Origin of the sequence: Clostridium ljungdahlii (assembly GCF_001636845.1) — a bacterium.
Lineage (GTDB): Bacteria > Bacillota > Clostridia > Clostridiales > Clostridiaceae > Clostridium_B > Clostridium_B ljungdahlii_A.
This window is the reverse complement of sequence record NZ_LITT01000008.1, coordinates 1-57,671: the sequence shown is the minus strand read 5'-3', so window position 1 is coordinate 57,671 and position 57,671 is coordinate 1. Positions and strand designations below refer to the sequence as shown.

Genomic DNA, 57,671 nt, shown 5'->3' with positions numbered 1-57,671 from the left:
AACCATTTACTTTATAAGCTGCATACAAAGGCATTGTAGCTATAATTCCATGGGCACCAGAACCTGTAATACTCATTGCCGGCTTATCCAAACCAATTACACGAGCTTCAATTGCCGCATTGCAAAGTAAAGATGCAGTAGACTGTTCATCTTTAGAGATTTCCTTTCCTCCATTGTTTTTCAGAAGATGTCTGGCAAATGTTGTTCTAGGGTTCTTTAATCCTTCATCATATAATTTAAGATTAACTTTATAAGCTTCTTCTATAAAACTTATTTCTTTAACATCAACAGTTGTAATATAATCGTATAATTGATGAAGAGTATATTTATGTATATCAAATACTTCTTTTGACAGCTCATCACCATCATCCTCTTTTTCATCTTTTTGTTCCATTTCTAATTTTCCATTTACAGTAATCTTTGTGATATTTGTATGAGAATCTTCTATGGTAACAACGGCTGTATCACTTTCAGTAATAACTGCAGCTTCTATAAATATTTTACTTGTAATTCCCTTAAGTTCAACTGTGACAGCACCAGATTTTACGAGTTTATGGGCTTCTATATTATCCTCATTTGTTACATTTTCCAATGCTTCAAGTCCCTTTTTTGCATCTCCTGCTACATATCCCAGTGCTGCAGCAAAGACATTGCCAACCTCGCTGCTGTTTGGTATTCCACAGGTAAAAGCATTCTTATACATGCCACTGTTCATTGCCACATTTATTTTTACCACATTGCCTTTTGTGTAACTTTTTGCTTTTGCTACTGCAAAGGCAATTGCACCTGGCTCCGTTACCCCCAATGCAGGCTTCATATCATCTTTAATTAATTGTGTTAACTCATGCATAAACACATTTTCTCCTTAAATTTATATAATTATTATGGAAGATTTAAATTCACTTTTACAAGATATACTATGTCTAAGATATGCCCCATAGTAAAAGCCTATGAATCTATATTCAGACACCAATTTACTACAAGCTTAGCCCTAATTTTGTCTGCATAATAAAAGCATGATATAATTTATTTGTTATGTCAATCGAGAACAAAAATATTATTTAAACGAGGTATAATATATGATTAGGATAATGTTTGTATGTCACGGCAACATATGCCGCTCACCAATGGCTGAATTTGTATTAAAAGATATGGTCAAAAAACGCAGACTTGAAGATAATTTCTTTATAGCATCTTCTGCAACAAGCACTGAAGAGATCGGTAATCCTGTTCATAGAGGCACAAGAGACAAGCTTTCTAAATTCGGTATTTCAACAGATGGAAAATATGCCGTTCAGCTAAGCAAATTGGATTATCAGAAATATGATTATATCATAGGAATGGACAGCTATAATATAAAAAATATTCTCAGAATAATTGGACAAGATCCTGAAAACAAGGTTACAAAGCTTCTTGATTTTTCAGATATTCCAGGTGACATCCCAGATCCCTGGTACACAGGTAATTTCGATGAGACCTATGATGATATAAAAATAGGCTGTGAAGCTCTTTTAAAATACATATCAAATAAAGCTTCTTGTAAAAATGCTTCATCCTTGATATAACAGGGGTGAAGTAAATTCTCTTCTGTTTATCCGATGGCTACTAGCCGTAATACCCCCCATCGCATACAGCGAAAGCGACTATCGCCAAATCAAAGATTTGGGATATCTGCTTTTCTTATAAAGTGGGGGGATAACGGCTGCTACGCCCCTGGATAACGATTTTTCCTAAAGGATAACGCCTTCTAAGTGCTAAAGCACTAAGAATCCTGTTAATAAGTTTCAGATGGAGAAAAAACTCCACCTGAAACCAAGAACTCTGTTTATATCCCTGTTAAACATTCTAGCACATAATAATATTTTTAAATATGTTACTAAGTTATTTCCATTTAAATAATTGTAAAAACCTATGCTAAAACTCTTGTTAAAGCATAGGTCTTTTATTACAAAAATGATAGTAAAAAAACATCTTCAAAGATCAAATCCAAAATACCTTTATAAATCTTACATTTATAATTTCCTGGCATCTGATCAAACAAAGATCCTGTTTTATCATAATTGTACACTGGACACACTCCACAATAAGGATTATATACACAATCTGAACATGCTGGTAAAGTTTCTATACAAGAGGCAGTACATAATGTTGAACATACTTTACTATTAACTAGCGAATTAAAGTCATTTTTATATACATTACCTATTTTAAAGCTTTCATTACCTCTTTCTGCAAGCATTCTGCCTTCATCACAAGTATATATATATCCATCATAATTATATGCCATTTGACCTATAGTTCCACCACAAGGTGATCTAAGCTCCATATAATTTATATAATCATTTTTTAATATTTTAGATAGGAATATAGAATAATGTCCTTCTTTTATATTTATACCTCTATTATTTAAATTTTTTATATAATTACAGCACTTTCTATAAAAATCCAAGAACTCTTCTGGTGTGTATCCAACTTTATTCCAATGTTCCTTTGAATTTCCTAATGGTGTTAATGGTCTTATAAATATATTTTCCATACTCAAATCTACATAGGTATCTATTATTTCCTTCCAGTTTTCCAAGCTAAACCTGGTAGTTGTTTGAATAGCTTGTACTCTACATTTTTTATTTTTTTCTTTATACAAATTATTAATCTTATTTATTTTTTCTTTTACAATTTTGAAGGAACTTTCTTTTCTGTATGGTCTGTTTTTATCATGTACATATTCATTACCATCTAATGAAGTAGCTATATTTATATCATTACTTATGAGAAATTCTATAATTTCATCATCCGCCAAAATTAAATTACTTACCAGATTAAAGCTTATTTCTTTCTTTATAGTTTTATTTCTTTCTTTAACATACTCAACTATATATTTTAACACTTCAAAATTCATTAAAGGCTCTCCACCTTGAAATTCAAAGGATAAGTTTTTACTAGGAGATTGTAATGCTATATCAACAGCCTTTTGTGCCACTTCCCTACTCATTATTTTATTTGAATTTTTTAAAGTACTAGCAGATGCCTGACAATAAATACAACTTTGATTGCAATTAGTAGTAAGTACAAATATATGAAGTTGAGTTCCTTCAAACAAATAGCTTTTATGATTTCTGAGTTCATTTGCAGCCTCATTTATAACAATTTCTCTATTCCCATCTACTACAAAATATTTTTTTAATAATTTATCACATAAATTTTTATCTTCAATATAAGTTCGCCCGCATAATTTTTCAAATTCTTGTTGTGATAAAAACAAGTAATTTCCCAAATCATTAGTGATTAAATACTTACCTTTAAAATTTTTAAAATTAAAGTAATTTAATTTACTTATCATTATTTACCTCTTACACTTTTAAAATTTTTATTCTATATCTGCCAGATATATTACTGTATTGGTTTCACCTTTAAATCCTTCATATTTATAGTAGAATTAAAAAATCCTCCACAATTTTTCATAACACTGCATTCCTTACACTGTTCTTTATATCTTATCTTATAGTCAGATATACTTCTTACACTTAAATTCCATACGCTTTCATCTAAACTACACAGCGGGAAATTATAAATTCCTACCTCTATTCCACCTTTTAATAATATAAAAGCAGCCTCTTTAAGCTTTTCTTGAACACTGTTAAAATCAATCCACACCTTTTCTTTATTAACTACAGCATTTCCCAGCATCTCCATAGCCATAAAATTTACTCTTACTACTTTAGGAAAATAATTAGAGATCATAGCAGCAATATTGGTAATTACATTATAATTTAATTTATTTATTACCACCCTAATTTCTATTTTTCCTCCTAATTCATATAAATTTTTTAATCCATAAAAGCTTTGTATAAAGCTTCCCTTAACTCCAGATATACTATCATGAAGTTCTGGATAATGGCCGTGAATAGGAATGGCTGTTATTAAATTTTTTGGTGTGCTTTTTAAAAAAGCTTCTACAAAATTTTTATTATAAAACATTCTTCCATTAGTAAGTAAAAGGTACTCCGTCTCAGGCAGCTTTTCTCCTAAATATCTTACTATTTCTATAAAGTCTTTCTTCAACAAGGTAGGTTCTCCACCTGTAATACATAAAAATTTAACTTCTTTATCTATAAGTTCTATATACTTTTTTAGAATACTTAAGGATATATTTTTATTTTCTGTTCTTACCTTTAAAGAATCAGGACACATTATACAATTATTATTGCATTTATTTGTAAGCATTAAAACGTTATCTGTGGAATTGGCTCTATATAATACTTTTATAGTTGATCTATCAGTATCCATTTCGATTACATCCTTATCTACTAATGTATCTATCTCATCTATGCCACAAATATATGGAATATTATTTAATTTTAAGTAATTCATAATTTTTTCCTGTACATTTTCCGATTGAAAAACATAAGCATCGTAGCCTTTTATAAAAGTTTTATTTTTTAGTATTACTTTAGCCTTATGTTTTTTATCCAAACTTTCTTCATTCTTACATACTGAAACTAAAGAATAAGAACCTTGTCCTATTTTTCCCTTTAAAAAAAGAGGTCTGTATTTGCAATCTTTAATCATAAAATCTCCTAACCTGCCATAATCAAACTTATTACAGTTCCTAAAAATATAAATGGTGCAAAATGTATTTTTCTGACTATTACAACTTCATTTGATCCATTTTTGGTTTTTTGCCAAAGCTTAATACTTTCTATTTCCTCATAAGTTAATCTTGAACTCATACTTTCCGAACAATCCTCTGGCAAGCCTTTAATTTTAGAATTATAAAAATTAAAGACGGTACCTGAAGACAGCAGCATACCAGGTTTTAAATTTTCTATTGATACATTTTTATAATTATATTTTCCACATAAAGCTCTAAATAAGATTAGAACTATTACAAATGCCATTAATTTTACATTTAAATGTATGTTTCCTGTTCCTAAATAAACAGTACTAAAAACATATGTTAATACTCCAAGAATAGTAACCCAATAAAATATCTTCTTACTATTTGCATACCTTGTTAAGTAAAGAATGAGTAAAGCATTTAAAATCATATATAATCCAAAATTATACAAATAAAAATTTTTAAAAAAGTAGACTATTAAACGATTTAAGTTTATTGATATAATCCATGCAAAAATAATTCTTAATATTATTCTCTTTAATTCTTCTATATCAATATGCTTTATATATTTTCTATCTGCATTTAAAAATCTATCTTTCATATATAAAAATAAACTTTCTAATATTAAATAACCAAATCCACATAAAAAAATAAGAACTATAATAGAAAATCCAGGAAATATATTTTTAGGATTAGACCTGTACATTTCCATAGGCATTAAACCTACAATTAACATAACTAATTTAGCATCTCCTGCTGCCCATATTTTAAAAACATACATCATAATAGAAAAGAATATTGCTGCAATTAAATTAATTAGATACATTTTAACTGTAGTAAAACTTAAACTTTTTAAATAAAGTATCTGAAGTACGATTCCAGGTATGAAAAATATAATAAGATGATTATTATATATCTTACCTCTTTTTATATCCGTATAAGAACTGTTTATACCTAATGCAATTATAATAAAATTTAAAATTTTACATATCAAATTACTAATCATGCCTTCACCTACTGAGCACTATATATGTTTCCCAACTAATCCTATAACGTAATTACAAAATTCATTTTTAATTATTTCAAAATCTTCTTCATTACAATTTAATTTAAGTATAACTGTATTATTTTCTTCTAGATTGTACCTGATCTCAACTAAATTTCTGTAATCTTCTACCGCTTTCTTTATATCCTTTAAGTTATAAATTTTTAAATTTAGTCTAAAAAATTGCATAAAAGTCCCTTTCATTTAAATAAGCTAACTTTCTCCCCAAGCTTTACTTATTTCATCATCACTAAATATTATTTTTCCATCTTCCTCATTCATTTGATAGTAATAATTTTCTTTATTTATGCTGTTACTTTCTTTAACTTCTACACATGTATTATAAAGTGCTCTTCCTAGTATTAATTCTCTTATATTTTTTGTTTCTTTAAAAATTCGAAGTCTTAGAGTTTGATTTAATAATTCATTATAAAATTCTCCTACTAATTTTTTCAAAAAATCTTTATCTTTAATTTCCTTTGGAGTAAATTCAACTCTTATTAATTTTTCTTTTTCATAATCAAAATAAATATAAACTTTTTCTATAAAAATATATGCTGTTTTCATCACTGCTGTAAGAGAATATATTTCTTCATTTATAAAAAATACTGCTTTATCATCTTTTAATACTTCAATTACATTATCCATAGATTTCTTCCTTTATACACAATTTTACTTTGGTAAATCCGTATCTGCTGGTGTCTGAGGAGTCTGTGGTACTGGATCAGGTTTAACTACAGTTTGCTGAGATTGTGGCTGTATTTGAGTTTGGGTACTATTTGAACTACTTCCTGTAGTACTTGAAGAAGTGCTGTCATTTGTATAACTGTCATTGCTTGGCGACGTAGTATCTGTTGATGAATTTGTATAACTGTCACTATTTGTATAATTATTTCCTCCACCATAACTTGAAGAACTATGTGAAGAATGAGAACTGTGGGAAGAATGAGAACTATGTGAAGCAAATGCACTTTCACCAGAAGCTATAAAACTAGCTATTACTAATAAAGATCCTACAAACATCAACTTATTTCTGCTTATTTCCCCTTCCTCTTCATATATAAAATCAGTTATAGATTTCTTTATTTGAGGAAATTGTAATTTGCTTATATTTTTTTCTTTCATTATTCATGCACTCCAAATCATTTTTTTAATTTATTATTTTCCCAGGTTCCCTGCTGTACTTGTCCATTTTTATACGTATATTTTCCTTCACCATTCATTTTATTATTGCTCCACTCTCCATCATATATATCACCATTTTTAAAATGATAAATGCCTTCTCCATTCATTAAATCATTTTGAAAGCTTCCTTCATAACTTTCACCATCTGCCCATACATATGTACCGCTTCCCTGTTTTTTATTATTTATAAATTCTCCATTATAGCTGTCACCATTAGCTTTTTTCAAAACACCTTTTCCATTCATCTTATTATCCGCCCACTGTCCATCGTAAACATCACCATTAGCCCAAGTATACTTACCTTGTTGAATTTTTTTATTATCCTTCACATAGCCATCATAAGTATCTCCATCATACTTTAAAGTTGCTTTCACTGGAGCAGTTTCGACTGCAGCTTGCTTTTGTGAACTTGAAGTTGTCTTCACAGAATTGCTATTAGTGCTATCATTCTTGGGACTATTTAAACTACCTATAGCTCCTATAAGTATAAATAGGGCTATTATTCCTCCAAAAATCCAACGTTTTTTCTTTTTCTTAACTGGCTTTGTTTCAATATCCTTAGGTTTTAAAATAACAGTCTTATCTAAATCATTAGATTTACTTTTTCCTATTTTGTTATATTTATCTTGTATTTTCAAAATTCCACCTCCCATTTTTTATCTATAGTAATTTCAAACCTATGTATAAATTCACAAATTTTATCAATTATATTATACTTCTACAAAAATAATTAAATTCCTGCATATAATTAGATAAAATACAATTTAATTTATATTGACGCGCTTCATGTATCGTTTTCCAACATATACCTCTATATACTTTTTCATAATTATGGTACAATATCCAAGTATAATTGAATAATCGCAGATGGATGGCTGCGGAGGTTTTGAATATTTTATCTCCTTGGGCTATTGGTGAATTATTTCACTTTAGCTTAGGGGGTGGTATTGGATATGCTAGAATTAATTATAAAAAGTTTAACTACTCTTTATACTATTAGGTTAGTTTTAAAACATAATCTATTTATTTCTAAGTGTAACTATTCAGCCACTATATATTGATTTTTATACTTAAAAAATCACAACATATAGTTAGATAATAGAGTAAAATTTAAAAATTAGCACAATATTTTGATGCTTTTTAGTTGATGATATAATTTTCCAAATTGTAATTGGCTATATAAGCCGTTGGACAAATTAATTTATTTTGTCAATAGCTGAATAGTTACAATATTTCTTTAATACTACTACACTATTTTCTATGTTGATATTTATACTATTATATAATATACTAACATCATAAACCAGTTGTATATTAGCATAAATAATTATTTTAGTCATATTATAATAGTGCAAATATATGGGTGTTTCTCATGTGAAAAGTGGACTGCTAGTGCAGATTCCCTGCATGTGAAAGCACCCTTTAATTATTTCCAATATAAATAAAAAAACGTAACTATTAAACTATACTGATATCATACCTAAATTTTATATACAAAAATGGTTATTTCAATAAAAATACATATTTCTAAAAAACTTAAGTCAATGTAGGATCAATAGGCTTTCCTATGGAAAAGTCATTCAGAATGTTTAATAAATATTATTTTTTTAAGGCTCTACTTATACACTACTCATAAACCCTCTCAAGCACAATCCCTTCCTTAAATCCACCACGTTTTTCTTTCTTCTGCAACCTCACCTTCATCAAATCTTCTTCACTATACCCCAAATTCTCAGCCAATCCAAAAATCACTTCCATAACATCCGCCAATTCTTCTAAATTCTTATCCTCTAAAAATTCCTTAACTTCTTCTTCTAACTTAACTTCAAGAAGCTTATAGTGTTCCTCCTTATCTGCCTTCCTAACATCAAATTTCTTACCCGCAGCTTCTATTACCTGTGGTATTTTATCACGAACTAATTTATTATAAGTCTTCATTATATTAACCTTCCTTTATTCATTCTCAGTTTTTCTTATTTTCCACTCTATTTTTATAATACTCTCTTGTTCTAAAATCTACTGCATCTTTAAAATGTTTCACAAAAGCTTTATTTGCTTTAAATTCCTCTAAATTTTCATTTAAACAGTAATCTTCTTTATCAAAATAGAAAAACTCCTTTTGAGTTTTAGCCAAAAACTTCAATGGATTATCCTTTGCCAACTTATACCACTGGTTTTTATCCCAGTTTTTAAAACCTTTTGTAGATTTCTGATTTAGCAAATCTACCGCATTTGACCCTTTTGCATAGAAGTCTTTAAAACTATTATAAATATCTTCTTCATTTATATTTAATTTTAAGTTTCCATCATTATAAAAAGCTAAAAGTACAGGCATCTTATAGGTTTTAGACATAGATGTTCTTTCTATCATATTTATAAATTCTTCTGCCTTTGTTCCCATAAGTTCAGCCTCATCTTGGTAAAGCTCCCCAATATTCTTTAAAAAACCTAAGTAATTTCTAAAAGGATTTTTATCTGATGCATTTTTTATTCTATTATATATGTCATTTTCAATATAAGTTATAAACTCCACTCTTGTAGGTCTGTGCCCTAAGTCTTCTTTTATCCTGTAATATTCCTCTTTTATTATATCCTGAAGCCTTTTACTCTGCTGTTCCATTTTCTTAAATATGTCCACAAGCCTAAAATCAAAATCTACAAAACATTCTTCTGGATATTCTTCTTCATCCGGTATAGTTCTTGAACCTCCAGAATTCTTTGGTTCCCCAGTAAGAAATAAAGGTACAAGATTTGCCTTTTTATAGTTTCCTATAAAATCTAATACATTTAAATAACTCTTTCCCTTATACTTACGGAGACCCCTTCCAAGCTGCTGCAAAAATACTGTTGGTGACTGTGTAGGTCTTAAGAACATGACAAGATCTATTGAAGGAATATCCAGGCCTTCATTAAACATATCCACTGAAAATATTACCTTTATTTCACCTTTAGCAAGCCTATTTACTGCTTCGTTTCTATCTACACTACAGTCAGAGTTTCCTTCACTTACTACTGCACAAGCTTTTACACCTTTACTACAAAAGTATTCTGCCATAAATTCTGCATGCTTTCTTGATGAACAAAATCCTAAAGCTCTTTGACTTTTGTATTTACTATAATGTCCAATTATTAAATCTGCCCTTTTATTTATCATTAAAGCTTTTTCTAACTTGTTATTATCATATTTACCATTTTTATAATCTATGGTTTCATAATTTACAAATTCATCATATATTCCATAATATCTAAAAGGCACAAGCCACCCTTTATTAATGGCAGATTTCAACCTAACTTCATAAGCTACATTGTTATCACATAATGCAAATACATCTTTATTATCCAATCTTTCTGGAGTAGCTGTTAAACCTAACATAAATTTAGGCTGAAAATAATCAATTATATTTTTATAATTTCCTGCAGCTGCATGATGAAATTCATCTATTACAATATAATCAAAAGCATCTTTAGCAAAATACTTATCATTTAAATATTCAGGTTTTCCAAGAGTTTGAACTGTTGCAAATATAAAGTCGCTAGTATTATCTTTGTTATTACTATAAAAAAAGCCTATAGACTTATCTGACCTTACATTTTTAAAAGATACTGCTGCTTGATTTATTATTTCTTCTCTATGAGCCACAAATAAAATTCTATTATAATCCCTTGAATCAAAAGCAGCTAAATACGTTTTTCCTATACCTGTAGCTGCTACTACCAGACCTTTATCATACCCCTCTTCTCTTCTTTTCTTTAATTCATATAAAGCTTCTATCTGTGCTCCTCTTGGCTCATAAAATTCAATTAGATTATTATCCTTCTTTAAAGAAACATTTTCATTATTATCTATATGTTTATATACCTTAGGTCTTACCCAACTTTCTGAATACTTTCTCATTTCTTCTTCGTCTATTATTGTAAAATGATTTAAAAATAAATCCTCAAAAGTACTTTTAAAGCTGTTAAAATCATCAATATTCTTATCTTTATTTAATCTATAATTCCACTCAATGCCGCTAGTTAATGCTGATCTTGATATATTGGAGGAACCTACATATAAATCTCCATCCTTTTCATACTCAAAAATGTACGCCTTTGGGTGAAATGACTTGTTTGGTATATTATAGAACCTCAAATCGACCTTATCTCTCATTATATCCTTTAACATATACAAAGCTTGTGGTTGAGTTATATTTAGGTAGTTACCCGTAAGTATTCTTATAGGTATATTTTTATTTACTACTTCCTTAAGTTCTTCTTTTAAAAGCTTTACTCCTGACTCCATTAAAAATGCTACTATTATGTCAATGCTTACAGCTTTCTTAAAGGACTCCTTAAGCCTGGGCAACAAATGATTAGTGTCACCAGTAATACAGTTGGATTTTTCTATTTCTTTAGCTTCTATTGCATCTACAGATGCATAATCATAATTATTTTCTAATTTCAATTTTTTTGTCATGCTTTCACCTCTTCCAAGGTAGAATGTTTTTATAATTTTACAATTTCACAAATCCATAAAATTTATTTACCGTAGCTATATTAATTGGTCTTTTTACATAAAATTTCAAATTATATTGTTATTTTATAACATATTCATCTCTTTTTACAGTAAAAAAATGGAGACAAGTACTAACTCTCCTATAAAAGTTTATTAATAAAACTTCTAAAAGCTAAAACTTATCTCTAATTAGAATTTAAAGATAGATATTTTCCCAATATCTACTTGTTGTCAATTTCCACTCCATTGCAACTGCACCAATCCAATGCAATTTTTCTCAAAGCTTCATCTCTAAACTCATACCATTTTTCTTCTATGCTAAGTCTGAAAGCCGTGTCCTTAAATCTCCTAAAAGCTCCTCTTCCATTTAACGCATTTAATAGTTGGTTAGCTATTTTATCATTATCTAAGAAATAACAAAATTTAACCATAATATCATACTCATTAATATCAAACTTTGATGGTAAAGCAATATAATAATTCCAGTTTTCTTCAACATCAATAGCTCGTCTAACATCATCCCTCTGCCAATCAGGCAAACTTTCTAAATCTTCCATGCTACAATCCTCAGCTAATCTTCTTGTTTCATCATCCACATAAGTAATTTCACCTGTCATTTTATTATAATAACAATTGCTATCATCATTAATTAACTCCATAGCTTCTATAATATCTTCTAATTTAACTTTTTTCATCACTACAGCCCTCACTTTTAATTTATTATAAAGACTTTTCAACGTATGAATTATCCTTTACCAATTTCCGTAACTAAAAAAATTTAATTAAACCATTACTTCAAATATCTTTTTTCCATCTTCTTTAATCCACGCTGCAGTATAATTTTTATTTCTATTAAATTTGAAAGAGCTTCTTGTATTTCTTCACAAAGTCTTAAATCATCCTCTACTGTCATTATTTTATACATACTTCCGCCCTAATATTACAAATACTGTATTTTACCCATCATACTCAACCAAAGCCTTCTTTAAGTTTCTAACTCCCCCTCTAGGATTTTCTACATCTCCCTTATATCTAGGAATTAGATGAACATGCAAATGCTTTATTGTCTGTCCAGCATAATAGCCAATATTAACTCCCACATTGTATCCTGCTGGTTCATACTGAATATCTAACATTTCCTTAACCTCATACATAAGGCTGTATATATCTTTTATTTCTTCCTCTGAGGCTTCAAATAAAAATGGAAAATGTCTTTTGGGTATTATCAAGGTATGCCCTTCATTTACGGGAAACCTATCCATTATAGCAAAAGCAAGCTTATTTTCTGCTATTATTTCTGATTTGTTGTAATTACAAAATATACAATCTGTCATTTTAATTCCTTTCTTCTCTAATTTGAAGCTTAATATCATTGATATCATTTACTCCACCTAATATAACACTTTTAGAATTTATGTCTTCTTTTGAAGCCATAACTAAATATTTATTTCTAAGCACTCCTAAAAACTACATAAATACTCTATTGCCACTACTTTTATCTACCTCATCAATTATTAAAACCATATTGTTATCATATTTATCAATCATAATAGTAATAAAAACAACTCACTAAAATTTTTCTATAAATTATTCTTCATTGATTACTCTTTTTACATAAAATTTCAAATTATACTGTTATTTTATAACATATTCATCTCTTTTTACAGTAAAAAAATGGAGATAAATAGTAACTTTTGTACAAAAGCTTATAAAACTTCCGAAAATTAAAACTTATCTCTATTATTATTTGCATCTACTATAGTTGCTTTAATATCTTCATCCTGCTTGGTTTTTAATAATTCTAGAGCATCTGGTGCTCCGTTAATTGGTTAGATCTACTGCTCTTTTATATGAATCTTTAATTTTATCTACTGGTAAAGCAATCTGTCCTTCTACCGTATCACCAACAAATGTTCCGCTTCCATTATATATTTTATATACAGTATAAGCTGCAATTAATGCATCCAGGAAATCATCCTTATACTTCTTATTTATATTTTGAAGATAATCTCTAATTCCAGTAAAGCCCTGTCCCTCAATAACATTTATTCTTTCATTTATTCCTTTTTCAGTATTTTTATTGGATAGAAGTTTTCCTGCAAGAACTGTAAAACAAGCATGAGGAAATACTTCAATCATTCCTCTATCTTTCTTTTCATTTAAATTACTTTCATTTAGTAATTCAAATCCTTTTTCTTTTAAAATATTATATACTTTGAATCCTGTTTCCATCCAAGATAAATAGTTTTTACTTCTTACTATTTCCATAGATGATGGAGTAGAAAATGGATTTATACCTCTTCTTGATAATTCGTATTCTGAAACTTTTTTATTATAATGTCCATTAATTTTTCTACCTAGCTTATTTCTATATGCTTCATCATTCATTAACCCTTGATTTAGATTATATGGTGCATCTACGCCTATTAAAGTTATAGGCGTATTCTTTATATATTCTTTTAGTTCATTCAAAGTCATATTCTTCAATAAACTTACATTGAAATTCTCATCTATTTCTGCAATTGACAGAGTTCTTAAATGTACATCTATACCACAAAATTTCATTTTCTCTCCTTAAAATTTACATTTTCATTAATAACTTAAGATAGTAAAAGATTGGGATTATATTCTATAATATAGAATACACAAGTACAAAGAACATATATAAATTTATCATTTTTTAGATGAAATAGCTGTTTTTCTAATATAAAATTTGAATCTACTAGCTCAATTAAATTAGCATTAACTACTATATCTTTCCACTTAATAGATTTGCCAGTAGCCAAAAATATAGCTTTAGTGAGATTTTGCAAAATAATTATATTACATAGATCTTTACTCGCAGCAAATTTGCGATAATCATTACCCATACTTTCCTGTTGTACACGGAATTTATATTTTTTATCTTGAAGCTCTTTCAATTTAACTTTTCTACTAAAATACTCATCATCTGGTATAGAACTTAAATGATAAAATGCTTCAATCATTGGGTAATTTAAATATAGTTTTCCCATATCTGAAGATTCACAAAAATAATCTTGCATTAATTTAATATTTTCAGGCACAAATTGTGGGTCCTGTGGATCTAAATCAAAAATTAGTAGTATATCTGTATATCTCTTATCAAATATTTTTTTCTTCTCAATATTTTTTTCTCTAGCTTTTAATACTTGAAGTATATCCATATCCTCTAATCCATCAATACCATCTCTAAACATTTCTTGATAAAGTGTGTATATATTAGTACAGTATGATACTATTTTATACTTAGCATCTATTTCATAAATATTAAATAATTTCTCCATTACTTTTACATCTGTTTTAGCACCTTCTACCAAAACTAAAATATTCTTTTTTACTACCTTACTCATCAAATTCACCATTTATATAAAGCTTTTCTAAATTATGTCCTTCACGCAATTCTCTATTGGTAGCATTAGCCAATGATGTTAACTTATCTGACGTTAATATAAAATAGCAATCTGGACGCATAATCCTATTTGTCAAGAGATTAGTGTTATGAGAAATTAAAATAGTTTGAAACTCCTTATGTTTTTCTAGTAACTGTACTATCATTTCTGAAAGTTCAAAATGATAATATGCATCAAATTCATCAATAAACAAAAATGATATATCTTTAGCCGTTGTGAGCCAATAATAGAGTGCATACAAAGCCTTAGTTCCATTAGAAGCAACTTTAAAAAATGGAATAGGAGTTTTTTTATTAAAGTATAAACGCTGTTTTCCATCAGGATCTTTTATAGCTACTAAATCTTCATTAACTCCTGCTGTATGAAGCAAATCCTGAAAAGTTTTCAAATAATCTTTTTCAAATATAAAGTTTATATAATCTTCACTTTCCTTTTTATAACCTATATATCTGTTTTCATCAAGACTTCGAAACCATAACATATTATTTACAAAACGCATCAATTGCTTAAGAGGTGCAGCAGTACTAGATAAAGTATTATTAACTACATATTTTAAAATTGAGATATTCTCATTTTGGAATTCAAAATTCAAGGAAGGAGCTAATTTTTTAAGTCCTTCTAAATCTCCTGATTTTTTTGTATAATCATAAGTCATTATAACTTCGTTATTTATTGAAATCTTTTCAAATGTTAGCTCTCTTACATCATTTTTTCGATACAAATAATCTATTTCTCCAGCTTCTAATTTAAATACATAATGAAACTCAGCAAAACCTGAATCTAAATCTGCATTTAAATAGTAATCATATAAATCCGGTGTAACATTTTTATCAGCCAAATGTGTTGTAATATCAAATAGTGCTAAGCCCAAATTTGATTTTCCAACTGAATTTTTTCCATAAATTATTATTTTATTCAGTAAACCTTTACTGGCACACTGTTCATTAAATTTATAATCTCGTACATCTGAAAAGTCCAGCTGTATATTTTCTTTAAAATTTTTAAAACCTCTTACTTCAAATTTTTTCAACATAATATCACCCCCAAATTAAATTATACATTATTCTAGACTGAAATCAACGAAATTATTCAAGTTGTCGTAAAAAAATTACGGTAATATATTTATATTAAACTTTTTGTACTTACTATATTCTAATTTATCTTTTAGCAACTATATTTTTTAAACTACCCCTTTATTAGCCGCCCCCATAATCCCCGCAGGCATCTCTTCCTTCAATCTCCACACAAAGCTAATAGGCATGCTTCCTCTGTGACTTACATACTCTGCCTCTCCCAAATAAGTGTAAGGTGCAGCTAAACCATCCTTCTTCTTACTTTCTCTAACAAATAAAACTATTTTATTACCCGTTTTGAAATGATTAATATACCTTTGTCCCGTTTCACTTTCTAAACTGGTTCTACTTTGACTTTGCCAGTGAAACAACCTCTCATTCATGGCATAGTCCTCATAAAGAGTGGAAGGAGAATAATCCTTTTCCGACTTATTTAAGGTTATAAAAAAGGCATCTACTTTCATTTCTCTAAAATACTTTACTCCTTCTCTAAAGGATGGCTTTTTATTTTCATTAAAATATCCAAAGGCAGCCATAATCTGATCTATAGAATAATTGCAATGTAAATCTAATGGAACAGCTCCTCCTAAATCCACAGTTTTATCTATGAAATCAATATGTAAGTAATTATAATTAAGAATTTCTACAGCTTCTTCTATTAATTCCTTATTATTAGAACAAAGGTTATATAAAGCCTCTGCAAAGGATTTATAACCTATTTTTTCTGGAAGTTCCATATGAAAGCTGTAATATAACATTCCAAGCATATGTTTTTCTTCTTCATCTAAATTGCTAGTGTCCAATTTAGATTTTAAAGTTAACACTTTTATCATAAACTCTATAAGTTTTCTTGAATTAATGTGAAATAGGTTTTTCATTTTCTTTGTAAGAAGTACTTCATCCTTGTTTACATAGTCATCTATTAATCCTGCTTCAACCTTCATTCTAGAAAAGCTTCTGTTTCCATTTTTACCATAGACATCAACTAAACTGTAATTATAGTAATCTAAAAAATTTCCTAGTGTTGGCTTTTTGTAGGTGTCACCTTCAAAGTATTTCAATTTACTTATAAGGCTTGCTTTTGTCAATTTAGCTCCCTTTATATTTCTTAATATATATTCCTTAGCCTGTTTTTCTAAATGTATATAGCATCCTTTAGGTAAATTCAAAAATCCATTGTTTATACTATATTCTACTGAATATTTTGATTTACCAATGAGTGCTTTAAATTTTTGCTCAAAATCATAGTTTTTATGAGCCTGACCTACAAAATCCAGTACTGTTAAACATTCTTTTCCTTCATATAATCTAAGACCTCTTCCAAGCTGCTGCAAAAATACTGTTAAGCTTTCTGTTGGCCTTAAAAACAGCACTGTATTTACTTCTGGTATGTCTACACCTTCATTATATAAATCTACTGTAAATATAAACTTAACTTCACCTGATATAAGTCTTCTTTTAGCATTATTTCTTTCTTCACTGCTGCTTTCTCCAAGTACTGCTATAGAAGGAATACATCTGCTGTTAAATCTATCTGCCATATATTTAGCATGTTCTACACTTACACAAAATCCTAGTCCCACAACCTCATCAATATCCGTAACATATTTATACAAACTGCTTATTATTCCACTTACTCTAATATCATTACTGGTATATACATTTTCAAGCTCATTTTTATCATATCCGCCTCTAGTCCATTTAAGCTTAGATAAATCCACACTATCTGATACTGCAAAGTATTGAAATGGGCTTAAAAGCTTTTTGTCTATGGCTTCTGATAACCTCATTTCCGCTGCTATTCTATCATCAAAGCGTTCCAGTACATTTTTGCCATCCATTCTCTCTGGAGTAGCTGTTAATCCTAAAAGTATCTTTGGAGCATAATAATCCAAAAGTTTTTTATAGGAAGGTGCTTCTGCATGATGAAACTCATCTACAATTATAAAATCATAAAAATCAGAAGTAGTCTTTTCATAAAGCCTTGAAGAATTAAAGCTTTGTATACTCATAAACAGGTGATCCAAAGACTCTGGTATATTTCCGCCTACATATAAATCACCAAAATTATTATCCTTTAATATAGCTCTGAAGGTGTCTCTACTCTGCTTTAATATTTCTTCTCTGTGAGCTATAAATAAAAGCCTATTTTTCTCTTTTCTATTTTCTTTTACAAAGTCCTTATAATCAAAGGCTGCTATAACTGTTTTTCCAACTCCTGTAGCTGCTACTATAAGGTTTTTACATCTTCCATATAGTGTTCTTTCAGCCTTAAGTTTTTCTAATATTTCCTTTTGATAATAGTAGGGATGTATATCTAAACTAAATATAGTATTATCATTACTATCAGTTTTACTTTCCTTTTTTAAAGAAGTTATAAGCCTTTTCTTATCCCCTTCAAGTTCTCCATTAAAACTATTAAACTCATCATCATTCCAGTAGCTTTCAAATGTTGCCTGAAACTTTTTAATAATATCAAAGGAATCTTTTTCCGTAACTTTTATATTCCACTCAAGTCCGGAGGTTAGTGCCGCATTAGATAAATTGGAAGATCCTATATAAGCTGTAGTAAAGCCTGTTTCCCTTTTAAAAAGATAAGCCTTTGCATGAAGCCTTGTTCTATCAGTATCATAGGATATTTTTATTTCAGTGTTTTTAAGCTTACTAAGTTCTTCAATAGCTTTATAATCAGTAGCTCCCATATAAGAAGTAGTAATAATCCTAAGCTTATGATCTTCTCCTTCTGTAAACTCTTTAAGCTCTTCAATTATGCATCTTAAACCGCTCCATTTAATAAAGGACACCAACATATCAATAGAATCACAGCACAATATTTCTTTTTTTATTTCACTCATCATGTCTGGCTCCTGCTTTGAACCAGTGAAAAGTGAACTCTGAGAAAGTGGAGTTACTGGTCTTACTGCCTTATCTTCCTTAACAGCTTTAATGCTATTTATTTTTGAATACAAAGCCGTAAGCATTTCACCTTCTTCATCAATTTTTAACCCAGTAATGTTTTTCTCATGGGATAATTTGCTTAAACTTTTTATAAGCTCATTGCAAGCCTTTATTTGTGAAATCAAAGCTTCCTTATCGTTCTTTTTATTACTTTCCCTTATAAATCTTAAACACTTTTTAACTACAGAAGATATGTAGCTTGTGAGTATAGTTTTAGCTTCTTCTACATCTATAGTTTCTTTTTCAAGAACATATTTATCTAAATCTAATTCTTTTAACTTATTTTTAAGATCCTCATATATTACCTGTTCATAGACCCCATCCTTTATCACAGTTGACACTCCCCTGCTGCTTCCTAGTTTACATTCATATGTGCATATTATAACTTATTCTTACCTTTTTATCAAAAATAAGGTACATTCATACCTGCTGCCTAAAAATTTTTAAAATTTTGTATGATAAGTAGTTTTATGATATAATTACCTATTGTCGTTAGAAAATGTCTAAATAAAAAATGTAAAGTGAGACTATTAAAATGAGAAATGAAAAATTAGAAAGAACAATAATCAAAATAGATAATGAAATTGCTGCTATGAACATAGCTAAAAAGTACTTATCAAATGTAGAAGAAATAAATGAAGTAAAAAAGACTTTAAATAACAAAAGACAATTATTAGCCAATGAAATATATGCCGAGGATCATAAATCCTATTCAGAATGCCGCGAAGTCATAGAAGGAATGTTAGATAAAGAATTAGAAAAAGAAGAACAAGTTGAATTGCTTGAAACGATAAAAGACAAATTTGGAAGAAAATCGCCAAATGTAAGTAAAGTAAGTAATGGACTTAATGCTTGGTTGAAAGAACTTAATATTGAATACAGTTGGATTAATAATGAAGAAACTGGTTGGGATAAATTGATTATAACTGGATTTGGATTATATAAGCAGAAATAAATTTAAGCACCCATCTATGCTAAACTTTTCTAGAAGAAAGGTGTTGCTAAAATGAAAAAAACATTGAAAGTCGTCGGAGCTGTTATAGAAAATGAAAATAATGAAATACTATGCGCTCTTCGTTCTCCAAAAATGTCCCTGCCAAACAAATGGGAATTTCCAGGTGGGAAAGTTGAGAAAGGTGAAAATTTGAAACAAGCTATAGAAAGAGAAATCCAAGAGGAGTTAAAATGCACTGTAGAATACTTGGATGTATTTAATGACAATACTCATGAATATGATGCTTTTATAGTAAATTTGATTACTGTAAAGTGCAAATTAGTATCAGATATTCCTACAGCCAATGAACATTCTAAACTGATATGGCTAAAAAGAGAGAACCTCTCTTCTTTAAAATGGGCTCCAGCAGATATTCCTACAGTTGAAAAGTTGATATCAGAAAAGGTATAGTAAAAAACACTATACCTTTTTGATTACTGCCTAATTAATAAATATAGAATAAAACTCTCTCCTATGTTTAAACTAATAACAATTAAAATAGCGAAAGGAATAAAATAGATGTTCTTAATAGTAAAAAATTTAAAGAAAAGCTATAAAACGACTGATATAACTACCACTGTTTTGAATGGTATAGGAATGAATTTAGACAAAGGTGAAATTGGAGTTATACTTGGTCCTTCTGGTTCTGGCAAGTCAACCCTTCTTAATATTATAGGTGGAATTGATAAATGTGACTTTGGTACTGTTTTTGTAGATAACCTTGAAATTACTAAACTAAATGATAATGAACTCACGGACTACAGAAGAAAAAATATAGGTTTTATATTTCAATTTTACAACTTAATACCTAACTTAACTGCTGGGGAAAATATTGAGGTTGTCTCAAACATAAGCAGTTGTCCTCTTAATACTGATGAGGTTTTAAAAGCCGTAGGTATGCTTGATAAAAAATATAGATTTCCAAGGGAATTAAGTGGTGGTGAACAGCAAAGAATCTCCATTGCAAGGGCAATAGTTAAAAATCCAAAGCTTTTATTATGCGATGAACCCACCGGTGCACTTGATTTTTCAACCTCCAGGGAGATATTAAAACTTCTTCAGAGAATTAACAAGGACTTTGGTTCAACCATACTTATGATAACACATAATAATGCAATCAGTTCTATGGCAAACAGGGTCTATAGAGTAAGAAGTGGAGAAATTGTAGATAGTGTAGTCAATAAAGAGATTATTCCTGCAGAAAGGATTGAGTGGTAATGATTATAAATAAAAAAATTAAGAGAACCATGCTGGAAAGTAAATCTCAATACCTTGGTTCCTTGCTGCTTATTATTTTTAGCTGTCTGCTTTTTACAATGTTTAATTTGGTTTCTATAAATTTGTCAGGGTTATTATCTTCTTTTGAAAGAGACTATAAGCAGGAAGATGCAACCTTTATGACAAGCAAAAAATTAAATAATCCAGAGTCCTTAGAAGCAAAGTTTAATATGAGTTTGGAGGAAACAAAATCTTTTGATTATTCCATATCAGAAAATAAGACTTTAAGAATCTTCAGGGAAAATACCAAGGTTAACATACCTGCAATAATTGAAGGTAAAAATTTGAGTAATGGTGGTATTCTTATTGACCCCTCTTATGCAAAAGCTAATAAGTTAAATATTGGCGACAGTATAAAACTATATAATCAGAATTTTACCATTTCTGGTTTTATGTCTATACCAAATTATATATATCCGCTAAAATCAGAATCAGATATTATAAATGATCCGAACAGCTTTGGTATTGCAGTAATTAGTAAAAATGATTTTAATAATATAAACAGAGGAAATAGCTTTTATGCTGTGAGATTTAATAGCGATAGAAGCAATTTAGGTAAAAAAATATCTGAACTCAAGAGTTATTTAAGAAGCAAAAATATTATTATTTTAAGCTGGATGAATGTAGCTGATAATCCAAGAGTAACTTATATGACTGCAAAGCTTTCTGGAATTGATAAGATGAGCTCATCTATGCCCATGAGCATACTAATCCTTACTTGCATTCTAACTGGTATAGTAATGCTGAGAATGTTAAAAAGAGAAGCTGCTGTTATAGGAACTCTTTATGCACTAGGTTATAGAAAAAGAGAAATTATGAAACATTATCTCATGTATCCTTTAGCTGTTTCATTATTAGGCGGTATTCTTGGAACTATGCTTGGGGTAATAACCTTAAAACCTATGATTTCCTATTATGTGTCCTACTTTAATATACCTGTAAGTTCTTTAAGCTTTAATATAAATTATTTGATAATGAGCATTCTGCTTCCTATAGTCTTTTTGATTATCTGCAGCTATTTTGTTGTAAATAAATCACTTAAAGCTTCACCTGTTGAACTTATGAGAGGTGGAAGTCAAAATAATAAGGTTGGCTTTATAGAAAAAAATATAAAACTTGATAAATTAAATTTTAATACTAAGTTTCAAATAAGAGAATTACTTAGAAGCATACCTAGAAGTATATTTCTTATGCTTGGAGTTATTATGGCAACTATGCTGCTTTTAATGGGTTTTTCAGCAAAAAGTTCCTTGGATTATCTTATGAAGGATTCTTTTAGTGAAGCCTTTAAATACAACTATCAGTATGTGTTTAATTCTGTCCAAAATGGCAAACCAGAAAAAGGTGAAGCCTTCTCTGAAATACCCTTTGCACTTAAATCAGATGCCAATTTAACTTTTACAGTGTATGGAGTAAGTTCTAATTCTAAGTATATTTACTTTAAAAACAAAGCAGGAAATGTACTGAAATCAGATAAAATTATTATAACAAGACCTCTAGCTGATAAGCTTAATATAAATCCAAAGGATACTATTAAAGCTGTTAACAGGCTTGATTCAAAAGAATACAACATAACTGTTGATGATATTGCTGAAACCTATGTTGGCAGCTATATTTATATACCTCTTGATAAGCTTAATGCCATGCTTAAGTTTCCTCCTTACAGCTACACTGGACTTTGGAGTACAGAAAGATTGTCTATTCCAGAAAACAAACTGCTGGCTTTTGTAACGGTTGATGAGATGAGAAATGCCTTTAACACAATTACAAAGCCACTTCAGGCTGTTATAGGAGGCATAGCCTTTATGTCCTTTATAATTGGACTTATAGTGATATATGTTGTTACTGCTCTTACAATAGAAGAAAATAAAGAGAATATATCTCTTATGAAGGTTCTAGGCTACAGAAATAAGGAGGTTTATTCACTAATTTTAAACAGCTCCTCTTTTATAGTTATACTTGGCTATATTCTTGGAATCCCCCTGCTTCTTGCATCCCTGCGTGCTCTATTTAAGTCAATAACTAAAGACATGAATATATCATTTCCAGTAACTATAAATTACGTTTATGTTATAGTTGGTTTTATTATTATATACTTGACCTATGAACTCTCAAAGCTATTAAGCAGGAAAAAAATAAATAAAATTTCCATGTCTGAAGCTCTAAAATCTCGAATGGAATAAGCATTGAGCCAAAATATTAAGAATTAAACCTGTATCCTGTACCCCATATAGTTTCAATATACTCAGGATTTCCAGAATCTTTTTCTATCTTCTTTCTAAGTTTTTGTATGTGTACTGCTACAGTAGCTGTATCTCCACAGTAATCTTCTCCCCAAATGCTGCTAAATATTTGATCCTTTGTGAAAACTATATTAGGATTGGAAGCCAGGAATACCAATAGTTCATATTCTTTAGTTGTTAGAAAAATTTCCTTGCCATTAACAAATACTTTATGAGAGTCTGTTTGAATCTCCATAGCCTTATGACTGATAATCTCTAAAGCAACTTTTTTACCTGATAGACGCTCATACCTTATAATGTGGGATCTTATTCTTGCAACTAACTCTGCTGGACTGAAAGGCTTGGTTAAATAATCATCTGCACCAAAACCTAACCCTCTTATTTTGTCTATATCTTCATTTTTAGCTGATACAATTATAATGGGAATTTCAAATTTATCTCTAATTGCTTTTACTATTTCATATCCATCTTTACCAGGAAGCATTAAATCTACTACAACTACATCATAAACACCAAGTAGAGCCCTTTTTAATCCTGATACCCCATCTTGTTCTATATCCACCTTATACCCATTTAATTGAAGATAATCTCTCTCTAAAGCTGCAATATTATTATCATCTTCAATTATTAAAACCTGTTTCACAAAAACCTCTCCCTCCTTGTACCATTATCATTAAATTACTATAGGAAGCTCTACTATAAAAGTACTGCCTTCCGACAAAATGCTCTCAACAGAAATTTTTCCTCCGTGTGCTTCTACCATTTCCTTAGCAATTGCCAGTCCAAGTCCTGTACTCATTAGGTCCTTTGTTCTTTCTGTATCTATACGATAAAATCTATCAAATACATAAGGAAGCTTATCTGGAGCTATGCCCGGACCATTGTCACTTATGATAATCTTTATATGATCTTTTTCGTCCTTTAATCCAATAGAAATAACTAAATTTTCTTTTTCACCATATTTAACAGCATTTCCTATAATATTTCTTATAGTTTGGTATATCCTTTTCCCATCTATGTTAACTTCTATTTCTCTTTCTATTTTATCAGTAAAACTAACTTTAATATTTTTTTCACCTAAGACAAATGCAAATTCCTCCATCAGATCTTCCATAAAAGGTTTTATCTTCACTTTTTCAAATTTAAAATCTACCTTTTGCATATCAAGCTTTGAAAATAAAAATAAATCATCAATAAGTCTATTTATATAATCTATATTACTATGAATTGTTTTAAGATAGCTATTTACTTTATCAGGTGAATGTGCAACACCATCCAAAATAGCTTCAACATATCCATTTATTGAGGTAATTGGGGTTTTTAAATCATGAGATATGTTTGCTATAAGAGTCTTTCTATTTTCCTCATATTCTTTTTTTAACTTTTCACCCTGCTCTAGTTTTTCTGCCATTTTATTAAACTCATCTATTAAAATACCAATTTCATTATAAACTTTTTTTTCAATTCTAACCTCATAATTTCCCTTGGCAATTTGCTCTACTCCAGTTTTTAGACTTTCAATAGGCTTCATAATTCTTTTCTCTAATCGCCAATATATATATAAGTGCGCAATTTCTTTAGCAGTAAATATTACTGCAAAGAAAATAGTTATAGCCTTAATCCCCACAACCTTAAAGATTAAATAAATTATAAATATATTAATTAAAAAGGCCATGGGACGAAGCCAAATTAAATATTTATGACATAATCGAAATTCATCTCTATGTCTATGGTGAATCTCATGAATTCCATGTAAATGTTCATGATCTCCATTATGCCATCTATGATGTTTTTCATGCCATTTTTTGTGAAGTTCACTTTTATTCTTTTTAAAAATACCCATATATATCACCTTTATAGTTTATTTTGAGAGGACAATTGACAGAGGACAGAGGACAATGAAGGTGAGTTTTCCTCCTTACGTCAGAAAACTAATTTATTTTTTCAAGCTTGTTTTGCTAACGCAAAACAAACTTCAACTTTATATAAGTCAGCGATGTTTCGCTCTAGCGAAACGAGTCCTCAAAAATTTAATTAAAGATTTTTCGTAGTGTAACGGAGAAAAATCCTCCTTCACTGTCCTCTGTCAATTGTCCTCTGTCAATTGTCCTCTGTCCTCTGTCCTCTAAAAATATTTAACTTGTGTTAACTGTTACCAATAAATATTTTTTATAAGTTGACTTTCTGCAGCTAGTATCTATAATATTACCATAGTATATTCTCACTTAAAATAAAAAATGGGTGTAAAATTTAAGCTTACACCCACAGACCTTTACCAACTGAAGTTTACTAAAGCATTTAAACTATTTTCACCTTTAGCAGTGACTTCTATCTTTTCAACTTCATTATTTTTATTAACATATACATTTAAATCAGCATTGCTATTTTCAGAACGGAGTAATTCTTTCATAAAATCACAGCACTTATGCTGTTCATCCATACCTTCAAAATGGAAGTTTTTATGAGTCTCACCTAAATCTTTATGATGATTCCTGATTTCACTAATTATATCCTTCAAGTTAAGAGACAATATTGATATTTCATCCTTTTCTTCCACTTTAAGATTATTTAGCATATTGAGTATAAAGGTGATTTTTGAAAGTTTTCCCTTTATATCTCTATGCTCACAACATCCCATGTTATGATGATCCATATGACCCATTTTGCCTATGTGATGGTGGAATCTATGATGTCCACAATCCTTCATATTAAACTCTGTATTGCTTTCATGCTTTGCTTTTTTTCCATCACAATCAAATTCACTGTTTATTTTAGCTTTACACTCCCCAGTAGTTGTATTAGTACTAAATTCCTTAGAAAGAGATAATACTTTTGTTTCTCCTTTTGCAGCATCTAATTTGATCTTTACATTAAATTCTTCCTTTTCCTGCACAGTTTTAAACACATCATATAAAAGTTTAATCTTGTTCATTAATATGACCTCCTAATATTTTTGCAAGGATGTTATTTTTAATGTCCTTGCTTATTATGAGTTCATTATAAAGACAGAGATTAAAAATCCTTTAAAGCAATTTTAAAAATTTTATAAAGAATTATAAAATAAGTTTAAAATAATTACCAATCAAATTTTCTACCTGAAGTTTCTATTAGTCGTGGTATTTTATCATGCACTAATTTGTTGTAAACTTTCTCTCTATGCTATTTAATATTTTCATCTACAAGAAACACCTTCCCCTTATCTCCATCCACTAGTATTTTCTGTCCATCCTTCAGCATACTCATTACCCCTGGTATGTTTACTACAGCTGGAATTCCATATTCTCTGGCTACAATGGCTCCATGGGATAGAAATCCTCCTGTTTCCATAACAACAGCTCCTGCTTTTAAAAACAATGGTGTCCATCCTGGGTCAGTGGATGGCGCTACCATAACCTCTCCTGGTTGAAGTAGTCCTCCCTCATTGGGATTGCTTATCAGCCTAACTAATCCAGAGGCTTTTCCAGCAGCAACTGGTATTCCAGTGAGACAATTGCTAGAACTCTCTATAACTGGTTCTGTAAACTTTGGAGTTTCTCCGTAAATTACATCTGGCGGAGCAAGCAATTCCATTTTTTTCTTCCATTCTTTTCTTGCAGCAATGATAAATTGAATCCCTCTGCCATCCCATTCACCGCTCAATACTGAAAAAAGTTCTGGCCATGTACAAAAAAACACATCATCTGGTTCTTTAATTACAGCTCTTTCATAAAAGCGATGACCTAATTCTATGGCAATTGTTCTATATGCATCCATAATCAATGCTAGTACGGATTTATTCTTCTCCCTAACTGCCGCTCCATCCTGGCATTCTTTAACGAGTTTTCTTATTTTAGAGTGCTTAGAAGCAGGCACTTTTTCTTTGATTTCACTCCACGCCTGTTTCAATTTCTCTTTTTGTTCCTTCTTAAGCCTCCCAATATCAGCAGTATTTATAGTACTACGTATAATTCCAAGCAAATAAGATGGATCTTCTCTCCACCTAGGATTTATAATATCCAGCTCATAAACTGCCCGATGACCATATTCTTGTATAAACTCATGGAAGGTCTTCTTAAAGGGAGAACTTTCAGGCAGCTTTACTTCCCATTTCATAGGATCAAAGTTAGCATCCTTAAAATATTTAACAGCATCAGAGTCCTTACGAGCCAGCTCAGCCATTTCAACCAACCTATAGCCTTCATCAGCACTGGTTATATCTGCTGTTCCTCCAACCATTAATGCATTTATCACCATTAGTGCTTTATCTGAGAAATACTCAGTGAGAATATTTAATAAGTACATAACTGGCATGCTGCCTGCTGCACTTAAAAACATGAATTCTTTAGCCATTCCTTTAACAATGCTGCCTAATTCATTATATTTGTTAATAAAATCTTGATCTGTCCACTTACCAAACTCTTCACTGGTTATTGACTTTACTGAAGCTGTGATCTTACTCCAAGTTTGCGCAGAGTTTTCCTTACCTTGTTTAACCAAATCCATGTTCTTAGCTACACGTTCTTTTCTCTTTAATCCAATTACTCCACCATGGGGATCAGGGTCATCTATTTTCATATCCTTCTGGTGACCACCCCAAAAGACACCAAAACCCTGAGGCAAGGCCCCCATTGCATCATAATTTCCCCACTGCTGAACTGATATATTGCAATAAAGTCTTCCATTAAAAAACCTAGAAAATTGCAGCCCTTCAGGAAAGTCATAGCCTACACCAGTAAAAAAGCCCTGATGCATAGTATCAATGATATTTTTCATTAAGCGCCGATTTAAAGGTGACTGAACCATGGGTACAGCATCTCTATAATTGCCATTGGACCAGATATCCGGTTGGTTCTGCAAAGCAGGAAATGTCTTTCGCGACAGAGTAGTTATTGGCCGTGCTTGAACCAAAACAAAATCATGCCCATCATAAACCCATTCCACATCCTGATGCTGATCACCATTACCTAAGGCATCAAATACTCTTAGCAAAATCCTGCCAAGCTTTTCAATTTCCTTATCCTGCAGTACCTGCTGTAAAGACATTTCATTTGACTTAATAAATTGAGTTCCACCATTTTCACTTCTTACAACCATTCCTTGCTTATGTCCAATTTTTCTCGATATTAAACGTGGACTGGCATTTATAGCTTCAGCTTCTAGATAATATGTATCTGGCTCAACTGAACCAGACACCACTGACTCACCCAATCCAAAATTGGCGTTAATCACTATAACATCCTCACGTCCTGATAAAAGATCACAGGTAAAACCTACTCCAGCAGCTTTAGCTTCCACCATCTCCATGATAACTACTGCTGCTTTTACATCATCATCTCTTATATTCATCTTTTTGTGATATGCCACAGCTCTAGAAGACCACAAGGAAGCATAACATCCTTTCACTGCTGACAGTATGTCCTCTAAACTGCAAACATTCAAAAATGAATCATGTATACCAGCAAAAGATGTCTTTTTAGAATCTTCCGCAGCTGCAGAGGACCTCACAGCCCAGGATTTTTTTAATTTTCCACAGCTATTGATATATGTAGATAACTCCTGAATAATAGCTGGTGGTATTGAGCCACCTATAATTTTTTCTTTAACTGGTTCAATTTATCTTTAACATGAATTTCATCCAAATTCTCCAGAGTAGTTACTGAAACAACTTCATCAATTATTTTTTGTAATTCATTGTACTTGATATATTCATCATAAGCCTTGGCAGTTAATACTTTTCCTTGAGGAACGTTGAAACCATATTGACCTAACCTTCCTAAATTCCAGCCTTTACCTCCGACCATTGATACACCTGACTCAAAAGCTTCTTTCCAATTCAAAAGATACTTCATCTTAAGCAGCCTCCTTTACTTATTCATATCCGATTTTTTAGAACCATCTACCTTACTCGCTGCACCATATAAAAATAAATCTACCAGTTTGGCCATTTCTTCATGAAGTTCAAACTTTGAAGGATCATTAAGCCATTCAAAGGTCATTGTACTTCTAAGAAGATCTATATGCCTTACCAATAGTTCAATTGAGACATCAGGCTTTATTTCGCCTGCCTCTTGTCCCAAACTTATAATTTTTTTCAAGATACTCTGAGTTCCGGTTTCAGTGCTTTTATATCCTGGTTCCTTAACCATATTTCCTAGACGGTAATTAATGCATATTCCTGTAATTTCCGGATTTTTTTCGACCCAATCATAAGAATGATTAAGAGCAGCCAGCAGACGAGATTTGGTATCTTCAAGGTTCTTTATAGTTTTAAAATTTTCTTTAGCTAATTCCTGTGAAACTCCTCTTACATATTCATCAACTATAGCCTCTTTCACTGGAAAGTAGTTATATAGAGTTTTTCTCGCAATATCTGTTTTTTCTGCTATCTGCTCCATTGTTGTATTGTCAAACCCCTGACTGTGGAATAAATCCATAGCAATCTTGACAATTTTCTGTCTGGTATCCCTTTTCTTTCTTTCTATTCTGCTTTCAGCCATCATTTCCCTGGTGTCCATTTTACACCTCCTAAATACGTTCTATGTCAACATATATTTATTATTTTATACATAGTATAACTTTACACAATGTATAAAAATTGTTTTAATTCTATTCCTCATAGCTTCCTTTGTCAAGATCCTTTTATAGTAAATTTGATTACTGTAAAGTGGAAATTAGTATTAGATACTCCTACAGCAAATGAACATTCTAAACTGATATGGCTAAAAAGAGAGAATCTCTCTTCTTTAAAATGGGCTCCAGCAGATATTCCTACAGTTGAAAAGTTAATATCAGAAAAGGTATAGTAAAAAAATACTATACCTTTTTGTGATCTTTGCAAACTGAGCTGCAACTGCTACTTTGCCTCAGAAATCATTACTTCCTTCCCCTTAAACACAATAGCAAGCTTTATTATATCTTTGACTCCACAATTTATAAGTTCCTGTTCATATTTCATCCTATCTATTTGCTTTAATGCTTCTAATTTTCCCTGCTCTATTGTTTCCTTTGACAACACATTTATTTTCTTAAATTCAATAATATTTCTTTATCTACAAAGTAATTATTTGCCTCTATTAATTCTTTAAAGTCTGATGTTCCTACTTGTATTTTCTTCATTAATGCACCTTCCTTCTTTACAAAGATGTTTTAAAACATAAGAAACAATTTCTTAGTTTATTATATCCTACAATTTAGTTTCTTTAAACAAAAGATGTTAATACCAAAACAACTTCTTATAGGCAGAGCTTTTATTTCACCTATAAGAAGTTTTACTAGTTAATATATTTTATATTTTCAATTAATGTATATCCGTAAATGCCACCTGCTCTAACTGACCCATCCTGGATAAAGTCTGAGGATCACTGTCCATAAGGAAAGCTTTTTTTATTTCTCTTTCTTTAGTCATAATCTGGCTGCTGCCGTTGTCTGCAGTTCTAAGTCTGCAGCTGTACACTATAGGAAAGTATGTCCTTATAAATTTTCCTTCTGCATGAGCTGTCAAAGCTATTATCTGAAAACCTAACTGCTCTGCAATAAAAAACACTGGACTTAGCACATGGTCACTAGAAGCCTTTCCAAAAGGGTTGTCCACTATAACAGTTCTATAATGCTTATGGTTTGATACAATTTGTGTTCTCTTTTCAGCCAGATAATTTAGTATTCCAAGGAATAAAGTCATATTTTTACTCCATTTTTCTCCACCAGACCAGGAATTCGATACCTCCCATGAAAAAGGCATACTTTTAACCTTTTGATCATTGGTTACTTTACGGCATTTTACTTTAATGCTGTTTTGCTTCATCACAATTTGTAACAACTGCTTTGATTGCAGCCATTTTTCTATGGATTTCCTAACCTGGTTCTCCAGTTCAACACCATTCTCATCTTTAAACTTATCCTCTTCCAACTGCTTTAACATCCAGTCAATGTGCTTTGCCAGTTCTTCCTTCCCCTCTTTTTCATTCCATTCAGGTACAGTAAATAAGAATACTTCCTTCCAATCCTCATCAATTTTTATTCTTGTCTTTTTAGGAATTTGTTTAAGTTCCTGCACCATCGTTACTAAATAAGAATGCAGATGATTTATAAATTGCTGAACTTCTTTATCATGTTCTCGAATATCATTTTCTGCAATTTCTATAGTACGCATAATTCTCTCATTCATCTTGTTTTGCCAATCAGTAATATCCTCATAGGACTTTTTATACTGCACTCCTGTAACCGCCATATCCTTTAGCTTTACATCTACAATTTCACCTTCACAAAAATTTATAAAATCTCTCTTTTTATCTTCTGTATTTAACTTTCTATCCTTTAAGAGCTTTTCAGTTTTTTCCATATTTTTAATTATTTCATCTACGATCCCTGTTCTTTTATATGGAAACTCATTTTTTATATCCTCGGTTAATACAGCTTCTTCTACCTCTTCTGACAAATAAGAATACTTGAAATTATAATTTTGCAATTTAGAAATACTATTATTTATGTCTCTTCCTTCTTTTTCTATAACTTCCTGCTGTTCAAGGAAATACTTTTTCTTTTTGACTATGCCTTCTAATTCCTCTTTTAATATAAATTCTACCCGTTCTAAAACTATAGAAAAGGCTATTATTTTTTCATATTTATTGTAAAAACGATTCTCTTCCATTTCATAAACAGCTTTTTCCTTATCATATGACGTCTTGGCCCCATCATAGTCTTTTTTTAGATTTTTCAAAGGCTTCTTTAATCTTTGCAATTCTCCTATAAGCCTTTCAATCTCCTCATTGCCATAAATTGGAAATTCCATTTCTTCATCCGGCTGAAAATCTGTCTGCTTCCTTAAGTTATCCAACTCCTTTTCTAAAGTTTCCTTCATCTCTAAAGCATTTTTCATATTTTCCTCTAAAGCTTCCCTGCCCTTTTGTTTCTTTTCCAGAACATCCTTTAAGCTTTTTCTCTGCTGCACCAGTACCGCTTTGCTTGTAGATGTATACTTTACGGATGCACCAATGACTTCTTTATATAAGTCATCTGCCATTAAAACAAAATTTGCTGTTTTAACTTCATTAAGCCTTTCCTTTATATCCTCCTTTGCACCCTGGCTTAACTTTATTTTTCTCTCTACTTTAAGATTTTCTCCTTTAGCAAGTACAAGTTCTTCTTTTATTCTGCTCTTTTGCTCCTCAGCTTTTTCCTTTTCATTTTTCTTCCTTGAATATTCCCTGGCTTTAAGTATTTTTTGTTCCAGAAGATGCTCTTCTCCCTGCGCTTCAACAATTGCCGTGCTAATTCTCTTCCCTTCTTCATCTATATCTACCATTCTTGATTCCTTTTTATCAATCTCCCCAGTAACTAAGGCTATGTTATCTTTAAGTGTTCTCTGTTTCTTCTTCATTTCAATATAATCCTCATAGGGATATTTACCATAAAAATCTCTTACATCTCTAAGAAGTTCAATACAGCTTCTTAACTCTTCTTCTTTTTTCCTGCGCAATTCTGTAGCTTCAGAAGCTTTAATTGAAATATCATTCTTCCAGCTTTCAAAATTTTTCTGAACAATATTTTTATTCCACATTGAAGGGAAAACAATATTTTTCTCAGATAAAACAGTATTTTGTTGTGCTTTATCCCTTGCTTCTTTTTCATTCATCACAATAACCGGATGGGAAAGCTCATCGTGATGATTTGATATTTTATCTATAAGTTTTTCCACTTCTGTTTCTGATGTAATTATAGACATTGTCCAATAAGGATAGTTCTTATTAAGCTCCTCTTCCGATTCACTGGTACTTTTTACTGCCCTTTGGATATATTCCGTTCCACTTTCTATATAATTAAAACCATTTCTCCAATTTCTTATATATCTTTCTATAGAAGGATCTGCTGTATAGAATTCACTTTCACTGTAGTTATCCAGCCATCTGTGAGCTAATCTTTCATCAAAAATCAAATTTTCCTTTTCTTCTCTAAGCCTTTCCAGCTTGTTTTCCACCTGCTCCAATATGGTATTCTGCTTTCTATACAGGGAATCAAAATTAAACCAACTGTTTCTAAATTCCTTAACTCTACAAAGCAGATTGTCATGAATTTCATTGAGATTTTTGAATTGTTCCGACAATTCCGTCTCTCCTTTATTCAAGGCGGTTAATTCTTCCCTTTTCGCTGGTATACTTTGTAATAAATCCTGCTTTTCTTCCTCCATCATCCTTACTTGCTTGTTATATTCAAAGATATCATTTTCTAAATCTGATATTCTTCTCTGCCATTTATTAAATTCTTCTTCTACTCGTTCCTTACTCTGATTGTCTAACATTTCCCTTTCAAGTTTATCCATATCTTTTATAAGCTGATTTATGGAACCATCTAATTTAGCCTCTGATGCGGATAATTCACTTTTCTTATCTTTACTTCTATTAAATTCTTTTTCAAGATCTTTAATCTCTTTCTCAATATTTTTGAGCTGACCGTCAATTACTGATATTTCATTATCAAGCTTTTGTTCCTGTTCCTTATAATATCCTCTAAGTTCACTGCTATTGAGTTCCAATTTATCAGTAATATCTGCAATATCCTCGTCCTTGTCCAGATCATCAATCTGCTCTTTTAAAAACCCAATTTTCTCCCTTTGTATTTTTATACTCTGTTTATATTTTGCTATTCTCAAATTTTCAAGTCTTTTTTTCTTTTCTTCCTTATCATTTAAAACCTTATTATATTTATCAGAAATCTCTATAAAACACTTCTCCGCTTTAAGCATTTCATCCTTTAATAGCTGCAGCTTATATGAAGCTTCCTTTTGATTCCAGTATTCCTCTTCTTTCGCCACCAGAAGCTGATCTTCTTTGTTTTTATCAAGCTTTTCTCTATTGATTTCATCTTCTTTTTTTGCAAATTTATATAGGGCTTTTGTATGTTCTTTAATTTTAATGAAGCTGTGATTTACCTCATCATAGGATTTATACACATTTACATAAGAACTTATATGTTCTTCCACCAGCCTGCTTTCATCTATTCTGGCTTTTAACTGTTTATATTTCTTAAAATGTTCTCTCTGTTTTTCAAAGGTCTCCGCAAATTCTTTAGTTCCATTCCCAGCCAGTGCTTCTTCTACTGTAGGAATTAAGAGATTATCTACCAGCTGTCCTGTAGTTTTACATGCATCAAAAAATGCTTCCACATCTCCCTCTGCACCATTTATCAAAGCAATTTTTCTCCACTCTGATGGAATAATCTTAAAATTTTTCTCTATATATTCCTGGTAATCTTTAATTGTACTGAAGATATTTGCACTAATTCTATTCTGACTCATACTAGAATAATACTCACCTACTTCTTCCTTTGTAGCAGGTCTCATTTTACCGTTAATGCTTTCCTTTACAAAAGGAAGTTTTTCTATAGAATTATCATCTCCTTCTTCATATTCATAAACATATTTAAGAGAATCTACAGCTCCTTTATTCATGAACAGGGTTACAGAAGTCAAAGCATATCTTCTAGGTCTTTCACTTAATATCCACTCTATTGCTATATGAGCTGCACTGTTTTCTAGCATGAGAGTATTTTTAATTTTACGCTCTGCTAAATCACTATGAGGCAGTATGGCCTGAATAGCTGTTTGTACAAAAACTGTCTTTCCTCCGCCATTTTCAAGTAAGATTGCTCCATTATGTCCATCAAACTGAAAAATATCATCATTATATCTTTTTTCTCCATTTTCATAAATTACATTTGTGAAACGTATTTTAGAAATTGCTGGCATTAGCTTTCTCCTTTTTTGTGATCAAGATTATACATAAAGTCTAATATTCCTCTATTGTAATCATACTCCATATAATATCTTTGAATTATATTCTTAGCCTTTTCTGTAAGCTCCAGCTCCTCGCTGCCAATATCCTTCACAAGCTCCTGTGCCTCCAAAAATTGCTTTACAGTATTTAGAAAACTCTTTCTACTTATAGTTCTGGCATCCTGATTTTTTACTCTTTCCTTAATTTCGTCCATATCCATCCATTTTTCTATAATAGCTGACCAATTATAATCAAACTGACTGTCTAATTCTTTTAGTTTTTCAGCATCATGCTCACTTAAAGCCTCAATTCTCTCATTTATACTGGATAACCACTCGTTTACATTGATAAAATCACGGGTTGGCTCTGTGGTTTGATAACTATCGTAAAATTCTCCAAACAACACAATTATAGCTGTATACATTAAATATAAATCCAGGTTTACAGCTTTTGCAGGAAGGTATTCTTTTTTAATAGTGTCATTTGATACATGGAATATTGAATTTCTTGAAATTGGTATCATGTATATATAATCTCCTGATGCAAAAATAGTACAATCTACATGATACGCAAATTGATCAACAAGTCCTCTTATCATCTCATCAGATATGTATAAACGCAGCTCTTCCTTCTCTCCATAACCTTTGATTGAAAGTATAGAATACAGCTTGAATGCCTGCATTACTTGTTCATTACTATATTGAAGCATGTTTGTCCTCCAATTTTAGAATCATATTTTTTATAGTAAATCTTTCTGTAACCTTAAGTATTCCTTCAATTTCCCGTACGTATAAAATTTTTCCTTTATTAACCAGTAAATTAAAGGCCTCTCCAAATAAAAGCTCTTCATTTTTCTCATCTGTGTCTACCATTACCGGCGATTTTTGATGAAGTATAATCCAGAAGTCATAAAATGTCCGATAATCCAGTATACTTTCATATCCATTTTCTTTCATATACTCCGTGAGCTCACTAATGCTGATCTCATATTCATCACCCATAGCCTTTAATAATATTTCTGCTATAAACTTAAAATTTTCTCTTTGAATTTTCATACCTAACTTTATCTCTTCATCTTCTGGTACAGATAAAAAATCTTGAGTTCTTTCCTGTTTGTTTCTATTTTCAATTCTTTGCTTGCCAAATACTGTTAATGGCGACCAAACTTCATACTTTTCCAAATACATAAAGGGTTCTATAAGATTTCTTGATGCACTTAGTGGAAGGGGTGATGAAAATAATCTGCTGGTAATTTCCTGATCAAAATTAAAAGAATCTATACCTACATAATAAAGTGCCTCTTGAGCAGCTTGAAGTGCAGAAGTCTTAAGAACTATACTTTCCTTAAAAAGCAATCTATGGTCATAGTGAACCTGTCCAAGTTCCTTATCTATTCGGATTATAAGCTCATATGCTTTTCTATCTTTATCATTTGTGAGCTCATTGCCTACCTTCTCCCTGGTTTCCTTTACAAAAGACTGCAGTTCATCAAATTCTTCATTCTCACGATGCAGTCTCATGTTTATATCTTCAATTATACTTTTATATCTTTCATAAGTCTCTGTAGATACTATATTTCTATTCACTTCATGCTTTATTCTAACTATCCTGTCTTGAAGATTTTTTACGTCAAGACTCATTTCATCAATTTGCCTTAAAGCGCCTACAAATTCACCTTTTTCCAGTTGTTTTCTTAAAACTAACTGATTTATAGATAACTGAAACTCATTAAAATATTCCTTTGTAGCAAAAATCAATTCCAAACCTTGTTCATCAAGCGTATAGTATTGAGTATTTGTTTCTAAATCTGCCCTAGCTGCTTTCAATATGGAATATTGAACAATTTCTTCCTTTCTCGTTTCCCAATTATAAAATGTTTTAGAGTTTCTTTTTCCTGTGGGAGGCCTAAAAGTCTCTATGATTGTTCTTGCCGCCTTTTCAAATCCTTCATAATTTAAATCTATTTTACCTTGATTCAGTTCATATAAAAAGGAAGCAAGTTCCCTTACTCCTGTTTTTTTATTTCTCATAAGCATATTTTCAAAGAAAAACAATAAGCTAAGCAAACCTAAACTAAAATAATCAATGCCATTGCCACTATTATCCTTTGAGTTTTTATTCTGCAGCTTATATAATGGATCAAACAAGGCTAGCCTTTGAATTCTTTCCCCATAGTTTTCTGTTATATTTTTTATACTTATATCCACTCTGTATTCCTCCATATGTGCCCAAGTTCATCCTTGTTTAAAGCTTCCTGCGGCAGGTATTCTCCATTTTCCAAAATTTCTTCAAGCTTTATCTTTTCTTTCTCACTAAAAAAATTAGCAAAATTTTTTAAAGCTTTATCATTTTTTTGCTGTGTTTCTTTTCCCCTGCTGCAAGGCTTCTTAAGCAATTCTCTATAAAATTCAACTGCAAGGTAAGTATGCACTTTCTCATTAAGAGAATTCCATATGGATATTCCCTCATTGTCTAAATCTCCAAAATAATATATTTTATTAGTTCCATTTATCCCTAATTGTTTTTCCAGCATATCTATATCCGCTATTATTTTCCATCCTGAACCAAAAATTAATGAAGTAAACTCTGTTTCCTCTAATACCTGCATCAAAGCCATAAAAGTTGCCTTATTTTCCACAACTAGATGAAAATACTCTGACCTTGAAAACTGTTTGGGATTAACTGCCATCATCAGTGGATCTGCACTATTTATTATATTAAGTTTTTCCCACAGCTTTATTCTATCTAAAAGCTTTTTTCCACCTTTTTCACCAATCCATTTTTCATCTCCAACAATATGAAAGGATCTTTCTTGGGCAGTAGCATAATCCTTAGGCAGCCCCTTTTCCTCAATGTATTTATTGATTTTACTAATATATGGAATATCTTTGTTCCATATTTCCTCACTTAAATTAAGGTATTCCTGAAGATCAATTTCTCTATTGATGTTTAATATATATCTTTGAACATTATTTATATGCTTTTTCCTTAACTCATATTTGTTAATTCCAAATTTATAAGGCAGAGGAATCTCTTTACCATTGTTATCTTTAGGATTTTTTTCAATCAATATGTTATTATTGATTAACTTTCTGATATTTTCTGCAAATTTATCATATGAATAATTACCTGGAACTAATTTTTCTAGATTTCCTAAGGTTATAGTACTATTCTTATATTTTTTTAAATATGAGATTAAATCTTGATACATATTTCTTCACCTTTTAGCTTTTTTATTTAAATTATAACATATTATTGCTATAATTTATCCTATAGGAAATACTCCTCATTTTCCAATTCTATTTCATCTCAACTATCTCTTAACAATTTAAACAAGTACCCCACATAAAAAGAACTATAAACAGATTTATTACAAATCCACTTATAGTTTCTCTATGAATAGAGCACATAATAACCTGAATCTGGTGCATATCCTTCAAAAGTATCTCTATGTCCCATTTCATCAACTGAACAATGTAATATATCTATAATAGCTGGTGCTAGTGGTTGAGTTACATCACCAATTCCCAAAGAAATAACTTTCTTAATCAGGATTATCCTCCTTAAATTTGGCTACTTTCTTTCCTATAGTTGAAAATAAATATCTTCCTTGCAGCTTCAAATCTATATAAGCCAGCAATGTTTCACTTTAGTGAAACGAGCTCTGAAAAAGTTGTGTCGCAATGTGCCAATTTTGCACTTTATACCTCATTATATAATTTATGGTATAATATTTATAAAAATCAGGTCATATCGGAGGGTTATTTTTATGGAACAATCAGAAGAAGAAGAAAAACTATGGAACTTTTCATTTATTCTAATGCTAATAATAAATGCACTCGTCTTTATTGGTTTCACTATGATGACACCAATACTACCTAAGTATACAATTAGTTTAGGTGCAACAATGTCCATGGCAGGTTTAGTTGCTGGTATTTTTGCAATTACATCTATTATTATTCGTCCATTTGCTGGATTTTCAACCGACAGATTCAACAAGAAACATTTATTAATTGTTTCAACCGTATTTCTGGCGGTTTCCGCATTAGGTTTAAAAATCTCGTACAATATATATACTCTTTTTTTCTTTAGAATTGTTCAGGGCATATCATTTTCAGTAAGTGTTACAGTAATTAATGCTCTATCTACAACATATATGCCTAAAGAAAGAATAGGTGAGGGAATAGGTTTCATGGGCCTTGGATATATTTTGGCAACTGCAATAAGCCCAAATCTTGGGCTGGAAATTTCCGCACGATTTGGATTTAAGTATGTATTTTATTTATCTTGTATTATTGTTATGATTGCAGCAGCTCTCATGACCATGATTCCATACAATCCATCAAATAAAGAAAATTTAAACGTAAGTAAGCTTCATATTAAAATTAGTGATTTTTTTGCCAAGGAACTGATTGTTTTTGCTGTTCTTGCTTGTTTATTTACGTTTATGAATGGAGTTATCGGAAGCTTTTTAGCTTTGCTAGGTGATGAGAGACATATCTCAAATATCGGTTATTACTTTACGGTAAATGCTATTGTAATTCTTATTATCAGGCCACTTTCAGGTAAACTCCTTGATAATAAAGGCTTGTCAGTTATAGCATTTCCTGCTTTTATCATGGCTATGATGGCATCATTATTATTAGTAATTTCCTCATCTCTTTGGATGATATTAGTAGTAGCAGTTCTCTACGGAATAGGACAAAGTTCACTTTCACCAGCACTGCAAGCTACTTGTGTTAAAAAGCTAGGGCCTAGTAGAGTAGGTATCGCCACAAGTACTTATTTTATTGGCTATGATGCTGGACAAGGACTGGGACCAATTATAGGAGGAACCATAGCCGGTAAATTTGGTTTAACTTCTGTTTTTTATATTTGTGCTGCACTGTTGTTTTCTGGAATAGTTATATACTATTTATATACACTAAATGTAAAAAAAGCAAAGTCCAAAATTGTTAGTGAAAATTTAAATAATAATTAAAAACTTATCCTTATTTATGTCCTTAGTTGACATGAGTTTTAGTAAGGTATAATATAAATGTTAGAAATCAAATTGTTAGATTTCTAACATTTATATTATATTAGAGGTGAAAGAATTTATATATGACAGAAGTAAAATCAAATTTAGAAACAAAAAAAGATATGAAACTGTGGAATTTCAATTTTATTGCCCTATTAGCGATTAATACTCTTACCTTCATGGCATTTTATCTTGTTTTTCCACTTTTAGCAAAGTATACTTCAAATTTAGGCGCCTCTCTAAGCACTGCAGGCATAATTGTAGGTTTATTTTCATTTACAGCATTGCTTATTGGGCCATTTGGTGGAGTACTCACAGATAGAACTAGCAAAAAATATGTAATGATAATTGGTACTTTTATAAACGGAATTGCAACATTAGGTTATGGCTTGTCACCTAATATTACATTTATAATTTTTTTCGAATAATACATGGCGCTAGTTTCAGTATCACTAGTGCAACAAGTATTGCCTGGGCAACGGATTTCATACCAAAAAATAAAATGGGAGAAGGTATAGGTTATCTTGGAATCAGTCAAATTATTGCAACTGCCTTTGGTCCTGAAATAGGAATAGAAGCTTCTAATCGATTTGGAATGTCCAAGACCTTTATAGTATCAGCAGTATTGATTATAATAGCTGCATTGTGTATGAATTTTTTACCAAACAAAAATCAGATACCTATAAAAAATACAGTAAACAAAAAACATGGCATTCATTTAAAAGATATTATTGCATTTGAAATATTGCCATTATCTTTAATTGGCGGCTTATTTTTTATGGGAAATGGACTTGCCACTTCATTTTTAGTTTTACTTGGTGAAAAGCGTAAGATAAATGGAATTGGAATGTATTTCACAGTAAATGCACTGTTTCTTATTTTCACAAGACCAATGTCTGGAAAACTGTATGATAAAAAGGGACTTTCAACTGTTATGTATCCAGCATTATTGTTCAGCATCACAGAAGCACTGCTAATAGCTCATGCAAATGCACTTTGGATGATACTCCTGGCAGCTATTTTTAAAGCATTTGGACAGGGAACTGCACAGCCTGCTCTACAAGCAGAGTGCTTTCACAAATTGGGAAGTCAAAAAAAGGGACTAGCTTCAAGTACTTTTTTTATTGGTGCTAACCTGGGTCAGGGCCTAGGTCCTTTGCTAGGAGGAACTATTGCTTCCTCATTGGGCTATGAATGGTTGTTTAATTTTAGTGCTTTGGCATTACTGTGTGGAATTTTTGCTTATGCTATATATAATAAAAGGACTTGCTCTTCATATTTCTAAAGTAAAATAAAAAACCACCAGCTGGCTCAATATATTGCCAATTGGTGGTTACACTTCATATTATTCAACAATTTTATAGTATACCCTAGCTGTCAAAGAAAATACAATTGTATAAATTGCTGCAAAAACAATTATTGTTCCTGCGGTTGAAAGTATAAATAAATTTACATTTTTCAAACCTAAAACAGCAAGCATCTTTGTAATCATGGGAAATGCAAAGGCAATATGGATTACTGTGAAAACAAGAGGCAGAAAAAATACCATTAATACCTGACTTCTTATGGTTTTCTTTATTTCACTTTTATCCATTCCCACTTTCTGCATGATTTCAAAACGTTCCTTATCCTCATATCTTTCTGATATCTGCTTATAGTAAATAATTAGCACTGTTGCCATCAAGAATAATGCACCTAAAAATATACCCAAGAAGAACAAACCGCCATATAGAGAAAGAAATTGTTCCCTGCCTGATACAGCACTTTCGGCATTAGCTTTAATTTTATTCTCTGAAAATTTTTTATTTAACTTATCAGATATTGATAGTATTTCTTTATTCGTACCATTAATATTAAATCCAATTGTGTATTCCTTGAATCCATTTTTTCCTACAGTATCTATATTATTTACAAATATTACATAGGTATCTACTATATCCGTCATAGCATTATTTAAATTAGATACTGGCTTATCCAATCTCTGTTTAACTTTAAAACTTTTATTATCAATATTAATTGTATCACTAGTATAATTTTTTACTTTTGAAAAAAGAATTACTTCATTATCTTGAAGATTAATATTCTTTCCTTCTAACCTATTGTAATCTGAAACAGGAATAACCTCTATCATAGAAATATTTGCCTTGCCAGAATCTTTTTTGATAGATAAAAATTTGCCGTCTTTTTTTACAGCTTCCAAACTATTATCAAGATAATAGAGCTTATCTTTCATATCCATTTTATCGCTTTTTAATTCGGAATTTAAAGTTTCATCCAGCTTTTGTATTTGATTTTTATTAGTTTCTCTAGCAGTTACAACTATATCTCTCGGGTAGCGAAGCTTTAGAAGATCTTCCATACCTGCATATAAAGAAATCGTAGTTGAGAGCATGACAAGTACAGCAGTACTCAAAATACAAATATTTGCAAGTCCCACTGCATTTTGTTTCATTCTGTACATCATGCCGGAAACAGATATAAAATGACCTGTCTTATAGTAAAAGTTCTTCTGCTTTCTGAGAAACTTTAACACGGCAATGCTTCCTGCTGTAAAGAGTGCATAAGTTCCTATCATAACCAGAATAACTGCACCAAAGAATAAGCTAAGCGCAGCAAGAGGTGATTTGACATTTAAAGCTATTCCATATCCTCCGCAAAGAGCTGCCAATCCTATAATAGTCATAATCCATTTTGTTTTTGGCTCTTTTTCTCCCTGCTCAGACCCTTTTAAAAGTTCAATAGGCTTTAATATTTTAATCTGAAATAAATTTGATAATAATGTTGCAAAAAAGATACTGCAAAAAACAATTAAGGTTTTTATAATGGATGGTATTGAAACCGAAAATCCGAAGGATACTTTAAAATTAAGCATCTTTATAAGCAGAAGAAACATAAGCTTGTTTAAAATAATTCCACCAATAAGTCCAGCTGTTAAACTGATAACAGAAGTAAAAATGCACTCAAAACATAGTATTTTTGCAATATGCTTTTTTTCAAGTCCCAGCACATTATAAAGCCCAATTTCTTTTTTACGTCTTTTAATAAGAAAACTATTTGTATAAAAAAGAAATATAGCTGAAAATATTCCTATTACTATTGTTCCTAAAAAGAGAATTGACTTTAAGCTCTGAGAACCACTGGCTCCATCCAGTCCTTTATTTATTGAAATTGCATGCATTATATAAAACATCATAATTGTACATATACAAGTGAGTATAAATGGGAAATACGTCTTACTATTCTTTTTTATGTTTATTACTGCAAGTCTCGGATAAAACAGTTTATTCATTTGCCGCACCTCCAGTAGTAATCACCGTAAGTGTATTTGATATTTTTTCAAACATCTCTTCTTTTGACATTGAACCCCTATAAAGCTGATGAAACACTTCCCCATCTTTTATAAAAAGTACTCTTCCTGCATGACTTGCTGCCTTGGTACTATGGGTAACCATAACAATTGTCTGCCCTTCATTATTAATCTCTGAAAATAATTTTAAAAGCTGATCTGTTGATTTTGAATCAAGAGCTCCTGTAGGCTCATCTGCTAAAATAAGCTGTGGATCTGTAATTAAAGCCCTGGCAACAGCCGCCCTCTGCTTTTGTCCTCCTGATACCTCATAAGGGAACTTTTCCAGTATATCCTCTATTCCCAACTTTTCTGCAATAGGCTTCAATCTTTTTTCCATTTCTCCATAAGATTTTCTTGATAAAACAAGTGGTAAAAAAATATTATCTTTTAAAGAAAAGGTATCAAGTAAGTTAAAATCTTGAAATACAAAACCTAAATTTTCTCTACGAAATGCAGTAATTTCACTTTCTTTAATTGCTACAATATTCTTACCCTGCAGTAAAATCTCACCGCTAGTTGGCTTATCTAAAGATGCCAGTATGTTAAGTAATGTAGTTTTTCCTGAACCTGACTCTCCCATAATTGCTACATATTCTCCTTTTTCCACTGAAAAGCTTACATTACTTAAGGCTTGAACTTGGTTTCCTCCAAATCTTGATGAATATATTTTCTTTAAATTATTTACTTCTAATAACTTCATTTTTTTCCTCCTCTGTTCACTTTGACTATACTATAATTATAAAAAAAAGAGAAATGCAGAGCCATAACTTTGGCTTACATTTTCTCTTTTAACCTTACATCTTCGTAAGATAGAAAACACATAAAATAAAAGTGAGGCTGTATATAAGTCTCACTTCTTTACTTACTTTTTTAAAATTAGTGCAACAAACTCTATATCTTCAGTTCCTGTGTTTTTAACTCCATGACCACTGCCATCTTCACAAAAAGTAACATCTCCTGCCTTAACAGGGATTTCATCTTTATTATCCTGATACATTCCCTTTCCTGACAAAAAGTAATATGTTTCAGTTTCATCATGATGCTCATGATATCCAATTTCGCAGCCTGGTTTCAAAGTAATCTTTGAAAATAATTTACAGTGTTCTCCTAAGTATTCAGAAGTTAACAAACTTTCTTTCAAAATATATCCACTTCCTCCATTGACATTATCTTTTCTAATAATTTCTCTCTTCTTATTATTAATCATTTTTTCATCCTCCATAAATTTTTTAGTATTAAAATATTTCTTAAGAATTGGCTTTTTTAAAATCAGTATTTTGAGGCGTACAATTTTCATTTATATGTTTCATTTCTAAGAATATAAAAATTCCAGTTATAAGGGCAGATAAAACATCTGCGATAGGCGGCGTCCTCCATACACCTTCAGTACCCCAAAAATGCGGCAATATTAGTAATAGAGGAATCAATACCAGCAGTTGTCTTGATAGGCCAAGAATCGTAGATTGAATTGGCTTTCCAACTGCTTGAAAATATTGAGAAGCAACAATTTGAAAACCTGCTACAGGAAACATAAAGAAAAAGACTGACATTGCATGGGCAGTTAGTTTATTCAATTTTACATTATTGTTAGAAAACATACCAGCAATTTGAGTTGGCCATAAGTGTACCACTGCAGTACTGAATATGGCAATTAGTATACCTACAATTATAGCCTTCTTCAAGGTTTCTTTTACTCTATCAAATTGTTGGGCACCATAATTAAAACCGATAATGGGTTGAGCCCCCTGACTAACACCAAGTATGGGCATAAACATTAAAGTAGCTATACTACCAACAATTCCCATAGCTGACAGTGCTATATCTCCGCCATAAGTCATTAATGATTTATTCAAAATAACATTTTGAAGACTGTTAGCCAATTGCATTGAAAAAGGTGCAAAACCAATGCACATAATACTAACGACCAAGTTTTTCTGCAATTTGAGATTTTTTATTCGTATTTTGAGGAAACTAGATTTCGATAGAAAATAACTTAAGACCCAAATAGCTGAAAATGTTTGGCCGCAAACTGTTGCCAGTGCAGATCCTTTAATTCCAATACCTAGCTTCATAACAAAAATATAATTAAGGACTATATTAATTGCCGTTCCAATTACTTGAGTGTACATAGACATTCTAGGATTACCCTCAGCTCTGATAAAATTAACCATTCCCATACTAAGAGACCCCACCCATGATGCTAGCATTACAATATGTGTAAATTCTTTGGCATAAGGCAGAACCTCGGTACTAGCTCCAAAAAAAGTCAAAATGGAATTACTAAAAAGAAAATAAATAATACTGATACACATTGGCAGTAAGATCAACAAAAATATAGCATTCCCCATAATCTTTTCAGCTTCCTCTGGTTTCCTTTCTCCCAAACGAATAGATATCAGTGATGTAGCACCAACACCAATTAACACAGATACTGCCATAAGAATAAGCATAAGTGGGAAAGCTACAGTTGCGGCTGCAATTGCAATTGAGCCAACCCCTCGTCCTACAAATATTCGATCAATAATATTATACAGAGAATTTATGAGCATGGCGATTACTGCTGGCCAGGAGAACTTCCACAACAAATTATTAATTTTCCCATATCTAAGTTCATTTATATTGTCCATTTCTAATTCACCTTCTTAATCTTTTTGCACGAATTATTCAATTATAGTTTTCACAGAAGAAAGATTTATCTTTACCGTTGTTCCAACACCAACCTTAGAGGTAATGGTTATTGTATGTGAAAGCTTATCTAATATCTTTTTACAAAGATAAAGCCCTATTCCCGTTGCCTTCTTATCGGCACGTCCATTATATCCAGTAAAACCTTTTTCAAATACCCTTGGCAAATCTTCCTCTGCAATACCTACTCCCGTATCTTCAATTACAAGCACCTTTCTAGAAACATCCTCCATGTATATTGATATTTTTCCGCTGCTTGTATACTTTAATGCATTCCATAGTATTTGTTCAATTACAAATACCAGCCACTTTTCATCTGTAAGTACAGTACAATCCATTTCTTTTAAATCAAGGGCTATATTTTTCCTAACAAATACATGTGCGTACTTTCTTATAACTTGTTTTATAATCTGAAGTAAACTATAATCTTTAAGCACCAGATCTGATGAGGCACTATCAATCTTCAGGTACCCCAGCACCATTTCAACATACTGCTCAATTTTAAAGGTCTGCTCTAGCAGTTCCTTGTTTTGTTCAGTATACTCGCTTTGCAGTATTAACCTCATTGCTGCAATTGGTGTTTTAATTTGATGTGCCCAGAGGGTATAATAATCTATCATTTCTGACTGTTTGATATCTGTTTTTGAAATTAGTTCCGTACTTTTCTTATAAAGTGTGTGCAAAATATTCTGATAGTCAGCTTCAATTAAATTATTAGCTGCTGGCAGTTTATCTAACCCTATATTTATCTTTTTTTCAATAATACACAGCTCGTTATGCTTTTTATAGCACTTAATAAAATCGTAAATAATAAAAAGAAGAGCTGCAATTGATGATAAAAAGAAGGCATACAAAACTGGCTCAAGCTGCAGTGAATATAATGAAAATACTACAGCAAAGATTCCAACAAAAATGCCGTACATTATTATTGCTTTTTTATGACCTTTAACATAACATAATAAAAGCTGTAAAAAAGATTTTTCTTTCATATTATTCCACCATATACCCAATGCCTTTTTTTGTTTTAATAAAATCACAAATGCCAGCATCTGAAAGTTTTTTTCTAAGACGGGTGACATTAACAGTTAAAGTATTATCATCTATATAGCTGTCACTTTCCCAAAGCCTTGTCATAATAGCATCTCTTGGAACTACTTTTTCAACATTCTCAAGCAAAATTTGAAGTATCTTAAATTCATTTTTTGTAAGTTCAATTTTTTTATTTTCATATTCGATAGCAGCACTGCTTAAATTTAGCACTACACCATTATGCTCAATTATATCCATCTTTCCGCCAAAGGAATATGTCCTTCTTAATAATGCCTGCACCTTTGCCACAAGAATATTTAAATCAAAAGGTTTAGAAATAAAATCATCACCACCCATATTTACGGCCATAATGATATTCATATTATCGGACATGGAAGAGATAAAAATAATAGGAACCTTTGATATCCTGCGAATTTCGCTGCACCAATGATATCCATTAAAGAATGGCAGGGATATATCTAAAAGTACAAGATGCGGCTCAAATTTAATGAATTCTGCAGTAATGTCTTTGAAATCAGTTATAAATTCAGTTTCATAATTCCATCCATCAAGACAATTTTTCATTGACTTTGCAATTGCCATATCGTCCTCAACAATTAAAATTTTATACATATCCTACTCCCGTTATTTTGGTAAATTTCCTTTTTTATTATACAATAAATCTCTATTCTTTTCATATTATTTCATCTGATTTAAATATCATATTATGAGACAACGTATTCCACCTTCCTGTAAAAAGAACATATCCTTTTTTAATACCTTAGGATTAGAGATATCCTTTAATAAAGCAATATTTTCCTCATCAAGAAAAATACCATTACTTTTTAAAAGGTTCACCCATAAAACATTATCTACACTTTCATTCATGTAAAAAACTCTCCTCTTTCAAATATTCATTTACTTAAAGCATAGCATAAACTCTAAAATTTACATAGAAGGTATAAAGCATTAAATTTCTGGAATATCTAAAATCATAATTATACACTAAAAACTTTATATTTACTTATTTACATGAATACCTTCATATAAAACTGGTATTGCTGCTGCTGTAAGGAGCATACCCATAAAAGCAGGCGAAGCATGTCCAAGTGCTACATATATTTGACCGCCAATGATAGGTCCAATCATTCTTGCTAAAGCTTGAATAGATTGGCTGCCCCCTTGAATCCTCCCTTGTTCACTAGAAGCAACAGATTTTGAAAGCATCCCATTGAACGAAGGACCAAATATGGAATCACCAAAACCAAATATAAACATTCCAGCAATAAAAATAGGATAAAATGAGGACAAAGCTGATGCTGCAATAAAACCGTAACCTATAATCTCCGAAGCCATTCCAAGAACTGCTATCTGTTTATCACTGAGTTTTATCAAAAGCTTTGGCATTATTAAGCTTTGTGAAATGATGTCTTGAAATCCCATAATTGAAAACATAAGTCCAATTATCGCGGGTTCCCAATTGAAGGTATCCATTATAAATTGTGAAAAAACTGCTTGTAAAGACCCGTTAGGTATCCAAAGTAAGAATGCTGATACAAGCAGTCTTTTTAAGTTTTTCATTGAAAGTATGTTTACAAGCTGTGTAAATGGATTTAGTCTTACAAAGGTAATCTCTTTCAGTCTATTATTCTTATCAAGACTCTCAGGCATAAAAAAGAATCCATAAACAACATTCAATATAGTTATTATTGCTCCAAAATACATTGGAACAGAATAACCAAACTTAGCAAGTAATCCACCTAAAGTTGGTCCAATAACAGTACCTACACCTACAACTGCACTTGCCCATCCAAAGTATTTGGTTCTCTGATCTGGAGGAATGATATCTGCAAAGTATGCTAAAATAGTGCTTATGTCACCACCTGTTACGCCATCTATTATACGTCCAACAAATAGTATCCATAATGCTCCTCCTATACCAAAAACTAAATACCCCACCGCTGAACCCAAAAGGCATATTAAGAGCACTGGACGACGACCATATTTGTCACTGAAAGCTCCAAGTACTGGAGCTGCAAAAAACACACAAACTGCATAAACAGAGGTAAGCAGCGTAACCGCTATAGCTTGATTTTCAGAATTGCTTATATAAGGTTTAACTAAGAATGGAATCACAGGTGCTGCGATAGTGAAGCCTAATCCACAAAGGAACATAGATATAATACCAAATATTAAAGCCTTTTTATCTATAGTCTGTTCTGTGTTCAATTCTTTATATGATCTAAATATTGACATTTAAATTCTCCCTTCAAAAGTTATATTTTTGTTTCCTTGGCAACATAAATATTCTATCATTTTATTGTTTCCTTGTCAACAATAAAGCAGAGCTGTATAAAATCACTGATATTCCAGCGTTTTCATACAGCTCTGCTTTAAGTTATTTTTTGATACAATCACACTATTCAAAATCATTTTGATTTTTTATATCTAGACCTTGTTTCTTTATTTCTGCATCCAAGTGACTACTATACTTTTTCATGAAGCTAAGCATCATATCTAATTGTTCCTCAGTTACCTGTTCAAACACGGCTTTATCCCTCTCTTGAAACTCTTTATGCAGTTCCTCATGTATTTTATAAGTTTCCTGTCCCTGTTTAGTAAGCCTAAAATAAATTTCTTTCTTATTATCTGGCTTCTGATAGCTTTCAATTGCCCCTTTTTTTATGAGCTTCTTAGTTATTTTACTTATAGCACCCCTAGTCATATAAAAGGCTTCAGCAAGTTTTGTTACGTTAGAATCTTCATTTTCTCCAATGTATTCTATGCAATGCACTTCAGAAGACGTATATTCTTTAAGACTAATTTCCATCTTAAACTTATTAAGTAAAACCATTTTATTATATACATCACTAAAACCCTTTATAATATGTTCCGCTTTATTCATATTCATGGTTTGTCCTCCCATCTGTTGACACATTAACAATATTATATTAAACTTTTGTTTCTATTTCAACAATATTGAAACTCATCTATTTTTCAAAACAATTTGTCATCTTAACTGTTAAAATTAGTTGCTCACGCAGATTTGGAAAGAACAACTTTTTATCGCAACTTTACTTCAAAAAAAGATGTGCTAGAATCTTATCTAAAAAATTTATTGCTTCACAATATTTTTAAAAGTGTTGACCCTAACATTATGTCATAGTGTAATATATAATCAAGGGTTAAAAATACTAATAAAACTCATGCCGGCAGAGTATTAGGCAGTATTAAAGCTCTAAAATCAAAATTTGAGGTGAAGTTATGAGAACAGTAAAACAGGTTTCGGATTTAACAGGAATAAGTGTGCGTATGCTGCACCACTACGATAAAATTGGATTATTAAAACCAACTAAATTGACAGAAGCAGGTTATAGGCTTTATGACGATGAAGCTCTTGAAACTCTGCAGCAGATTTTATTTTTTAAGGAACTTGATTTACCACTAAAGGAAATTAAAGAAATCCTAACAAGTCCTCACTTCGATAAGATGGAAGCACTAAAAAATCATAAGAAACTAATCATTTTAAAACGAGATAGATTAAATGGTTTGATAGAGCTTATAAATAAAACCTTAAAAGGAGCGAATACAATGAGTTTTAAAGAATTTGATATGAGTGAATATTATAATGTATTAGAAGAATTCAAGAAAGAAAATAAAGATAGAGTAATTAAAAGCTGGGGAAGTATAGATAAATTTGATGAAATGATTGAAACAATGAAAGCTAATGAATCTGAAATTGCTAAAAGTGCTATAAAGCAATATGGAAGTATTGAGAGATATATTGAAGCTGCAAAGAAAAACATCAACAATAGTGTTATGAAGAATATAGCAAAGCAATATGATAAGTTTAAAAAAGACTGCTTGGAAAATAATCATCCCAAATTAGGAGAACTATACAAAAAGCTTGTATCTGACCTAAGCAAAGATCCTTTTTCAAAGGAAATCCAGCAAATTGCTGAAGAAATAACAAATACAGCTAAAAAAGATTACGAAATTTTTAAAAGTGATAGAGGAGACGATCGGTGGTACTATATGTCAAAGAGTTATTTACTAAATCCTGAGTGGATAGAAGCCTTCGATAAGAAATATGGCAGCGGTGCATGTAAATTCATTGGAGAAGCTCTAAAATTTTATTTAAAAGATAATCAACCTAAATTGGAGAAACTATATGAAAAGCTTGCATCTGATTTAAGCAAAGATCCTTTTTCAAAAGAGATTCAAAAAATTGTTTCTGAAATTGCAGATACATACAAAAAACAGCATAAAGCTTTAAACGTGGATATGGGAGATAACTTTTTGGGAACTATGGCTGACCTTTATTCAAAACCCGCATATATCAAAGTCTTTGATGAGAAGCACAAAAGTGGTGCCTCTAAATTTATTGGAGAAGCCCTAAAATTTTATTCTGAAAATAGTAAGTAAATAATTAATCAAAAGGGTATGTGGGATATGTAGAAATATCCTGCATCCCCCTACCCATCTCAATATCAATTCATTTTTAACACATAATATACAATTTAGTACATTACTACTCACCAATCTTTTCTACTTTATTATTCTGTTTAACACAATTTTTTTCACATGAAGTATGACAACTGATCCAATTGTTAATATCATAAAAATTATCATTACTTTCTTTACTTGACAATAAAAAATAGCGGGACTATACTTAGTAAGTACTTACTAAGTAATAAATATTTACATTACAGGAGGATAAAATTGAAAAGTAATTCAAAATCAAGGATGAGCCGTGAAGAAAGAGCAGAACAAATTGTAAGCATTGGGAAAGAACTTATGTTAAAAAAAGGATATGGCTTTACTGCCAAAGATATTGCAAATGCTATTGGAATTAGTGAAACTATGATATACTGCATTTTCCCTAATAAGAAAAAAATAATTGAAGCTATATATTCTAAAATTTTTACTTCGATAGAAATTTTAGGAATTCCCAAAGAAGCAAGTGAGAATTATCGAACTGAACTTATAGATTATTTTATGTGCTTTTATAAAAATGTTACCGAAAGAAACATGTTAGAGTTTCATTATCTCTATGCTATGGATAAATCCGGAAACAGGCCAGATCTTTCTCTACTTGAAAAATCAGCTCCAAATTTAAATGGTCCTCTAGAAAATTATATAATTTCAGGTATAAATAAAGGTTATTTCAGAAAAGTTAATGCAGAATCTGCAGCAGAATTCATATATAGTGCTTTTTTCAATTTTGTTTTTTTTCATGAACTTTTTTTAAGAGAAAAACTTTCTGATGAAGAACTAAAGTGCAAAATTAGTACGTTTATAGACCTTTTCATAAATGGAATAAATAAAATTTAATTAGGAGATGTTTAATTTGAAAAAAATATTGTTTACACCAGGCATAGCCTCTATAGAAGCTTTGGGTAGTATAACCAGATTAATTGCTATAGCAGACGAAATTAAAAAAAAGCAGCAAGACTGCAGCATACTATTTAGAGCTGCAGGAAGAGAAGCTGACTATGCCGCAGCCTGTGAATATAAAGTTATACAGGGATATAAGCCACCTATACCAAAATTATGGCAGCAAAAAAATTGTAATACTGTTAATAAGTGCAGGAGCAATAACTCCAGATATGTACCAAAAAATAATTTTAGATACTTTCCTAGGTTCAGAATTCGATGTTATAGTTACAGCAGGAGGAAATCCTAGATTTAAGGCTAGTACGAACTCTAATACTGGAAATGTACACTTTATGAATATGGTTCCATCAGACAAAGTTCTAAAAATGGCAGACATTGCTATTCATCATGGTGGTCAAAATACAACAGTACAATGCATTGAAAATGAAGTACCTGCAATTATTTTTCCTGGAAAGCATTTTGAACGCTACTTTAATGCTGAGAAGGCTTCTGAAATAGGTTGTGCATTAAATCCTAGTATATATAATTTCAATAAGGAATTTCTTTTAAAAATGTGTACAAAAATTATTAAAGATAACACCTTTAAACAAAATCTTAAAATATATTCAGCTAAAATAAAAAGCTTGGGTGGTGCAGCTAAAGCAGCAGATTTTATATTAAATTATTAAATTCATATGATAATTTACTAGTATTTTAAATAAAATTCACTTCAAATCTGAGATCTAAGCACAATGGAAGTATATCTATTACAAAATTTCTTTTTAAGGTCAGAAAGCTTAAAAGGTATACCTCCTAAACTATTATTATTCATGTTCCATTCTGTAATCCTAGATTTATACATTTAATATCAGTTGAGTAGGTTTATATCCCTTAAGAATAAGTCCAATCATCTTCTCCTTTATTAAATCATAGCTATTAAAAATCACTTTAGCATTTTCTACATCATGGTAAACCTTCCAATAACCTATCATCTTACACTTTATACTAGGACAATCTACAAATGTTATTACATCTTCTATAGGGTACCCTAGAAATACGCCTATCTCGTGTGGGCATATTTTCTGAAACCTTTTTCTCAAATGGTATAAACATTGGTTAAGATCCATTTCATTTGTATATCCAAACCTATTTAGAAAATCTATATTTTTTTGACATTTTATACTTGTTTCCAACATTTTATCGTTATAGAATAATACTATTATATTTTTTTTATTCCTGCACAATTCAAAAAAACTAATCTTTAAATTTTCTTTTATTCTATCCTTATATTCTTCCCATATTAAATTTAGCTTTCTTCCATTATCACTAAATATAATGAGGGAGGCTATTTTTTGTCTTTTTAAAGTTGGAGCACAATGGCATATTATCACATACAATAAGTATTCAAAGTCATTATACTCATTAATTATATTAAAAAATTTATTTACTTGTTCTCTACTCATAAACAACCTCCCTTATATTTAAAAATTTTTATTTCTCTGCTAATGCCTCGCCTAATTTTTTGCATTTTTCTAGTCCATCATCATTTGGTTCTTCATTTATTATAAGGCTTTCTTCTACGAGATTTGCTCCGTACTCCTTCATCTGCCCTTCCCAGTTAGTCATCCAATCTCCACTACCCCAACCATATGAACCAAATAATGCAATATCTTTATCTTTAACATCCTGTAAAATGGATTCTATGAATGGTTCCATTTCGTTTTCTTCAAGCTGTTCATCGCCCATTGCCGGGCATCCAAAAGCAACAACATCTGCACCTGACACGTCTTCTAAACTTGCTTCGCTTACACCAACGAGTTTAACATCTGTATTTTCACTTTTGGCTCCTTCTTGTATTGCTTTTGCCATAATCTCAGTATTTCCTGTACCGCTCCAATAAATAATTGATATTTTTTTCATAACTTAATCCTCCTTGTAATTGATTTTATTTGTTGACTATCATTATCAATGTGAAAGCAATTTTTATTCCTACACTGCTGCTTTTCCCTTCTCCGTAAGTTTCCATAAATCTATACTTATATTGTCTTTACCACTGCAGCAACTTTTTTTCTTTTTTAAATCACAGCATCCACAATCACAACCTGATGAAGCATTCATATTATCTCGCTTTATATATCCAAGTCTTTCAAGCTGCGATATCATTTGTTCAACCATGCCTTCATCTATTCCAAGTTCTTTAGCCATAATTTTATTTGAATACAATCCTCCTTTTGAGAGTCTCTTCAAAATTTTCATAATCACAAAAATCATCCTTTCGTATTTCTTGATGATACTGACATTCATTCTCATCAAAAGTATAATCTAAACAAATCCCATCAATCTTCCTGCCTGATATACTATTACTGCACATATCCACCCAATTGCACAAGTATACCCTACTGCTGCCCATGCCCATTTACTTGAATTTGTTTCACCTTTTACTGCTCCTATAGTTGCAACACATGGTACATATAAAAGGCACATTACCATAAATGACATTGCTGTAAGCGGTGTAAAAGTATTTTGTATTGCATGGAAAAGATGTACTCCTTCGTCTACTCCATAAATTGTTCCAAAAGTACCAACAACAGCTTCTTTAGCTGCAAACCCTGTAATAAGTGCAACTCCTGCCTGCCATGTTCCAAAGCCTGCTGGTTTAAATATTGGTGCTATAATCGCTCCTAATCTTGCTAATATTGTTTTATCCTGCGCTGCACCTGCTGGTAAATTAGTAAGTACCCAAATAACTATACACACAATCAGAATAATAGTTCCTGCCTTCTTTAAGAAATGACTTGATTTTTCCCACATATGAATTAAAATTCCTTTAAGTGTTGGTATACGATAAGGAGGTAATTCCATAACAAAATATGAATTTTCACCTTTAAATACCTTTGAACTTAAAAATTTACCCATTAGTATTGCAACTGTAATACCTAAAGCATAAAGTATAAACACTATAAGTCCACCTTCGCTAAATATTCCTATTTTTTTGTTTGTAAAGAACGCTCCAATAAACAGTCCATAAATTTCAAGTCTTGCTGGACACGACATAAAAGGGCTTATTAAAATAGCTATCATTCTATCCTTTTTGTTTTCAAGAGTTCTTGCTGACATTATTCCTGCAACATTACAGCCTGATCCAATTATAAGTGACACTGCTGTTTTACCATGGAGCCCAACTGCATGCATAAGCCTGTCCATTACATAAGCAGCTCTTGCCATATATCCGCTGTCTTCCAGAAGGGATATCAAGAAAAACATTATCAAAATCATAGGAAAAAATCCAAGAACTGAACCAACACCACCAAAAATACCATCTCTAACAAAATCAGCCAAAAGTTCAGGTGCTCCTATATGCTGAAGTCCAAAATCCACACTAGCCCCAAGCTTACCTATACAGTTATTTACTAAATCCGCAAGCGATCCATTACCAAGTCCTATTGAAATCTGATAAACTCCAAACATTATAAGTGCAAATATAGGTATTCCAAGCCACTTATTAGTAATTACCTTATCTATTTTATCCGAAACAGTTTCTTTAACAACTGTATTTTTCTTTACACTATCTTTAACAACACTGCTTATCTTTTCATACCTTTTGTCAATTATAAAAGCATCCGGCTCATAGCCAATGGATTTAGTAATTTTTTCTATACTATTTTGAACCTGTTTCTTTACTGCATTTGTTTTTACTTTCTGTCCCACATATTTATTTATATATTCATCATTTTCAATAAGCTTCAATGCTGTCCAAGAAGATGGATATTCAAGAGCTGCAGCTGCTTCTGAAAAAGCAACTTCTATTTTTCCTGTTTCTCTTTCTATTTCAGAGCCATAATCAATTTTATATAAATTATACTCTTTTAAATCTCCGAGCTTAACAGCTTCACTTAATAATTCATTTATTCCCTGACCTTTAGTTGCTACTGTTGGAACTGCTGGTATTCCAATAGCACTGGACAATTTTTTTGCATCGATTTGTATATCTTTATTTTTAGCTTCATCCATCATATTAAGTGCTAAAACTACTTTAGCTCCAGTTTCAAGAATCTGCATCGTAAGATATAAATTTCTTTCAAGATTACAAGAATCTACTACATTAATAACCACATCTGGTTTTTCTTTAAGTATAAAATCACGGGCTACAACTTCATCCTCTGAATATGCCCCTAAACTATATGTTCCTGGCAAATCAACTATTGTTATATCTCTACCTTGAAATTTTAATTTTCCCTCCTTTTTTTCAACTGTAACACCCGGCCAATTCCCCACATGCTGTCTTGATCCTGTAAGTTCATTAAATAAACTAGTTTTACCACAGTTAGGATTGCCCGCTAAAGCAATAACCAAATTTTTATTCATCATCAAGCCTCCAATATATTAACTCTAAACTTCTCTAACCATAACTTTTTGTGCCATTGAACGTCCAAGTACAAGTCTGGTTTCACCAAGTTTTACTACTAAATGTCCTATGTCATTATTCATTATTTCAATTATAGTTCCCTTACTAAGTCCCATTTCCATAAGCTTCTTGCACATAATTTCACTTCCAACTACATCTTTTATTTCAGCGCTTCTCCCCATTGAAACAGCATTTAAAGGCATATTGCTTTCAATCATATGAATCACCTCCTAACAAATTTTTTATACTAGTTCTACTAAAATATCTTTTGCTTCATTTTTTCTTAAACTTAAGCTGTATCCTCTAACTTGAAGTTCTATCGGATCACCCATGGGTGCCTTTCCTGCCACAATAATTTCAGTTCCTCTTACAATACCCATGTCCATAATTTTTTTTCTTACTTTACTTTCAGGTAATATTTGAACTACCTTAACTCTTGATTTAATTTTAACTTCATTAAGTCCTATACTATTGGCCATAATATCACTCTCCTAAAAATAGTAAAATTTTATGTACAGTTTTATAATTGATATTGATAATCATAATCAACTATATTATATATACTAGTACTTACTTCTAAATATGTCAATAGCAGATTTGCTTATATATTCTATAATAAATGAGCAAATTTCATAACAAATTATGGAATTAAAGTAGACATTCATAACCATCTTATTGTATTATATTTCTGCTAGAAAACATAAACAAAGGATGAATATAAATGTCTACAGAAAATAATA

Annotated in this window: 54 protein-coding genes and 3 pseudogenes (1 of these 57 running past the window's edge); 13 read left to right on the top strand and 44 right to left on the bottom strand. The window is 30.9% G+C overall.

Annotation, left to right across the window (positions count from 1 at the left end; genetic code table 11):
- Positions 1–850, bottom strand: partial view of a serine dehydratase subunit alpha family protein gene (locus tag WY13_RS04440; protein WP_063554499.1) — the 5' portion only. The gene continues 467 nt to the left of window position 1, outside the view; the window shows 850 of its 1,317 coding nt (coding positions 1–850); it begins with the start codon at positions 848–850; its stop codon lies off the left edge, out of view.
- A gap of 229 nt (positions 851–1,079) precedes the next feature.
- On the opposite strand from WY13_RS04440, the gene WY13_RS04435 reads away from it, so the two are divergent.
- Positions 1,080–1,565 (top strand): low molecular weight protein-tyrosine-phosphatase, encoded by a 486-nt coding sequence (locus WY13_RS04435; protein ID WP_063554498.1) that lies wholly within the window; start codon positions 1,080–1,082, stop codon positions 1,563–1,565.
- 380 nt (positions 1,566–1,945) lie between these two features.
- On the opposite strand, the gene hxsB is transcribed toward WY13_RS04435, so the two are convergent.
- From hxsB to WY13_RS04360, 17 genes are all read right to left on the bottom strand, one after another.
- On the bottom strand, positions 1,946–3,340 hold the full coding sequence (hxsB, locus tag WY13_RS04430; RefSeq protein WP_063554497.1) for a His-Xaa-Ser system radical SAM maturase HxsB: 1,395 nt from the start codon (positions 3,338–3,340) through the stop codon (positions 1,946–1,948).
- 50 nt (positions 3,341–3,390) lie between these two features.
- Positions 3,391–4,569, bottom strand: coding sequence for a His-Xaa-Ser system radical SAM maturase HxsC (gene hxsC, locus WY13_RS04425; protein ID WP_063554496.1), 1,179 nt, complete (start codon positions 4,567–4,569; stop codon positions 3,391–3,393).
- An 8-nt stretch (positions 4,570–4,577) separates the two neighbouring features.
- Positions 4,578–5,624 (bottom strand): prepilin peptidase, encoded by a 1,047-nt coding sequence (locus tag WY13_RS04420; RefSeq protein ID WP_063554495.1) that lies wholly within the window; start codon positions 5,622–5,624, stop codon positions 4,578–4,580.
- Between the two features lie 18 nt (positions 5,625–5,642).
- Positions 5,643–5,867: an HxsD-like protein gene (locus WY13_RS04415; RefSeq protein ID WP_063554494.1), complete on the bottom strand. Its 225-nt coding sequence runs from the start codon at positions 5,865–5,867 to the stop codon at positions 5,643–5,645.
- Between the two features lie 9 nt (positions 5,868–5,876).
- A complete protein-coding gene (hxsD, locus tag WY13_RS04410; RefSeq protein WP_063554493.1) occupies positions 5,877–6,311 on the bottom strand; it encodes a His-Xaa-Ser system protein HxsD in 435 nt (144 codons plus the stop codon).
- A gap of 24 nt (positions 6,312–6,335) precedes the next feature.
- The gene (gene hxsA3 / locus WY13_RS04405; protein ID WP_063554492.1) at positions 6,336–6,788 is read right to left on the bottom strand and encodes a His-Xaa-Ser repeat protein HxsA3; all 453 of its coding nucleotides are present in this window, start codon (positions 6,786–6,788) and stop codon (positions 6,336–6,338) included.
- Between the two features lie 17 nt (positions 6,789–6,805).
- Positions 6,806–7,486 carry an MORN repeat-containing protein gene (locus WY13_RS04400; RefSeq protein WP_063554491.1) on the bottom strand — a complete coding sequence of 227 codons (681 nt, stop codon included), beginning with the start codon at positions 7,484–7,486 and terminating at the stop codon, positions 6,806–6,808.
- 988 nt (positions 7,487–8,474) lie between these two features.
- Positions 8,475–8,786, bottom strand: coding sequence for a nucleoside triphosphate pyrophosphohydrolase (locus WY13_RS04395; RefSeq protein ID WP_063554490.1), 312 nt, complete (start codon positions 8,784–8,786; stop codon positions 8,475–8,477).
- Between the two features lie 25 nt (positions 8,787–8,811).
- Positions 8,812–11,304: a DEAD/DEAH box helicase family protein gene (locus tag WY13_RS04390; protein WP_063554489.1), complete on the bottom strand. Its 2,493-nt coding sequence runs from the start codon at positions 11,302–11,304 to the stop codon at positions 8,812–8,814.
- Between the two features lie 260 nt (positions 11,305–11,564).
- Complete coding sequence (locus WY13_RS04385; RefSeq protein WP_063554518.1) at positions 11,565–12,038, bottom strand: UPF0158 family protein; 474 nt, start codon at positions 12,036–12,038, stop codon at positions 11,565–11,567.
- A gap of 95 nt (positions 12,039–12,133) precedes the next feature.
- On the bottom strand, positions 12,134–12,268 hold the full coding sequence (locus WY13_RS22030; RefSeq protein ID WP_278321767.1) for a hypothetical protein: 135 nt from the start codon (positions 12,266–12,268) through the stop codon (positions 12,134–12,136).
- 31 nt (positions 12,269–12,299) lie between these two features.
- Complete coding sequence (locus WY13_RS04380) at positions 12,300–12,677, bottom strand: HIT family protein (RefSeq protein WP_063554517.1); 378 nt, start codon at positions 12,675–12,677, stop codon at positions 12,300–12,302.
- 1 nt (position 12,678) lies between these two features.
- Positions 12,679–12,801, bottom strand: a complete 123-nt coding sequence (locus WY13_RS22025; protein WP_278321766.1) for a hypothetical protein — start codon at positions 12,799–12,801, stop codon at positions 12,679–12,681.
- Positions 12,802–13,164: 363 nt separating this feature from the next.
- Positions 13,165–13,908, bottom strand: coding sequence for a DUF429 domain-containing protein (locus tag WY13_RS04375; protein WP_063554488.1), 744 nt, complete (start codon positions 13,906–13,908; stop codon positions 13,165–13,167).
- A gap of 35 nt (positions 13,909–13,943) precedes the next feature.
- Entirely contained in the window at positions 13,944–14,714 is a 771-nt protein-coding gene (locus WY13_RS04370) for a hypothetical protein (protein WP_063554487.1), read from the bottom strand.
- Positions 14,707–15,807, bottom strand: coding sequence for an AAA family ATPase (locus WY13_RS04365; protein WP_063554486.1), 1,101 nt, complete (start codon positions 15,805–15,807; stop codon positions 14,707–14,709). The genes WY13_RS04370 and WY13_RS04365 overlap by 8 nt, the downstream gene beginning before the upstream one ends.
- Positions 15,808–15,954: 147 nt before the next feature.
- Positions 15,955–19,134 carry a DUF3427 domain-containing protein gene (locus WY13_RS04360; protein WP_063554516.1) on the bottom strand — a complete coding sequence of 1,060 codons (3,180 nt, stop codon included), beginning with the start codon at positions 19,132–19,134 and terminating at the stop codon, positions 15,955–15,957.
- A gap of 206 nt (positions 19,135–19,340) precedes the next feature.
- On the opposite strand from WY13_RS04360, the gene WY13_RS04355 reads away from it, so the two are divergent.
- The 4 genes from WY13_RS04355 (at position 19,341) to WY13_RS04340 (ending at position 23,260) form a co-directional block, all read left to right on the top strand.
- The gene (locus WY13_RS04355; protein WP_063554485.1) at positions 19,341–19,760 is read left to right on the top strand and encodes a hypothetical protein; all 420 of its coding nucleotides are present in this window, start codon (positions 19,341–19,343) and stop codon (positions 19,758–19,760) included.
- A gap of 51 nt (positions 19,761–19,811) precedes the next feature.
- Positions 19,812–20,210 carry a (deoxy)nucleoside triphosphate pyrophosphohydrolase gene (locus tag WY13_RS04350; protein WP_063554484.1) on the top strand — a complete coding sequence of 133 codons (399 nt, stop codon included), beginning with the start codon at positions 19,812–19,814 and terminating at the stop codon, positions 20,208–20,210.
- 108 nt (positions 20,211–20,318) lie between these two features.
- Positions 20,319–21,017, top strand: coding sequence for an ABC transporter ATP-binding protein (locus WY13_RS04345; RefSeq protein ID WP_063554483.1), 699 nt, complete (start codon positions 20,319–20,321; stop codon positions 21,015–21,017).
- A complete protein-coding gene (locus tag WY13_RS04340) occupies positions 21,017–23,260 on the top strand; it encodes an ABC transporter permease (RefSeq protein ID WP_063554482.1) in 2,244 nt (747 codons plus the stop codon). The genes WY13_RS04345 and WY13_RS04340 overlap by 1 nt, the downstream gene beginning before the upstream one ends.
- Before the next feature lie 16 nt (positions 23,261–23,276).
- Here the strand turns inward: WY13_RS04340 and WY13_RS04335 are convergent, their stop codons facing one another.
- The 5 genes and pseudogenes from WY13_RS04335 to WY13_RS04315 form a co-directional block, all read right to left on the bottom strand.
- A complete protein-coding gene (locus tag WY13_RS04335) occupies positions 23,277–23,963 on the bottom strand; it encodes a response regulator transcription factor (protein ID WP_063554481.1) in 687 nt (228 codons plus the stop codon).
- 30 nt (positions 23,964–23,993) lie between these two features.
- Positions 23,994–25,163, bottom strand: coding sequence for a sensor histidine kinase (locus WY13_RS04330; RefSeq protein ID WP_063554480.1), 1,170 nt, complete (start codon positions 25,161–25,163; stop codon positions 23,994–23,996).
- Between the two features lie 429 nt (positions 25,164–25,592).
- Positions 25,593–26,252 carry a hypothetical protein gene (locus WY13_RS04325; RefSeq protein WP_063554479.1) on the bottom strand — a complete coding sequence of 220 codons (660 nt, stop codon included), beginning with the start codon at positions 26,250–26,252 and terminating at the stop codon, positions 25,593–25,595.
- Positions 26,253–26,479: 227 nt separating this feature from the next.
- A pseudogene (locus WY13_RS04320) lies at positions 26,480–29,148 on the bottom strand (PEP/pyruvate-binding domain-containing protein).
- Positions 29,149–29,163: 15 nt separating this feature from the next.
- The gene (locus WY13_RS04315; RefSeq protein ID WP_063554478.1) at positions 29,164–29,814 is read right to left on the bottom strand and encodes a TetR/AcrR family transcriptional regulator; all 651 of its coding nucleotides are present in this window, start codon (positions 29,812–29,814) and stop codon (positions 29,164–29,166) included.
- An 84-nt stretch (positions 29,815–29,898) separates the two neighbouring features.
- On the opposite strand from WY13_RS04315, the pseudogene WY13_RS04310 reads away from it, so the two are divergent.
- Positions 29,899–30,102: pseudogene (locus WY13_RS04310) on the top strand (8-oxo-dGTP diphosphatase MutT); the annotation flags it as partial.
- Positions 30,103–30,152: 50 nt separating this feature from the next.
- Here the strand turns inward: WY13_RS04310 and WY13_RS20355 are convergent.
- The 6 genes and pseudogenes from WY13_RS20355 to WY13_RS20345 all read right to left on the bottom strand — a co-directional run.
- On the bottom strand, positions 30,153–30,311 hold the full coding sequence (locus tag WY13_RS20355; RefSeq protein ID WP_242866325.1) for a PD-(D/E)XK nuclease domain-containing protein: 159 nt from the start codon (positions 30,309–30,311) through the stop codon (positions 30,153–30,155).
- Between the two features lie 285 nt (positions 30,312–30,596).
- Positions 30,597–35,039 carry a hypothetical protein gene (locus tag WY13_RS21315; RefSeq protein WP_082848372.1) on the bottom strand — a complete coding sequence of 1,481 codons (4,443 nt, stop codon included), beginning with the start codon at positions 35,037–35,039 and terminating at the stop codon, positions 30,597–30,599.
- Positions 35,039–35,776, bottom strand: coding sequence for a DUF6063 family protein (locus WY13_RS04300; RefSeq protein WP_063554477.1), 738 nt, complete (start codon positions 35,774–35,776; stop codon positions 35,039–35,041). Before WY13_RS04300 ends, WY13_RS21315 begins: the two co-directional genes overlap by 1 nt.
- On the bottom strand, positions 35,763–37,274 hold the full coding sequence (locus tag WY13_RS04295) for a hypothetical protein (RefSeq protein WP_063554476.1): 1,512 nt from the start codon (positions 37,272–37,274) through the stop codon (positions 35,763–35,765). The genes WY13_RS04300 and WY13_RS04295 overlap by 14 nt, the downstream gene beginning before the upstream one ends.
- Positions 37,265–38,278 (bottom strand): Wadjet anti-phage system protein JetD domain-containing protein, encoded by a 1,014-nt coding sequence (locus WY13_RS04290; protein WP_063554475.1) that lies wholly within the window; start codon positions 38,276–38,278, stop codon positions 37,265–37,267. Before WY13_RS04290 ends, WY13_RS04295 begins: the two co-directional genes overlap by 10 nt.
- Before the next feature lie 185 nt (positions 38,279–38,463).
- A pseudogene (locus WY13_RS20345) lies at positions 38,464–38,707 on the bottom strand (LL-diaminopimelate aminotransferase); the annotation flags it as partial.
- Positions 38,708–38,836: 129 nt separating this feature from the next.
- On the opposite strand from WY13_RS20345, the gene WY13_RS04285 reads away from it, so the two are divergent.
- From WY13_RS04285 to WY13_RS04275, 3 genes are all read left to right on the top strand, one after another.
- The gene (locus WY13_RS04285; protein ID WP_063554474.1) at positions 38,837–40,048 is read left to right on the top strand and encodes an MFS transporter; all 1,212 of its coding nucleotides are present in this window, start codon (positions 38,837–38,839) and stop codon (positions 40,046–40,048) included.
- Between the two features lie 122 nt (positions 40,049–40,170).
- Complete coding sequence (locus WY13_RS21660; RefSeq protein ID WP_063554473.1) at positions 40,171–40,515, top strand: MFS transporter; 345 nt, start codon at positions 40,171–40,173, stop codon at positions 40,513–40,515.
- Positions 40,516–40,589: 74 nt separating this feature from the next.
- Positions 40,590–41,372: an MFS transporter gene (locus WY13_RS04275; protein ID WP_063554472.1), complete on the top strand. Its 783-nt coding sequence runs from the start codon at positions 40,590–40,592 to the stop codon at positions 41,370–41,372.
- A gap of 60 nt (positions 41,373–41,432) precedes the next feature.
- On the opposite strand, the gene WY13_RS04270 is transcribed toward WY13_RS04275, so the two are convergent.
- The 9 genes from WY13_RS04270 to WY13_RS04235 form a co-directional block, all read right to left on the bottom strand.
- Complete coding sequence (locus WY13_RS04270) at positions 41,433–43,376, bottom strand: ABC transporter permease (protein ID WP_063554471.1); 1,944 nt, start codon at positions 43,374–43,376, stop codon at positions 41,433–41,435.
- Positions 43,369–44,136, bottom strand: coding sequence for an ABC transporter ATP-binding protein (locus WY13_RS04265; protein WP_063554470.1), 768 nt, complete (start codon positions 44,134–44,136; stop codon positions 43,369–43,371). Before WY13_RS04265 ends, WY13_RS04270 begins: the two co-directional genes overlap by 8 nt.
- Before the next feature lie 162 nt (positions 44,137–44,298).
- Positions 44,299–44,643 (bottom strand): cupin domain-containing protein, encoded by a 345-nt coding sequence (locus WY13_RS04260; RefSeq protein WP_063554469.1) that lies wholly within the window; start codon positions 44,641–44,643, stop codon positions 44,299–44,301.
- Positions 44,644–44,683: 40 nt separating this feature from the next.
- Positions 44,684–46,063 (bottom strand): MATE family efflux transporter, encoded by a 1,380-nt coding sequence (locus WY13_RS04255; RefSeq protein WP_063554468.1) that lies wholly within the window; start codon positions 46,061–46,063, stop codon positions 44,684–44,686.
- A 33-nt stretch (positions 46,064–46,096) separates the two neighbouring features.
- Complete coding sequence (locus WY13_RS04250) at positions 46,097–47,110, bottom strand: sensor histidine kinase (protein WP_063554467.1); 1,014 nt, start codon at positions 47,108–47,110, stop codon at positions 46,097–46,099.
- A gap of 1 nt (position 47,111) precedes the next feature.
- Positions 47,112–47,783 carry a response regulator transcription factor gene (locus WY13_RS04245; protein ID WP_063554466.1) on the bottom strand — a complete coding sequence of 224 codons (672 nt, stop codon included), beginning with the start codon at positions 47,781–47,783 and terminating at the stop codon, positions 47,112–47,114.
- Positions 47,784–47,870: 87 nt separating this feature from the next.
- Positions 47,871–48,038, bottom strand: a complete 168-nt coding sequence (locus WY13_RS20340) for a hypothetical protein (protein WP_242866324.1) — start codon at positions 48,036–48,038, stop codon at positions 47,871–47,873.
- Between the two features lie 132 nt (positions 48,039–48,170).
- Positions 48,171–49,406, bottom strand: a complete 1,236-nt coding sequence (locus WY13_RS04240; RefSeq protein ID WP_063554465.1) for an MFS transporter — start codon at positions 49,404–49,406, stop codon at positions 48,171–48,173.
- A 163-nt stretch (positions 49,407–49,569) separates the two neighbouring features.
- On the bottom strand, positions 49,570–50,055 hold the full coding sequence (locus WY13_RS04235; protein WP_063554514.1) for a MarR family transcriptional regulator: 486 nt from the start codon (positions 50,053–50,055) through the stop codon (positions 49,570–49,572).
- Between the two features lie 359 nt (positions 50,056–50,414).
- Here WY13_RS04235 and WY13_RS04230 point away from each other — a divergent pair, with 359 nt between their 5' ends.
- The 4 genes from WY13_RS04230 to WY13_RS21650 all read left to right on the top strand — a co-directional run bounded on the left by WY13_RS04230 (position 50,415) and on the right by WY13_RS21650 (position 53,215).
- A complete protein-coding gene (locus WY13_RS04230) occupies positions 50,415–51,575 on the top strand; it encodes a MerR family transcriptional regulator (RefSeq protein WP_063554464.1) in 1,161 nt (386 codons plus the stop codon).
- Between the two features lie 297 nt (positions 51,576–51,872).
- The gene (locus WY13_RS04225) at positions 51,873–52,484 is read left to right on the top strand and encodes a TetR/AcrR family transcriptional regulator (protein WP_063554463.1); all 612 of its coding nucleotides are present in this window, start codon (positions 51,873–51,875) and stop codon (positions 52,482–52,484) included.
- A 16-nt stretch (positions 52,485–52,500) separates the two neighbouring features.
- The gene (locus WY13_RS21655; protein ID WP_242866323.1) at positions 52,501–52,836 is read left to right on the top strand and encodes a hypothetical protein; all 336 of its coding nucleotides are present in this window, start codon (positions 52,501–52,503) and stop codon (positions 52,834–52,836) included.
- The gene (locus WY13_RS21650) at positions 52,760–53,215 is read left to right on the top strand and encodes a glycosyltransferase (protein WP_242866322.1); all 456 of its coding nucleotides are present in this window, start codon (positions 52,760–52,762) and stop codon (positions 53,213–53,215) included. Before WY13_RS21655 ends, WY13_RS21650 begins: the two co-directional genes overlap by 77 nt.
- A gap of 165 nt (positions 53,216–53,380) precedes the next feature.
- On the opposite strand, the gene WY13_RS04215 is transcribed toward WY13_RS21650, so the two are convergent.
- The 6 genes from WY13_RS04215 to WY13_RS04190 all read right to left on the bottom strand — a co-directional run bounded on the left by WY13_RS04215 (position 53,381) and on the right by WY13_RS04190 (position 57,410).
- Complete coding sequence (locus WY13_RS04215; RefSeq protein ID WP_063554462.1) at positions 53,381–53,989, bottom strand: DUF3793 family protein; 609 nt, start codon at positions 53,987–53,989, stop codon at positions 53,381–53,383.
- A gap of 28 nt (positions 53,990–54,017) precedes the next feature.
- A complete protein-coding gene (locus WY13_RS04210) occupies positions 54,018–54,446 on the bottom strand; it encodes a flavodoxin (RefSeq protein WP_063554461.1) in 429 nt (142 codons plus the stop codon).
- Positions 54,447–54,515: 69 nt separating this feature from the next.
- A complete protein-coding gene (locus WY13_RS04205; protein ID WP_242866321.1) occupies positions 54,516–54,782 on the bottom strand; it encodes a winged helix-turn-helix transcriptional regulator in 267 nt (88 codons plus the stop codon).
- A 66-nt stretch (positions 54,783–54,848) separates the two neighbouring features.
- Positions 54,849–56,894, bottom strand: a complete 2,046-nt coding sequence (gene feoB / locus WY13_RS04200; RefSeq protein WP_063554459.1) for a ferrous iron transport protein B — start codon at positions 56,892–56,894, stop codon at positions 54,849–54,851.
- Positions 56,895–56,915: 21 nt separating this feature from the next.
- A complete protein-coding gene (locus tag WY13_RS04195; RefSeq protein WP_063554458.1) occupies positions 56,916–57,149 on the bottom strand; it encodes a FeoA family protein in 234 nt (77 codons plus the stop codon).
- 24 nt (positions 57,150–57,173) lie between these two features.
- Complete coding sequence (locus WY13_RS04190; protein ID WP_063554457.1) at positions 57,174–57,410, bottom strand: FeoA family protein; 237 nt, start codon at positions 57,408–57,410, stop codon at positions 57,174–57,176.
- Positions 57,411–57,671: the final 261 nt, after the last annotated feature.

What these genes read in the sequence shown, in the direction of transcription:
- WY13_RS04435 (WP_063554498.1), top strand. Translation starts at nt 1,080, where the DNA reads ATGATTAGGATAATGTTTGTATGTCACGGCAACATATGCCGCTCACCA.
- hxsB (WP_063554497.1), bottom strand. Translation starts at nt 3,340, where the DNA reads ATGATAAGTAAATTAAATTACTTTAATTTTAAAAATTTTAAAGGTAAG.
- hxsC (WP_063554496.1), bottom strand. Translation starts at nt 4,569, where the DNA reads ATGATTAAAGATTGCAAATACAGACCTCTTTTTTTAAAGGGAAAAATA.
- WY13_RS04420 (WP_063554495.1), bottom strand. Translation starts at nt 5,624, where the DNA reads ATGATTAGTAATTTGATATGTAAAATTTTAAATTTTATTATAATTGCA.
- WY13_RS04415 (WP_063554494.1), bottom strand. Translation starts at nt 5,867, where the DNA reads ATGAAAGGGACTTTTATGCAATTTTTTAGACTAAATTTAAAAATTTAT.
- hxsD (WP_063554493.1), bottom strand. Translation starts at nt 6,311, where the DNA reads ATGGATAATGTAATTGAAGTATTAAAAGATGATAAAGCAGTATTTTTT.
- hxsA3 (WP_063554492.1), bottom strand. Translation starts at nt 6,788, where the DNA reads ATGAAAGAAAAAAATATAAGCAAATTACAATTTCCTCAAATAAAGAAA.
- WY13_RS04395 (WP_063554490.1), bottom strand. Translation starts at nt 8,786, where the DNA reads ATGAAGACTTATAATAAATTAGTTCGTGATAAAATACCACAGGTAATA.
- WY13_RS04390 (WP_063554489.1), bottom strand. Translation starts at nt 11,304, where the DNA reads ATGACAAAAAAATTGAAATTAGAAAATAATTATGATTATGCATCTGTA.
- WY13_RS04385 (WP_063554518.1), bottom strand. Translation starts at nt 12,038, where the DNA reads ATGAAAAAAGTTAAATTAGAAGATATTATAGAAGCTATGGAGTTAATT.
- WY13_RS22030 (WP_278321767.1), bottom strand. Translation starts at nt 12,268, where the DNA reads ATGTATAAAATAATGACAGTAGAGGATGATTTAAGACTTTGTGAAGAA.
- WY13_RS04380 (WP_063554517.1), bottom strand. Translation starts at nt 12,677, where the DNA reads ATGACAGATTGTATATTTTGTAATTACAACAAATCAGAAATAATAGCA.
- WY13_RS04375 (WP_063554488.1), bottom strand. Translation starts at nt 13,908, where the DNA reads ATGAAATTTTGTGGTATAGATGTACATTTAAGAACTCTGTCAATTGCA.
- WY13_RS04370 (WP_063554487.1), bottom strand. Translation starts at nt 14,714, where the DNA reads ATGAGTAAGGTAGTAAAAAAGAATATTTTAGTTTTGGTAGAAGGTGCT.
- WY13_RS04365 (WP_063554486.1), bottom strand. Translation starts at nt 15,807, where the DNA reads ATGTTGAAAAAATTTGAAGTAAGAGGTTTTAAAAATTTTAAAGAAAAT.
- WY13_RS04355 (WP_063554485.1), top strand. Translation starts at nt 19,341, where the DNA reads ATGAGAAATGAAAAATTAGAAAGAACAATAATCAAAATAGATAATGAA.
- WY13_RS04350 (WP_063554484.1), top strand. Translation starts at nt 19,812, where the DNA reads ATGAAAAAAACATTGAAAGTCGTCGGAGCTGTTATAGAAAATGAAAAT.
- WY13_RS04345 (WP_063554483.1), top strand. Translation starts at nt 20,319, where the DNA reads ATGTTCTTAATAGTAAAAAATTTAAAGAAAAGCTATAAAACGACTGAT.
- WY13_RS04340 (WP_063554482.1), top strand. Translation starts at nt 21,017, where the DNA reads ATGATTATAAATAAAAAAATTAAGAGAACCATGCTGGAAAGTAAATCT.
- WY13_RS04330 (WP_063554480.1), bottom strand. Translation starts at nt 25,163, where the DNA reads ATGGGTATTTTTAAAAAGAATAAAAGTGAACTTCACAAAAAATGGCAT.
- WY13_RS04325 (WP_063554479.1), bottom strand. Translation starts at nt 26,252, where the DNA reads ATGAACAAGATTAAACTTTTATATGATGTGTTTAAAACTGTGCAGGAA.
- WY13_RS04315 (WP_063554478.1), bottom strand. Translation starts at nt 29,814, where the DNA reads ATGGACACCAGGGAAATGATGGCTGAAAGCAGAATAGAAAGAAAGAAA.
- WY13_RS21315 (WP_082848372.1), bottom strand. Translation starts at nt 35,039, where the DNA reads ATGCCAGCAATTTCTAAAATACGTTTCACAAATGTAATTTATGAAAAT.
- WY13_RS04300 (WP_063554477.1), bottom strand. Translation starts at nt 35,776, where the DNA reads ATGCTTCAATATAGTAATGAACAAGTAATGCAGGCATTCAAGCTGTAT.
- WY13_RS04290 (WP_063554475.1), bottom strand. Translation starts at nt 38,278, where the DNA reads ATGTATCAAGATTTAATCTCATATTTAAAAAAATATAAGAATAGTACT.
- WY13_RS04285 (WP_063554474.1), top strand. Translation starts at nt 38,837, where the DNA reads ATGGAACAATCAGAAGAAGAAGAAAAACTATGGAACTTTTCATTTATT.
- WY13_RS21660 (WP_063554473.1), top strand. Translation starts at nt 40,171, where the DNA reads ATGACAGAAGTAAAATCAAATTTAGAAACAAAAAAAGATATGAAACTG.
- WY13_RS04275 (WP_063554472.1), top strand. Translation starts at nt 40,590, where the DNA reads ATGGGAGAAGGTATAGGTTATCTTGGAATCAGTCAAATTATTGCAACT.
- WY13_RS04270 (WP_063554471.1), bottom strand. Translation starts at nt 43,376, where the DNA reads ATGAATAAACTGTTTTATCCGAGACTTGCAGTAATAAACATAAAAAAG.
- WY13_RS04265 (WP_063554470.1), bottom strand. Translation starts at nt 44,136, where the DNA reads ATGAAGTTATTAGAAGTAAATAATTTAAAGAAAATATATTCATCAAGA.
- WY13_RS04260 (WP_063554469.1), bottom strand. Translation starts at nt 44,643, where the DNA reads ATGATTAATAATAAGAAGAGAGAAATTATTAGAAAAGATAATGTCAAT.
- WY13_RS04255 (WP_063554468.1), bottom strand. Translation starts at nt 46,063, where the DNA reads ATGGACAATATAAATGAACTTAGATATGGGAAAATTAATAATTTGTTG.
- WY13_RS04250 (WP_063554467.1), bottom strand. Translation starts at nt 47,110, where the DNA reads ATGAAAGAAAAATCTTTTTTACAGCTTTTATTATGTTATGTTAAAGGT.
- WY13_RS04245 (WP_063554466.1), bottom strand. Translation starts at nt 47,783, where the DNA reads ATGTATAAAATTTTAATTGTTGAGGACGATATGGCAATTGCAAAGTCA.
- WY13_RS20340 (WP_242866324.1), bottom strand. Translation starts at nt 48,038, where the DNA reads ATGAATGAAAGTGTAGATAATGTTTTATGGGTGAACCTTTTAAAAAGT.
- WY13_RS04240 (WP_063554465.1), bottom strand. Translation starts at nt 49,406, where the DNA reads ATGTCAATATTTAGATCATATAAAGAATTGAACACAGAACAGACTATA.
- WY13_RS04235 (WP_063554514.1), bottom strand. Translation starts at nt 50,055, where the DNA reads ATGAATAAAGCGGAACATATTATAAAGGGTTTTAGTGATGTATATAAT.
- WY13_RS04230 (WP_063554464.1), top strand. Translation starts at nt 50,415, where the DNA reads ATGAGAACAGTAAAACAGGTTTCGGATTTAACAGGAATAAGTGTGCGT.
- WY13_RS21650 (WP_242866322.1), top strand. Translation starts at nt 52,760, where the DNA reads ATGTACCAAAAAATAATTTTAGATACTTTCCTAGGTTCAGAATTCGAT.
- WY13_RS04215 (WP_063554462.1), bottom strand. Translation starts at nt 53,989, where the DNA reads ATGAGTAGAGAACAAGTAAATAAATTTTTTAATATAATTAATGAGTAT.
- WY13_RS04210 (WP_063554461.1), bottom strand. Translation starts at nt 54,446, where the DNA reads ATGAAAAAAATATCAATTATTTATTGGAGCGGTACAGGAAATACTGAG.
- WY13_RS04205 (WP_242866321.1), bottom strand. Translation starts at nt 54,782, where the DNA reads ATGAAAATTTTGAAGAGACTCTCAAAAGGAGGATTGTATTCAAATAAA.
- feoB (WP_063554459.1), bottom strand. Translation starts at nt 56,894, where the DNA reads ATGATGAATAAAAATTTGGTTATTGCTTTAGCGGGCAATCCTAACTGT.
- WY13_RS04195 (WP_063554458.1), bottom strand. Translation starts at nt 57,149, where the DNA reads ATGATTGAAAGCAATATGCCTTTAAATGCTGTTTCAATGGGGAGAAGC.
- WY13_RS04190 (WP_063554457.1), bottom strand. Translation starts at nt 57,410, where the DNA reads ATGGCCAATAGTATAGGACTTAATGAAGTTAAAATTAAATCAAGAGTT.